General features: G+C 40.6%; 34 protein-coding genes and 1 rRNA gene. 3 read left to right on the top strand and 32 right to left on the bottom strand.

What is annotated here, in order from left to right; all coding sequences use genetic code 11:
- The 26 genes from BLS24_RS14395 to BLS24_RS14270 all read right to left on the bottom strand — a co-directional run.
- Positions 1–173: ribosomal RNA gene (locus tag BLS24_RS14395) — 16S ribosomal RNA — on the bottom strand; the annotation flags it as partial.
- Positions 174–512: 339 nt separating this feature from the next.
- Positions 513–1,394, bottom strand: a complete 882-nt coding sequence (locus BLS24_RS14390; RefSeq protein WP_091760724.1) for a hypothetical protein — start codon at positions 1,392–1,394, stop codon at positions 513–515.
- An 11-nt stretch (positions 1,395–1,405) separates the two neighbouring features.
- Positions 1,406–2,932 carry a sensor histidine kinase gene (locus tag BLS24_RS14385; RefSeq protein ID WP_330388286.1) on the bottom strand — a complete coding sequence of 509 codons (1,527 nt, stop codon included), beginning with the start codon at positions 2,930–2,932 and terminating at the stop codon, positions 1,406–1,408.
- Positions 2,919–3,596 carry a response regulator transcription factor gene (locus BLS24_RS14380; RefSeq protein WP_072701955.1) on the bottom strand — a complete coding sequence of 226 codons (678 nt, stop codon included), beginning with the start codon at positions 3,594–3,596 and terminating at the stop codon, positions 2,919–2,921. The genes BLS24_RS14385 and BLS24_RS14380 overlap by 14 nt, the downstream gene beginning before the upstream one ends.
- A gap of 17 nt (positions 3,597–3,613) precedes the next feature.
- Complete coding sequence (locus BLS24_RS14375) at positions 3,614–4,219, bottom strand: hypothetical protein (protein WP_091760722.1); 606 nt, start codon at positions 4,217–4,219, stop codon at positions 3,614–3,616.
- Positions 4,206–6,350, bottom strand: a complete 2,145-nt coding sequence (gene glgX / locus BLS24_RS14370; RefSeq protein WP_442857229.1) for a glycogen debranching protein GlgX — start codon at positions 6,348–6,350, stop codon at positions 4,206–4,208. Before glgX ends, BLS24_RS14375 begins: the two co-directional genes overlap by 14 nt.
- A 163-nt stretch (positions 6,351–6,513) precedes the next feature.
- Positions 6,514–7,926, bottom strand: a complete 1,413-nt coding sequence (locus tag BLS24_RS14365) for an oxaloacetate decarboxylase subunit alpha (RefSeq protein ID WP_091760716.1) — start codon at positions 7,924–7,926, stop codon at positions 6,514–6,516.
- Positions 7,927–7,953: 27 nt separating this feature from the next.
- Positions 7,954–9,096, bottom strand: coding sequence for a sodium ion-translocating decarboxylase subunit beta (locus BLS24_RS14360; RefSeq protein WP_071175897.1), 1,143 nt, complete (start codon positions 9,094–9,096; stop codon positions 7,954–7,956).
- Positions 9,097–9,146: 50 nt separating this feature from the next.
- Complete coding sequence (locus BLS24_RS14355; RefSeq protein ID WP_071175896.1) at positions 9,147–9,506, bottom strand: biotin/lipoyl-containing protein; 360 nt, start codon at positions 9,504–9,506, stop codon at positions 9,147–9,149.
- 13 nt (positions 9,507–9,519) lie between these two features.
- Positions 9,520–10,386 carry an OadG family transporter subunit gene (locus BLS24_RS14350; RefSeq protein WP_091760713.1) on the bottom strand — a complete coding sequence of 289 codons (867 nt, stop codon included), beginning with the start codon at positions 10,384–10,386 and terminating at the stop codon, positions 9,520–9,522.
- 17 nt (positions 10,387–10,403) lie between these two features.
- Positions 10,404–11,834 (bottom strand): acyl-CoA carboxylase subunit beta, encoded by a 1,431-nt coding sequence (locus BLS24_RS14345; protein WP_091760710.1) that lies wholly within the window; start codon positions 11,832–11,834, stop codon positions 10,404–10,406.
- A gap of 143 nt (positions 11,835–11,977) precedes the next feature.
- Positions 11,978–12,547 (bottom strand): SMC-Scp complex subunit ScpB, encoded by a 570-nt coding sequence (gene scpB / locus BLS24_RS14340; RefSeq protein WP_091760707.1) that lies wholly within the window; start codon positions 12,545–12,547, stop codon positions 11,978–11,980.
- A 3-nt stretch (positions 12,548–12,550) separates the two neighbouring features.
- Entirely contained in the window at positions 12,551–13,300 is a 750-nt protein-coding gene (locus BLS24_RS14335) for a segregation and condensation protein A (protein ID WP_091760704.1), read from the bottom strand.
- Between the two features lies 1 nt (position 13,301).
- Positions 13,302–14,162 (bottom strand): metallophosphoesterase, encoded by an 861-nt coding sequence (locus tag BLS24_RS14330; RefSeq protein WP_091760701.1) that lies wholly within the window; start codon positions 14,160–14,162, stop codon positions 13,302–13,304.
- A gap of 81 nt (positions 14,163–14,243) precedes the next feature.
- Positions 14,244–15,776 carry a Na+/H+ antiporter NhaC family protein gene (locus tag BLS24_RS14325; protein WP_091760698.1) on the bottom strand — a complete coding sequence of 511 codons (1,533 nt, stop codon included), beginning with the start codon at positions 15,774–15,776 and terminating at the stop codon, positions 14,244–14,246.
- 141 nt (positions 15,777–15,917) lie between these two features.
- Positions 15,918–16,094: a 30S ribosomal protein S21 gene (gene rpsU, locus BLS24_RS14320; RefSeq protein WP_013280615.1), complete on the bottom strand. Its 177-nt coding sequence runs from the start codon at positions 16,092–16,094 to the stop codon at positions 15,918–15,920.
- Positions 16,095–16,218: 124 nt separating this feature from the next.
- The gene (alaS, locus tag BLS24_RS14315) at positions 16,219–18,873 is read right to left on the bottom strand and encodes an alanine--tRNA ligase (RefSeq protein ID WP_091760696.1); all 2,655 of its coding nucleotides are present in this window, start codon (positions 18,871–18,873) and stop codon (positions 16,219–16,221) included.
- Between the two features lie 28 nt (positions 18,874–18,901).
- Positions 18,902–20,311 carry a glycine--tRNA ligase gene (locus BLS24_RS14310; RefSeq protein WP_091760693.1) on the bottom strand — a complete coding sequence of 470 codons (1,410 nt, stop codon included), beginning with the start codon at positions 20,309–20,311 and terminating at the stop codon, positions 18,902–18,904.
- A 51-nt stretch (positions 20,312–20,362) separates the two neighbouring features.
- Positions 20,363–20,968 (bottom strand): hypothetical protein, encoded by a 606-nt coding sequence (locus BLS24_RS14305; RefSeq protein ID WP_143015192.1) that lies wholly within the window; start codon positions 20,966–20,968, stop codon positions 20,363–20,365.
- 62 nt (positions 20,969–21,030) lie between these two features.
- On the bottom strand, positions 21,031–21,678 hold the full coding sequence (gene recO, locus BLS24_RS14300; protein WP_091760687.1) for a DNA repair protein RecO: 648 nt from the start codon (positions 21,676–21,678) through the stop codon (positions 21,031–21,033).
- A gap of 9 nt (positions 21,679–21,687) precedes the next feature.
- Positions 21,688–22,644: a GTPase Era gene (era, locus tag BLS24_RS14295; protein ID WP_091760685.1), complete on the bottom strand. Its 957-nt coding sequence runs from the start codon at positions 22,642–22,644 to the stop codon at positions 21,688–21,690.
- Between the two features lie 16 nt (positions 22,645–22,660).
- Positions 22,661–25,591 (bottom strand): insulinase family protein, encoded by a 2,931-nt coding sequence (locus BLS24_RS14290; RefSeq protein WP_091760682.1) that lies wholly within the window; start codon positions 25,589–25,591, stop codon positions 22,661–22,663.
- Between the two features lie 23 nt (positions 25,592–25,614).
- Complete coding sequence (locus BLS24_RS14285) at positions 25,615–27,273, bottom strand: hypothetical protein (protein ID WP_091760679.1); 1,659 nt, start codon at positions 27,271–27,273, stop codon at positions 25,615–25,617.
- A 38-nt stretch (positions 27,274–27,311) separates the two neighbouring features.
- Complete coding sequence (locus BLS24_RS14280) at positions 27,312–28,052, bottom strand: YebC/PmpR family DNA-binding transcriptional regulator (protein WP_072701921.1); 741 nt, start codon at positions 28,050–28,052, stop codon at positions 27,312–27,314.
- Between the two features lie 28 nt (positions 28,053–28,080).
- Positions 28,081–29,175 (bottom strand): hemolysin family protein, encoded by a 1,095-nt coding sequence (locus tag BLS24_RS14275; RefSeq protein ID WP_091760676.1) that lies wholly within the window; start codon positions 29,173–29,175, stop codon positions 28,081–28,083.
- A 65-nt stretch (positions 29,176–29,240) separates the two neighbouring features.
- Positions 29,241–30,686, bottom strand: a complete 1,446-nt coding sequence (locus tag BLS24_RS14270; RefSeq protein WP_091760674.1) for a RyR domain-containing protein — start codon at positions 30,684–30,686, stop codon at positions 29,241–29,243.
- 196 nt (positions 30,687–30,882) lie between these two features.
- Here BLS24_RS14270 and BLS24_RS14265 point away from each other — a divergent pair, with 196 nt between their 5' ends.
- Positions 30,883–31,989, top strand: a complete 1,107-nt coding sequence (locus tag BLS24_RS14265) for a hypothetical protein (RefSeq protein WP_091760671.1) — start codon at positions 30,883–30,885, stop codon at positions 31,987–31,989.
- Positions 31,990–32,015: 26 nt separating this feature from the next.
- On the opposite strand, the gene alr is transcribed toward BLS24_RS14265, so the two are convergent.
- From alr to BLS24_RS14235, 6 genes are all read right to left on the bottom strand, one after another.
- Positions 32,016–33,170 carry an alanine racemase gene (alr, locus tag BLS24_RS14260; RefSeq protein ID WP_091760668.1) on the bottom strand — a complete coding sequence of 385 codons (1,155 nt, stop codon included), beginning with the start codon at positions 33,168–33,170 and terminating at the stop codon, positions 32,016–32,018.
- Between the two features lie 3 nt (positions 33,171–33,173).
- Positions 33,174–34,730 (bottom strand): NAD(P)H-hydrate dehydratase, encoded by a 1,557-nt coding sequence (locus tag BLS24_RS14255; protein ID WP_091760665.1) that lies wholly within the window; start codon positions 34,728–34,730, stop codon positions 33,174–33,176.
- Between the two features lie 57 nt (positions 34,731–34,787).
- Positions 34,788–35,450 carry a hypothetical protein gene (locus BLS24_RS14250; RefSeq protein ID WP_091760662.1) on the bottom strand — a complete coding sequence of 221 codons (663 nt, stop codon included), beginning with the start codon at positions 35,448–35,450 and terminating at the stop codon, positions 34,788–34,790.
- A 16-nt stretch (positions 35,451–35,466) separates the two neighbouring features.
- The gene (locus BLS24_RS14245) at positions 35,467–36,105 is read right to left on the bottom strand and encodes a redox-sensing transcriptional repressor Rex (protein WP_091760659.1); all 639 of its coding nucleotides are present in this window, start codon (positions 36,103–36,105) and stop codon (positions 35,467–35,469) included.
- A gap of 107 nt (positions 36,106–36,212) precedes the next feature.
- Positions 36,213–38,951: a glycoside hydrolase family 2 TIM barrel-domain containing protein gene (locus tag BLS24_RS14240; protein ID WP_091760657.1), complete on the bottom strand. Its 2,739-nt coding sequence runs from the start codon at positions 38,949–38,951 to the stop codon at positions 36,213–36,215.
- Positions 38,952–39,085: 134 nt separating this feature from the next.
- Positions 39,086–40,807: a methyl-accepting chemotaxis protein gene (locus tag BLS24_RS14235; RefSeq protein WP_091760653.1), complete on the bottom strand. Its 1,722-nt coding sequence runs from the start codon at positions 40,805–40,807 to the stop codon at positions 39,086–39,088.
- 185 nt (positions 40,808–40,992) lie between these two features.
- Between BLS24_RS14235 and hslO the strand changes: the two genes are divergently transcribed.
- Positions 40,993–41,880 (top strand): Hsp33 family molecular chaperone HslO, encoded by an 888-nt coding sequence (hslO, locus tag BLS24_RS14230; RefSeq protein WP_091760650.1) that lies wholly within the window; start codon positions 40,993–40,995, stop codon positions 41,878–41,880.
- A gap of 94 nt (positions 41,881–41,974) precedes the next feature.
- Positions 41,975–42,258 (top strand): transposase (locus tag BLS24_RS14225; protein WP_143015186.1); only part of this gene is annotated, 284 nt, incomplete at its 3' end.

Below are 42,258 nucleotides of genomic sequence, written 5' to 3'. Positions count from 1 at the left end.
CCAGCTGTTATCCCCCAGTATGAGGCAGGTTGCCCACGCGTTACTCACCCGTCCGCCACTAAGATTTAACAAGAATCCGCCGAAGCCTCATCAGCGTTAAATCTCCGTTCGACTTGCATGTGTTAGGCACGCCGCCAGCGTTCATCCTGAGCCAGGATCGAACTCTCACGTTTAAAAGTTTGATCTGACAAAGAACTAAAGCTTGGCTTTTGTTCTGTCCGTTATTTACTAAATCTTTGTTCTGAATAATTCTCTTGGAATTTTTCAGGGTTGCATTACTGTTTATTTGTCAATGTACAATGAGCTTCAAAACCGCTCTGTTACCGCGTTTGCAGTGTATCTTGTCTGCATCAGCAACGAATATAACTATATCACTGCATATATTTAATGTCAACAACATTTTTCAAATTTTTTTGGTAAATTTTTATAACGTACTTTTTTGACTTTTATTATATAAAAAAGCCCGCTATAAAAGCGGGCTCTAAATCCTATGTGGCTCCAGTGTTCATGCGTTATTTGAGGTTGATCTTCTGCTCCTGACCATCCTGTGTAACTATGAGACCTAAATTTTGGATATTTGATGTGTCTTTTTCATTTATCTGTGTCAAAACTACAAGACTTTCATGTGCTTTTGACTCTATGCTACCTATATAAGAAGCTAGGTCATTAGGCAGGAATGTAACTGATGAATAGCCTAGATTCTTGCCATTTAGCTTGATCTGGAACAAGAGCTTTAGATTGATCATATTAACTTCCTTGGTTGAAGATGAAGCATTATAAAGATCAAATCTAAGTACTAAGAGTTTTTTACCATTATCAGCGTTAACAACATAGCTCTTGGAGCTCTCTGGATATGTACTAGAAATAGAATATCCCTGATATGAAAGGAATATGTCTGGCATTATCTCCTGAGAGTCCTCTGAAGATAATGTGATGGCAGATGGATCATAGCCTGCTGATTCTGAGCCAGAACCAGTTGTAGCTGACTCTTCACTGCTTGTTCCAGCTGCCTCATCCTCTGATGAGCCTATAGCCACCATCTCTTCACCATCATCGATATTATCTGTACTATCAAATGTATCTGGTTCTTCTGTATCTGAAGTTACAGGAGGAGTGTAAGTCTGCTGCTGATTCTTTTCTTCTTCAGCCTTCTTCTTTTCTTCTCTTTCCTTTTTCCTAGCGTCTCTGTCTCTCTGGTCCTGCTCTTCCTTGGCATCAACATAGGTGAGCTTTGCCTGTCCATTATTGGAATACTTCATTAACAGACCAACAGCATACTCAACGGTCTGATTATACTGTTCCTCTGTAAGATCAGGAAACTTCTCACCGCATCCAGTGAGAGCTAATACTGTGCTTAATAAAATTATGATTCCAGGTAATCTCTTGCCCCTCATAAATACCCCTTTTACTTTGTCTCTAATTCAAAATAGAACTCTACGCCATTGTCGTAGTTTTTAACGCCGTATGCTTGGTGCATACCTTCCATGATAGCCTTAACAATAGAAAGACCTACACCACTACCACCATATTCTCTGGTTCTAGCTTTATCAACTTTATAAAACTTCTCCCAGATATGATCTAGGCTCTCTTCAGGAATTGGCTTACCTGTATTAAATACAGATACCCGCACATGATTGTCTTCCTGGATGAGCTTGATCTCTATGATCTTGTCACCATCTATATGATTAAGAGCGTTACTATAGAAGTTCTGGAGGACTTCTTCGATCTTGAATTCGTCTCCCCATACAAATATCGGCTCATAATCATCAAATTTAATAGTTACATCCTTTTGTTTTGCCAAAAGTTCCGCTGATTTGATATAGTTGCGGATCATATCCACAATATCAAAGCGGTCCATATTGGCACTATCATTACCAAATTCAAGCTGGTTCAGTGTCAGTAGCTTTTTTACCATGATATTCATCTTGGATGCTTCATCCATGATGACTTCGCAGTAGAAGTTACGGCTCTCTTCGTCATCGCTGATACCTTCCTTGAGGCCTTCTGCATATCCCTGGATCAGAGCTATTGGAGTCTTGAGTTCATGAGAAACGTTTGAAAGGAACTCTTTTCTCATCTCATCAATCTCTTCCTTCTGGGCGATATCATGCTTCAGGGCTATATTAGCTTTTTTGAGCTCCTTAATGGTACTCTCAAGGGTCTCAGAAAGTTCATTCATATTCTGACCAAGTACATCGATCTCGTTAGAATAGCTCTCTAGATTCTCATACTTAGCTTCGAAATTAAGTTTTTTCATCTGATCAGAGATAAGATACAGTCTCTTGATCGGGTCAGTAACCTTTTTGGAAATATACAAGATAAATATAGAACCAACTACAATGGCTATAATACCTACGTAAGCCATGAATGTGTTAGAAATGATAACGTTATCCCTGATACTCTCCATTGTAGATCTTACAAGTACCAGGTTGCCGCTACCTACAACCCCCCACATATCAAGATATTTTCTACCTGTAGCTCTGTCCATATCCATCTGAAGTGTATAGCCATCGCCGTAATCAAGGATCTCTCTGGTCTCGAACTCACCTGTAGTATTAGATGATGAGGTGAGCATATTCTCCCAAAGGAGCTTGGCCAAAAACTCTACATTACTGGTAGATGATTTAACAGTCTTGGAATCTGCGTCCAAAACGATCATCTCAATGTTGTAGCGCTCACAGATATGACCAATTTCCTGATCAAACTCCTCAGATGTAATATCTCCATCAGTTATAGCCTGTGCAATACTCCTATAGGCCTGTATGATAGCTTCTCTCTTGTTCTGCACATAGAACTTCTCCATGAAAAAGAGATTTATCAAAAGGATAAGTCCGAATGTGAGGAACATAATAGAGATAAAAGTAGCACTAATCTCAAATCTTATGGAATGTGTCTTTTTTATATTTGTAGAATTATCATCAAGCTTCTTCAAATTTGTATCCCATGCCCCAGATTGTCTTGATCATGTCGCCTTTTGAGCCAAGCTTACCACGGAGCTTTTTAACGTGAGTATCAATGGTTCTAGCATCACCAAAATAATCATAGTTCCATACGTTATTAAGAATCTTTTCTCTAGAAAGAGCTACGCCCTTATTCTCAAAGAAGAATGAAAGGAGCTCAAACTCTTTGTAACTAAGCTCAATTTCCTTGCCGTCAACCTGTACGCTGTGGGCAACCTTATTTACAACGATTCCGCCTGCTTCCATAACCTGATTGTTTACGTTCTGGTTGGTTCTACGGAGAATTGCTGAAACTCTTGCTGCGAGGATCTTTGGGCTGAAAGGCTTGGAGATATACTCATCTACTCCAAGTTCAAAACCAAGAAGCTCATCTCTCTCCTCGCTCTTGGCTGTAAGCATGATGATCGGTACCTTAGAGTTATCTCTGATCTCCCTGCAAACCTCCCAACCATCTCTCTTTGGCATCATTACATCCAAGATAACAAGTGAGATATCTTTATCATTATAAAATATATCTAGTGCCTGCTGACCGTCTTCAGCCTCAAGTACTATATATCCATCTTTTGTTAAAAAATCTTTGACGAGTTTTCGCATTCTGCTCTCATCATCAACTACTAATATCTTAAGATCTTCCATCTAGTAATTCCTCCTATCTACTCATCGCCAATATCCTCATGATACCCCTCTGAGCTTTCGATTCCAAGTTTTTTTTCTGCTTCTCGAACAGCCTTTTCTCTCTCTTTGAGTTCTTCATCCCAGGCAGAATAACGGTTTGTCACGTTTCGCTTGTAATTAATTATGTTGTCATTCTCACTGGTAGCAGCGATGATAAACATCAGAATTACTAATATTACAAGAACTACATCAAATACGATTGGAAATATCCTTTTAAACTCAAGCTTTTCCTTTTCTTTTTCTGGTTTGATCCTCTGCTTTACTGTCAGATTCTCAAATGCTGAATGTCTGGTAAAAGAGACTTCTACAGGAATAGGGATAAGATCATCTTCTGAAAAGCCGCTATCAAGCAGCCTCTCCCTTAGATCGATGAGATATCTCCATCCTATTGGTGTCTTAAATATCTTATTTTCAATAGCTTTTTGATAAACAGCAAGCATATCCTTGGGGCGGCTTACCTTTACACGTGACTCTAAGAGTTTTATCTTGGAAAGATCCATATTGGCCTTATCTGCATCTGTCTCAGATAAAAACTCATATCCACCCACAATATTGCTTTTTTCATTATTATCAATTGCCGCCATATTCTGCTCCGTAAGATGCTATGAATACACTGACGCTTCTAGCCTTAAGTGTTCTGTTTCTCCAGGTAAGAGGAGTTGGCCTGTTATAAAAATATTTGCCTGACTCATCGCCTGTATCTACGCACAAAGCCCAATACGCATTTTCTGGAGGGTTTGGAAGCATGATCTGAATATCCTCCCAAAATACGTTTATTGCCAGATATACTATATCATCGTGATTCTTTTTCTTGGAAAATCCTGCGTAACGCACGCATATAACTTTGGAATCCTTAGTTATATTACCATTATCAGGGTTCTCTGTGTGAACTGAAATGAAAGGATATCCACACTGGGCAGGCGCAAGGTCTGACCTGATAGCGGGATGCTTTCTTCTAAACTGTATCATGTTTCTATAGAAGTCAAAATAGCCTTTATTCTTGTTTAGAAGGTCCCAGTTCAGCCAGGAAATCTCATTGTCCTGACAATATGCATTATTATTGCCAAACTGTGTGTTGCCAAATTCATCGCCAGCGTAGACCATAGGCGTACCGCGGCTACACATGAGAACAGTTATTGCATTTCTCATCATTCTAAATCTAAGGTCCAGTACTGCCGGATCATCGGTCTCACCTTCACATCCGCAGTTCCAGCTCCTGTTGTCATTGGCACCATCAGTATTGTTCCAGCCATTATCCTCATTATGCTTGCTGTTATAGGCATACATATCATAGAGAGTAAATCCGTCGTGGCAGGTAATAAAGTTAACTGATGACTCATATCCAAGGTAGGATCCGCCATAAAGGTCCATGGATCCAGTTATTCTTTTAACAGCTTCTGGAGCTGCCCATACATCGCCCTTTAAGTAGGATCTGATATCATCTCTGTATTTACCATTCCACTCAGCCCATCTCTTCCAAGCTGGGAAGTTACCAACCTGATACATTCCGCCTGCGTCCCAGGCCTCAGCGATCAGCTTAGTATTTCCAAGGATAGGGTCATAGGCAAGTCTTTGGATGAGAGGAGGTCTTTCCATTGGCGATCCGTCCTGATCTCGTCCCAAGATACTAGCAAGGTCGAATCTAAATCCATCAACCCTATACTCTTCTACCCAATATCTAAGGCACTGTACAATGAGTTCCTGAACCATAGGATGGTTACAGTTCATAGTATTGCCGCAGCCACTAAAATTGTAATACTGGCCATTTGGCGTCAGCAGGTAGTAAATATTATTGTCAAATCCCTTAAATGAGATAAATGGTCCGTTTTCATTGCCCTCAGCTGTGTGATTGAACACAACATCAAGGATAACCTCGATTCCGTTATCCTTAAGAGCCTTTATCATACGCTTTAATTCTACGCCCTCAGTATTATGCTCTTTATGAGAGGCATAGCTTGTATTTGGGGCAAAAAAGCTGATGGTGTTATAGCCCCAGTAATCTAAAAGAGTCCTGCCGTTAACTTCTCTTTTATCTCTTGTTTCATCAAACTCAAAGATAGGCATAAGCTCAACAGCTGTGATACCAAGTCTCTTTAGATAATCAACCTTTTCCATGATCCCATCAAAGGTTCCTCTGAACTTGACGCCTGAAGAAGGATCCATTGTAAAGCCTCTTACATGAAGCTCATAGATTACAAGGTCACTCATAGGAAGCGTAGAGCTTGATGTATCATTCCATTCAAAGTTATCTCTTACAACTCTTGCTCTATAGGTTCCAGCGCCATTTGGACTCTGTCCCCAGATTCTCTGACCAGAAACTGCCTTAGCATATGGATCAAGTAGCTCATGCTTTTTATCAAACAAAAGACCTTTTTCAGGATCCCATGGACCATCAACCCTGTAGCAATACTCAAGATTTTCAATATCAAGCCCAAATACGATCATAGAATAGACATTACCTATCCTATAGCTCTCTGGAAATGGAATCTCAGCAAAAGGCTGACTTTCGCCCCTATTATATAAGATCAAAGTAATAGATGTAGCGCCGTTAGAATAAGCCGTAAAATTGACACCGTCAGTGAGCATAGTTGCTCCATTCATGTTATAAAGGCCTGGTCTTATCCTAAAACCATTGCACTCGTCTAAGGCCAGCATCTGTCTGCCTAGATCTTGTTTTCTAAGCTCCTTGACCTGACGCTCGCCTATCTCTACCATCTTTTTATTTGATCTGTGTCTTCTAAACTCATTCATAGATTAATTTTATCACATAATTGATTAATTTTCTGTGAAAAAGCAGGCTGTAACCTGTAATAATCCTTAAAAATAAAGAAACGTCCTTGCCTAAAAGACAAGAACGTTTCCGTAATTCGTTCAAATATTAAACAGGATAAGCTCCATTCTTGGTATCTGCTGCAGCAACATCAACTTTCTCCTGCTGTGCAAGACGATACTTGAAGAAGTCTGTAGCAACCTGTGGGAACAATGCATAAGAAAGAGTATCCTCATCCTGCTGCTTCCACTGTGAAACTTCCTTCTCGAACTTATCAAGACCTGGCTGTAACTTGTCAGCTGGTCTGCATGTGATAACTTCTCTATCACCAATGATCTTCTTCTGAACTTCTGGGTTGAAAGGCTTGATTGTCTTACCATACTCACCAGCAAGGAGGTCCTTAGTCTGGTCAGTAGCAACCTTGTATCTCTCGCCCATAAGAACGTTCATAACGGCCTGAGTACCAACGATCTGTGATGAAGGTGTAACAAGAGGTGGCTCACCGAAGTCCTTACGAACCTGTGGGATTTCCTCAAGAACTGTATCATACTTGTCGCTAGCATTCTGCTCTTTGAGCTGGCTAACCATGTTAGAAAGCATTCCGCCAGGAACCTGATACATAAGAGTCTTGATGTTAACACCAAGAACCTTAGGATCCATAAGTCCGTTAGCAAGGCACTCTTCTCTGTATGGTCTGAAGTGATCTGCGATCTTAGCAAGAAGCTTCTGATCAAGACCAGTCTCGAAAGGCTGTCCCTTGAAGGCTTCTACCATAACCTCAGTTGCAGGCTGTGATGTACCAAGAGCGAATGGAGAAATTGCGCAGTCGATAATATCAACACCAGCCTCAGCTGCCTTCATGTATGTCATGCTGGCAACACCTGAAGTGTAGTGTGTATGAAGATCGATAGGAAGGCTTGTAGCACTCTTAAGAGCCTTAACAAGCTTCTCTGCCTCGTAAGGAAGAAGAAGTCCAGCCATATCCTTGATACAGATTGAATCTGCACCCATTGACTCGATATCTTTAGCGATGTTCATCCAGTACTCTTCTGTATAAGCATCACCAAGTGTGTATGCAAGAGCGATCTGAGCGTGTCCGCCCTCTTTCTTACATGCCTTAACTGAAGCCTCAAGGTTTCTAAGGTCGTTAAGACAGTCAAAAATTCTGATAATATCAATACCATTTGCGATTGACTTCTGAACAAAGTACTCAACTACATCATCTGGATAGTGCTTGTATCCAAGGATGTTCTGTCCACGAAGGAGCATCTGAAGCTTTGTGTTCTTGAAGCCTGCACGGAGCTTACGAAGTCTCTCCCATGGATCCTCTTTAAGGAATCTCATGCAAGCATCAAATGTAGCACCGCCCCAGCACTCTACTGCGTTATATCCAACCTTATCCATTGTATCAATAATAGGCAACATAACCTCAGTAGGCATTCTTGTTGCGATAAGTGACTGATGAGCATCACGCAGAACAGTCTCATTGATACGAACTGGTTTTCTCTCTAATTCTGCCATATCTATTATTATCCTTTCTATTCTTTATTAAACTCCAAATACTGCCATGAAAGTACCAGCAACTACAGCTGTACCAATAACTCCGGCAACGTTAGGTCCCATAGCATGCATCAAAAGGAAGTTTGAAGGATCATACTCTGCACCAACCTTCTGAGATACTCTGGCTGCCATAGGAACGGCTGATACACCAGCTGAACCAATGAGCGGATTGATCTTGCCCTTAGTGATCAAGCAAAGGAGCTTACCAAGAAGACATCCAGCAGCTGTACCAAAAGCGAAAGCAATAAGACCAAGTACAACGATGATAAGAGTTGTCTTGTTGAGGAATGCCTCAGCACTTGTTGTAGCACCAACTGATGTACCAAGAAGGATAACTACGATGTACATAAGTGCGTTAGAAGCTGTTTCCTGAAGCTGTCTAACAACGCCTGACTCTCTAAAGAGGTTACCAAGCATAAGCATACCGATAAGAGGAGCAGTTGTAGGAAGGATCATACTTACTACGATAGTAACGATAACTGGGAAAAGAATCTTCTCAACCTTAGATACTTCTCTAAGCTGCTGCATTCTGATCTTTCTCTCTTTATCAGTTGTAAGAAGCTTCATAATAGGAGGCTGAATCATAGGAACCAGAGCCATGTATGAGTACGCAGCTACTGCGATAGGTCCTAAGATAGAAGTCTGGTGAAGCTTACTAGCAAGGAAAATAGATGTAGGGCCATCTGCACCACCGATGATTGATACTGCTGCAGCCTGCTGATCATTGAAGCCAAAGAAAATGGCCATGAAGTAAGCAGAGAAAATACCGAACTGAGCACCAGCACCCATCAGGAAGCTTATTGGGTTAGCAATAAGTGGTCCAAAGTCTGTCATAGCGCCAACTCCCAAGAAAATAAGTGAAGGGAGGATAGCATATTCATCCAGAATATAGAAATAATGTAAAAGTCCACCTGCTGCTCCATTAACTGGCTCAGCCATGATATCTGGATAGATGTTTACAAGAAGCATACCAAAAGAAATTGGTACCAAAAGCAAAGGCTCAAATCCCTTGGCAATAGCAAGATACAAGAACACCAAAGCTACAACTACCATGATGTAGTTACCAGGTGTCATTGATGTAAATGCTGTTTGATCCCAGAGATTAGATAATGTCTGAATTATGTAATCCATTTTTTATCCTCATTTCTGTTTTTATAAAACAATATTATCTCTGACTACTATCAGTTAAGAGTAGCAAGAACTGTTCCAGCCTCAACTGAATCACCAGCAGCTACATCAACGCTTGCTACTGTTCCGTCAGCAGGAGCAACCATAGGGATTTCCATCTTCATTGACTCGATAGTTACTACTGTGTCGCCCTTCTTAACAGCCTGTCCAACGTTAGCGTTGATCTTAAGTACCTTACCAGCGGCACCAGCCTCAACCTTGATTGAACCTGCACCAGCGCTAGCCTTCTTAACAGGAGCTGCTGGAGCCTTAGCTACAGGTGCTGCAGCTGCTACAGGAGCGCCTGAACCTGCACCTTCTTCTACTGTTACATCATATACGTTTCCATTAACGGTTATTGTATAGTTCTTCATTGTTATACTCCTTTTATCTCTTCCAATTTTTGCTTACTTTTCTAATTGATCTAACCTGGAATCCATCAGTGCTAGCGCTGCCTTCATATGCTGCAATAGCTGCTGCAATAACTGCTACAAGCTCTGCATCACCAGAGAGGCCTTCCTGCTCTGCAATCTGATTGATTGTGTTGTCCATAGCCTTCTTAGTGATCTCTTTATCACTTTCTTTCTTTTTCTTCTTTCCACCAAAGAAGATTGGGAAAAGAGAAATAATAAGAGAAATGATAATAAGGATTGCGAATGCCATACCCATACCAAGAAGAGTATTAAGTCCGGCGTTCTCAAGCCTTTCACCAGTAGTCTTGTTGATTGTAACACCAATATCTGTTGGCTCAAACTCGTTATTCAGATAAATCTTCATGATAGCTGAGTGCTTGGTACCCTGAATGGTAGCATCCACTACAAGCTTTCCATCTTTATCAAATGAATAACTTACATCACTAATGCTTAAGTTATCCGCTAAGCTCTTAGAATCGCCGTAGCCAAGCTCTTTAAGTGCCTTATACCAGCTTGTATATCCGCTCTTGTAAACAAGATATTGAGACTCGTCTACACCTCTAAGATAATATGCCTGCTGAGCTTCATCTTTATCGATGTCCATTGCGAGTGAAACATAAAGCTCATCCTCAAAATTCTCAGGTGTAACGCCATCTAAATACCAATTTTCAAAGTAGTTATCTTCTACTGCATGAGCATAATTTTCAATAGCAGTCTGATTGAAGAATCCTACAGGATATTTGCTGTTACTAGAAGCATCTGACTGTGACTCTGCTCCACAAGCACTAAGACTTAAAAGACAGCTAAGCATTACTCCCAAAACTAAAAATTTACGTTTCATTTTGAGTGCTCCCTTCTTTAAACTGTGCCGTGTTTTTTAGCAGGACGTTCATCCCTCTTTGTAAAAAGCATCTCGAAAGCGCCAATTACATATTTTCTAGTATCTGCTGGTTCGATGATCTCATCAACATATCCTCTAGCTGCAGCACTCTTAACATTGTTCTGAAGCTGAGCATACTCTGCTGCAGTCTTAGAAACTGTCTCTGCATCCTTGCCATCGCAGATGATCTTAGCTGCAAGGTTAGCATCCATTGTACCGATCTGTGCATCTGGCCAGCTGATTGTAACGTCAGCACCGATTGCCTTAGAGTTCATAACAACGTATGCACTACCAAATGCCTTCTCAGTGATAAGGTTAACCTTAGGAACTGTAGCATTTGCAAGAGCAAATACAAGTCTGCCGGCTGCCTTAGCAACATGCTTCTCGTCGCACTTTGATGAACCAAAGCCTGTTGAATTTGTAAGTGTAAGAACTGGAAGATCAAAAGCATCGCAGAAGTTTACGAAATCTGCAGCCTTCTCACATGCGTGAGCTGTAAGTCTGCCATCGAACTTCTCTGCCTCTTTTCCATTCTCATCAAAGATAGCTGTACGGTTTCCAACAAGACCAACAGTTGCGCCGTTGAGTTTGATGAATCCTGTAACCATCTCTTTTGCGTAATCTCTCTTTGTTTCAAAGAAAAGACCATTATCAGAAATCTGAGCTGCAACAAGTGCTGGATCAGCTGCTGCACCGTCAAGATTCTCACATGCTCTGTTAAGATCATCTGAGCATTCCTGATATGAATCTGAATCCTCATTATTAGAAGGAAGTATAGATACAAGTTCTCTGATCTGTGCATAGATTGAAGCCTCATCTGCTACAACGTCTACGCTGCCAGTCTCAGAGCTCTGCCACTTCGCTGCTGAAGTGTCACATTTCTCCTTGTAATTACCCTCAAGAACGTTAGGTGAATTAACAAAAAGCTTAGCCTTCTGCTCTTCCATGAAAGTGAAGTCTGTGATTGAAGGAATAAGTGCAAGTCCACCACCACATGTACCAAAAATAGCTGTGATCTGTGGAACTACTCCAGAAGCCTCCACCTGCTTAAGATAAATCTCGCCAAATGCATTAAGTGCATCTGTAGCCTCCTGAAGACGAAGTCCAGCTGAATCGATAAGACCGATTACAGGTGAGCCAGTCTTGATTGCCAGTTCATACAGGCGGACAATCTTCTTTGCATGCATCTCGCCAATTGATCCGCCAAGTACAGACGCATCCTGACTATAAACATATACAAGATTGCCATTGATAACACCATATCCAGTAACAACGCCGTCTGATGGTGTTTCTTCCTGTTTCAGATTGAAATCTGTGCTTCTGGCTGTCACAAGGCCGCCGATTTCAACGAAACTGTTTTCGTCGAGCAAAGCATTAATTCTTTGACTCGCTTGTGAAGAACTACTCATTTCTTTACCTCCGATATATATAGTGTAAGTTTTGATGATACTACATAAAACCGCAACTTAAGTCAGATTATAGTATAGCATAAAAGAAGCCAAAAAAAAGGAAAAATACATAAAAAATATAGTATTTTCCCTAAATTTTAAGATTATATATCAAGTTTTACATTTATTTCCTGCTCTGCCTGAGCTTTAAACTCTTCAACCTGCACAGTTCCTATAGCTGGAAGGTCCTCAAGAGATCTAACTCCAAAGCTTCTAAGGAACTCTTCTGTGGTTCCAAATAAAAGAGGTCTTCCTGGAGCATCAAGTCTTCCAAGTTCCTGGACCAACCCGAATTCTACAAGTCTGTTAACAGCGTGATCACTGTTTACTCCGCGGATCTTTTCAACTTCAAGTCTTGTAATAGGCTGTTTGTAAGCAATAATAGAAAGAGTTTCCATAAGTGAATCAGTAAGCACTGCCTTTTTAGGAGCCTTGGCTATCTTCACAAGATACTCATACATTTCCTTTTTGGTACAGAGCTGAACTGCACTTTCAAGCTCTATAAGTCCGATACCGCTATCTTCTTTTGAATACTTCTCTTTGAGGTATTCTATATACTTCTTAACTTCTTTGGACTCTGTCTCCATAGCCTTTGCAAGGGCACTTATCTCAACAGAATCTCCCATAGTAAAAAGAATTGCTTCTACTATGCTTGCACCTTCTTCTCTTGTCATTATTTAACTTGCCTTTCTGGACGTAATGATAATGTCACCAAATGTAGTTTCCTGTTCGATCTCAATGTCGCCGAGCTTCATCTCTTCAAGGATAACCAAAAAGGTAACTATAATTTCAGTCTTACTGTGCTGCTTTTCAAGTAGCTGTCTGAAGCTGAATTTGGAATGCTCGCGAATGTAAGCCTTGATATACAAGGTCTTGGCATCCATATCGATCTCTTCCTTCTCGATATTACCGAATTTACTTCGGATAGGGTCAACCTTATCTTCCTGTCTCTTTAGAAGTTCCTGGAATATCTCGTTGAGCTTGGTAAGAGTTGCATCCCCAAGCATTTCAGAAAAGTCTATTGGCACTTCGTAGTCCTTAACTTCCTTAGGGATATTCTTTTCCCTGAACCACTGCATATCCGCATCCATCTGCCTATCCTTAAGTTCGTAGGCCATGTACTTGTACATCTTGTATTCAAGGAGCTTCTCAACAAGTTCTGCTCTAGGATCCTCTTCCTCGCCGTCCTCGTTGACTTCCTTAGGAAGGAGCATCTTGCATTTAATATCAATAAGTGTCGCTGCCATTACTAGGAATTCACTGGTTACTTCCATGTCTTCCTTTTGCATGGCATTAATATATTCCATGTACTGCTCTGTGATGGTAACAATAGGAATATCATAAATATCTATCTGGTTTTTATCAATCAGGTGCATCAAAAGGTCAAGCGGTCCCTCAAACACCTGAAGTTTAATCTCTAATGACATATCATGCCTTTCTGATCCTGATAACGCAGACTTCACCCGGATTATAGAATCTCACGTGAATAGTGTGAGTTCCAAGGCCTCTGCTGAGGATCATAGTATTACCTTCTTTTTCAAACTTTCCACCATCAAACCTTGGGAAAAGAGCTATGGCAGGCGAAATAACACCACCTATTAAAGGAAGTCTCACAATACCGCCATGAACGTGGCCAGCCACAGTAAGGTTAGCGCCCCATTCCGTATATTCGTTAAAATACTGAGGGTTATGAGCTATCAAAACATTAAATTTATCTCTATTACTATCACCAACAAGTCTATTAATGTAGCCCTTATCCATGGACTTTTTAGTGATCTTTTTAAAGTACTCAAGTCCAAGGTCAAGACCCGTGATCCTGATGTTGTTTTCTATCACCACAGAGTCATTTTCAAGGAAAACAATTCCTTTTTGAGACAGCTTATTCCGATATCTATCATAGAAATTGCCATACTCCTTGGTGAAAGCTTTCATCTTGTGCTCATGATTACCATTACCATAGTAGATCTTGTACTTGGAGGAAAGAGCGGATAACAGCTCAAAACCAGGCTTATACTGAATCTCTCCTTTTATCTTAGTTGCAGTAAACATATCTCCTGCCACAAGGATCGCATCAGGTGATATCTCATCAACAGCCTCATAGAGCTTCACATTATCCTTACCAAATTCATATCCATGAAGATCTGATAAAAGGACAAAGGTATAGTCCCTGTCTACTCTATCAGATGATACCTCATAATTTCTAACAACAAAGGTATGGGTGTCGTGATAGATCACAGCGACTACAAAAGCCAATATTAAGATCAGAATAATACAAATATATATCCACATAATCTCAACTCATTTTTGACGTAACAAATCTAATTTTAACATATACCCTTGTCAAAATGAACTTCACTTTTCTAAAGCTTTTTAGGCGCTCTTTTTCTGGGAAAAGAGCTTGATTCCATAAATAGTAACAACTGTCAAAACTATGCCAATTGGAAGGCAGATGAGCCAGTTTCTTACAAAACCAGTAATGATATAAACAACAAGTGATAAAGCAGCTGCAGTCATAGCATATGGAAGCTGTGTTGATACATGGTCAATATGCTCGCACTGTGCTCCTGCACTAGCCATGATTGTTGTATCTGAAATTGGTGAGCAATGATCACCGCAAACAGCACCAGCCATACATGCAGAGATTGAAATGATCATAAGTTCATTATCAATGTTGCCACCAAATACGTTTACTACGATAGGAATAAGGATACCAAAGGTTCCCCATGAGGTTCCTGTTGCAAAAGCAAGGAAGGTTCCAACAACAAATACAAGTGCTGGCAAGAAGCTCATAAGTCCGTCATGATGAGCGATGTTATCAACAATACCAGCTACGTAGGATGCAGCGCCAAGTGAATCTGTCATAGACTTAAGTGTCCAAGCAAATGTAAGAACAAGTACTGCAGGAACCATGCTCTTAAAGCCTTCTGGTATTGCGTTCATGCAATCGCTAAAGCTAAGGACTCTTGTCAAAAGGAAAAATACAATAGTAATGATAAGTGCTACTACAGAGCCATAAGCAAGTCCTACAGAAGCATCTGAGTTAGAGAATGCATCAACAAAGCTCTCTCCCTCAAAGAATCCGCCCGTGTAGATCATGCCGATAACGCAGCAGATAATAAGGCATACGATTGGAAGAACAAGATGAATAACTCTACCTCTAAGAGATGTTGGAGGAGTTGGCTGATCTTCAGCACCAGTGATACTTGGATGAAGCTCATGCTTTGCCTTTTTAGAGTTAGACTTGATGCTCTGCTCAGCATTTTTCATTGGTCCGAAGTCATAATTTGTCAGTGTAAGTGTGATCATCATTGCAAAAGTTAAGAACGCATAGAAGTTATAAGGAATAGCTTTTACAAAAAGGGAAAGTCCATTGGCACCATCAACGAAGCCTGTTACTGCAGCTGCCCAAGAAGAAATAGGAGCAATAATGCAGACAGGAGCTGCTGTTGCATCAATAAGATAAGCAAGCTTTTCTCTTGAGATCTTGTGTTTGTCTGTAACAGGTCTCATAACTGAGCCAACTGTAAGACAGTTAAAATAGTCATCTATAAAAATTAGGACACCTAAAAGGATTGTGGCAAACTGTGCACCAGTCTTGGTCTTAACATGATCAACCGCCCATCTACCAAAAGCAGCAGATCCGCCAGCACGATTCATAAGCATTACCATACTTCCCAAAACTACAAGGAAGATAAGTATTCCCACATTCCATGAGTCTGAAAGCTGAGCGATCATACCATCAACAAATACGTGCTCCATAGTTCCAGAAAAGCTAAATCCACTATATAGAAGTCCACCAACAACAATACCTATAAATAATGAAGAATAAACTTCCTTAGTAATAAGCGCCAATGCAATAGCTATAATTGGCGGCAATAATGACCAAATAGTTCCCACAAACATTCCTTTTTTCCTCCTGAAAAATTTATCTAATTAACATTTTAAAACGTTGCACTGTTATATTATCAATCGAAAATGCATAAGTCTAGACTTGAGCAGAAAAAAAGTTCTTGGATAACTCCAAGAACTTTTTAAAAAATTGATTTAGTTATATTTGCGCTTTCTTGCTGCTTCAGACTTCTTCTTGCGTCTTACGCTAGGCTTCTCGTAGTGCTCTCTCTTACGGATTTCCTGCTGGATACCAGCCTTTGCGCAACTTCTCTTAAAACGACGCAGTGCGCTATCCAAAGTCTCGTTTTCTTTTACTACTACTGTTGACATCTCTACTCTTACCCTCCCTTCAGTCCCTTCAAGTACATGACTGATTGGGTTATTTATTATGTTTTGAGCCTATATGCTCACATAACATTTACAATTGTAACATAAAATTTTAGTGTGTCAAGCATTATTTTATCTGATCTGCAAGAACTTTTGTGGCCTCTGCTAATGCATCCTGAATACAAGCTGGGTTCTTACCGCCTGCCTGAGCCATGTTAGGACGACCACCGCCGCCTCCACCTACCTTAGGTGCGATTGCTTTGACAAGGTTACCAGCGTGGGCACCCTTTGCAAGTGCTCCATCTGTTGCCATTACGATAAGATTAACCTTACCATCAGCTTCAGAAATGAGAACTACAACACCCTCACCGATCTTAGCTTTCATCTGATCACCAAGATCACGAAGACCATTCATATCTACACCCTTAACAGATGTAGCAAGTACTTTAACACCGTTAACTTCCTGAATCTTATCCATTACATCCCCAAGAGCTGCCTGAGCCTCTTTGCTCTTAAGAGATTCGTTTTCGCTCTTAAGTGCCTTGAGCTCATCCTGGAGCTTCTTGATGTGATCAGCTATATCTGCTGGAGTTGTCTTAAGTGCCTTAGCAGCATCGTTAAGCTTTCCTTCAACGTTCTTGAAGTACTCTCTTGCATTGCTGCCTGTAAGAGCTTCGATACGACGAACACCTGCAGCTACACCACTCTCAGATACGATCTTGAAGAGTCCGATGTGGCTTGTATTTGCAACATGAGTACCACCGCAAAGCTCGATTGAGTAGTCACCCATATTTACAACTCTAACAGTATCGCCATACTTCTCTCCAAAGAGAGCCATAGCACCTGTCTTCTTAGCTTCTTCGATAGACATTTCCTTTGTAACAACAGGAAGTGCCTCTAAGATCTTGGCATTAACAATATCTTCAACCTTCTGAAGTTCCTCAGCTGTCATAGCCTGATGATGTGAGAAGTCAAATCTTGTCTTGTCAGGATCCTGGTATGAACCAGCCTGCTCAACGTGATCTCCAAGGACTTCCTGAAGTGCCTTCTGAAGAAGGTGAGTTGCTGAGTGGTTACGACAAGTCTTGGCTCTGTTCTCAGCATTAACCTTAAGTGACACTGCATCAGAAACCTTGAAGCTTCCCTTTACAACCTTACCAACATGAGCTGTTCTACCACCTGCTACATGAATAGTCTCAAGAACTTCAAACTCAGATCCGTTCTGTCCAAGAATCTTACCAATATCTCCAACCTGGCCACCCATTGTGCCATAGAAAGTTGTCTTATCTGTAATGATAGTACCCTGCTGACCTTCTGTAAGCTCATCTGTAAGAGCCTCTGCACCAGCCATAGCAACTACTTTGCCATCACATTCAATTGCTTCGTAGCCAAGAAACTCAGACTGAACTGACTCATCAAGACCATCAAATACACCAGCACCAGTTGTAAGATTTGCAGAGAAGTTCTGATTGTCTCTAGCTTTCTGCTTCTGCTCTTCCATAGCTGCCTTGAAGCCTTCCTCATCAACAGTAAGTCCTTCCTCTTCTGCAAGCTCTACAGTAAGCTCAACTGGGAATCCATATGTATCATAAAGGAAGAATGCATCCTTACCTTCGATCACTTTCTTGCCAGCTGCTGAAGTCTTATCAAGGATCTTCTTGAACTCCTTCATACCATTCTCAAGAGTAGACTCGAAACGGTTGATCTCTCTTTCAAGCTCTGTAAGAACGAATTTCTGGTTCTTATTAAGGTGCTCATAGCTATCTTTGTACTCATCAATATAAATCTTAGCCACACCAAGGATCTGCTCCTTGTTAAGTCCAAGAGTTCTGGCATGTCTAACAGCACGACGGATAAGTCTTCTAAGAATATAGCCTGCTCCTGTGTTAGAAGGAAGAAGCTTGGCCTCATCACCGATAAGCATAACTGATGTACGTGTGTGGTCAGCAAGAATTCTCATTGATCTTGTAGTCTTCTCATCTGAGTCATACTTGATGCCGCTTTCTTTCTCAATGTACGCGATAACAGGTGCATGAAGATCGATCTTGTAAACATCATCTACACCGTTAAGGAATGCAAGGATACGCTCAAGTCCCCAACCTGTATCTACGTTCTTCTGAGAAAGTGGTGTAAGAGAACCATCGTGATGCTTCTCATACTGCATGAATACGTCGTTACCGATCTCAGTGTACTTACCACAGTGACATCCAGGTCCGCAGTTTGGTCCGCAATCTGGAATATCTTTTACATAGAACATCTCACTATCAGGACCACATGGACCATATTCAAGTCCCCACCAGTTATCCTCTGCTGGAAGGTAGAAGATATTCTCTGGCTTGAAGCCTGACTCGATACGATATTTAGCACCCTCTTCATCTCTTGGTGCATTCTCATCACCAGCAAATACAGTTGCTGCAAGGTGATCTGCATCAAATCCAAAAAGCTGTGTAAGAAGTTCGAAACTCCACTGGCAACGCTCTTTTTTGAAGTAATCGCCAAGTGACCAGCTTCCCATCATCTCAAAGAATGTTCCGTGGCTCTTATCACCTACAGAATCAATATCATTTGTACGAACGCATCCCTGAACGTTGCAAAGACGTGTTCCCTTTGGATGCTTCTTACCAAGAAGGTAAGGCATAAGTGGCTGCATACCAGCAACGTTGAACATAACACCTGTTGATCCGTCAGATACAAGTGAAACAGCACCGCAGTCAACGTGTCCGCGATCTATATAGAACTGCTTCCAAGCCTTACGCAGCTCGCTAGCTGTAAATTGTTTCATAATAAATCCTCCAAATAATCTATATCACTTAGAAAGTGAACTTGTCAGCAAAGTAAGCATCGAGTTCATCGATAGCGATTCTCTCCTGCTCCATGCTGTCTCTAAATCTAACTGTTACCTTGCCGTCTGTCTCTGAATCAAAGTCATATGTGATGCAGAAAGGAGTTCCAATCTCATCCTGACGACGATATCTCTTACCAATGTTTCCACGATCATCAAATTCACAGTTGTACTTCTTGGAAAGCTGTGCGTAGATCTTCTCAGCACCTTCATTGAGCTTCTTGGAAAGTGGAAGGATACCAATCTTAACAGGCGCAAGTGCTGGATGGAAATGAAGTACTGTACGCATATCAGGATTTTCTTCTGTTCCAAGGTTTTCCTCGTCATAAGCCTCGCAAAGGAATGCAAGAGTTACACGGTCAGCACCAAGTGATGGCTCAACAACGTAAGGAATGTATTTCTCCTTAGTCTCATCATCAAAGTAATCCATAGACTGTCCAGATGTCTCCTGGTGTCTTGTAAGATCGTAATCTGTTCTTGAAGCAATGCCCCAAAGCTCTCCCCAATCTGTGAATGGGAATGCATATTCAATATCTGTTGTATGATCACTGTAGAATGAAAGCTCTTCTGGATCGTGGTCACGAAGTCTTAAGTTTTCTTTCTTGATACCAAGTGAAAGAAGCCACTCATAGCATGTCTTTCTCCAGTACTCAAACCACTCTGTCTGTGTTCCTGGCTTGCAGAAGAACTCAAGCTCCATCTGCTCAAACTCTCTTGTACGGAATGTGAAGTTACCAGGTGTGATCTCGTTACGGAAGCTCTTACCGATCTGGCAGATACCAAATGGAACCTTCTTACGAGATGTACGCTGAACGTTCTTGAAGTTTACGAAGATACCCTGAGCTGTCTCTGGACGAAGATAAACTGTATCCTTAGCATCCTCTGTTACGCCCTGGAATGTCTTGAACATCAGGTTGAACTCTCTGATGCTTGTGAAATCGTGCTTACCGCATGATGGGCATGGAACGTTATGCTCTTTGATGAAGTTCTCCATCTCCTCGTGAGACCATCCATCAACTGATGTCTCAAGAGTGATTCCGTTCTCAGCTGCAAAATCTTCGATGATCTTGTCAGCTCTGAATCTCTCATGGCACTCTTTACAATCCATAAGAGGATCTGAGAAGCCTCCTAAATGTCCTGACGCGATCCATGTCTGAGGGTTCATAAGAATAGCACAGTCAACACCAACGTTATATGGGTTCTCCTGTACAAACTTCTGCCACCAAGCTTTCTTTACATTGTTCTTGAATTCAACACCCAAATTACCGTAGTCCCAAGTATTGGCAAGTCCACCATAGATTTCTGAACCAGGATATACAAATCCTCTCGCCTTAGCCAGAGCTACAATTTTTTCCATAGATTTTGCGTTCGCTTCCATAATCCTCCGTCCCACCTGCTGTCTAACCACAGATGAATTTCAAATAATTTTTTATTTTGAAAGAAGCAGCTGAATCACTTCAGAAGTAGCATCTGATGTGATCGCTTCCTTTTTTCCATTGAGTCTGACACCATTTGAATAATAATCGATCTTGAATGGTGTGATAAATACTGATCTATCCTCAGTGATAATGATAGATCTTGAGAGATAATCAGAAAGTCCCTCTGATGATAAAACCTGTCCCTCAGAGTTCACAAGCTCTGTAGAGATCTCATATCCTCTATCTATAGCATCCTGAACAGTTCCAAAATAAAGAGCTGTATCATTAAAGCTTGCATAGTCATTGGCACTGCTGAATTTAAGTACCATCTTTACAGTCTTTTCATCTTTTAACATTTCTACTGATTCTACAGCGATCTTCTCACTAAGACATTCAGAATTGTATGCTGAAACCTCAGATGAAGCCATCTTTGATAGCTCATCGAGATCATAAAGACTCTGATCAAACTCTTCTATAATAGTGTTAGTAACAGCGCCATTTTTGTCTAGTTCAACTGATGTGACCATTGACTCTTCCTTGCCACAACCAAAAGTCAAGAAAGCTAAAACAATCACAGCACCTAAAAAATAATACTTCTTTAAATAAATACTTTGCATAACATCCACCCTTTAAACAAACAAAGTAATTATATCCAAATCGTTTTTCTTTTTCAATACTATTAAAAAGCCTCAAGCATTTCGAGACTCTTTAATGGTCTATCGATAAATCTGTTCCTATAAATGTCAGCTACTTTGCATAGCTGACCAAGTACCTCTCCTGTAACATTGAAGGAATAGAGCTTTTCAAGGGGTGTCCTTACGATAAAATCAAGGGCGTACCTGGTTGAATCCATAAGCTCCATATTCTTAGGAGCCCCAGGGTATTCACCTTCTATCTGAAGAGCTTTGATCTCATAGATACACTTAACAAGCTTATTTGGTATATTCTCATTCAAAAGAGCTTTAAGTGAAATATACAAAAGATTAAGCAGTTCCTTATCTTCTACATTTTCTCTTGTATAATATGAAGCAAGCTCAAGGAAAAAGGTGCCATAGCAGGCACCTTCCAGATCTTGTCTAAATCCTTCAAAATAATTTTCTATGTCTGCTTCTACTATAGTATATGAGTTCTTGCCGGCAAACAGCTTGAAAGTTCCAAAGCAAAAAGGTTCTACTGAGCCAGAAAGCTTGGCTGCAGGTTTCCTAGCCCCCCTTGCAAATGCTGTGATCTTACCTCTGTCTGCTGTGAATATAGTAGCCACCCAGTCATAGTCCCCTGTACAGGAATGCTTGATAACCATGCCTCGAACAGTAACAAAATCTTCCATAAATGACCCTTATTTCTTAAAACTGTTTACATCATATCCAAAGCTCTTAAGCTGAGTCTTGTCATCTCTCCAGTCTTTTCTGACCTTAACCCACAGCTGAAGGTTGACCTGACATCCAAGAAGCTCCTCTATATCAGTTCTTGCAGTAGAACCGATCTTTTTGAGCATTGAACCACCCTTTCCGATAACAATGCCCTTATGGGAATCCTTCTCGCAGATAATAGTTGCGTTGATGTCCATGATGCCCTCTGGATCATAGGAGCCATCCTTTGGTGGATGATAGTGGCGCTTTTTCTTTTCACGCATTCTCATGGTCTCGATAGTAACAGCGATTCCGTGAGGCACCTCATCCTGAAGGAGTCTAAGAGCCTTCTCTCTAATGATCTCAGCTGTGATCTGCCTTTCTGGCTGATCAGTAATTGTATCTTCATCATAGAATGGAGGTCCAAAAGGAAGGAATTCCTTAATGGCATCCATGACACTTTCAATGTTTTTGCCCTTAAGGGCTGCCACATGAACGATCTTGTCAAAATCCATTTCCTTTTTGTAGGCATCTTCAAACTTTGAAAGATCATCCTCTGACACTGTATCGATCTTGTTGATAACAAGAATCACCGGCTTCTTGCACTTTTTTAAGTCTTCTATTATAGACTTTTCGATCTCGCCAATGTAAGTACTAGGTTCTACTAGCAAAAGAACTACATCCACCTCATCAATGGTGCTCTTTGCCGCCTTGCTCATGTAATCTCCAAGCTTGTTCTTGGTATCGTTGATACCAGGAGTATCAAGGAAGATCATCTGGCACTCATCATCAGTATAAACAGTCATGATCCTGTTTCTAGTGGTCTGAGGCTTGTTAGAAGTAATAGCTATCTTCTGACCTATCAGATGATTCATAAGTGTAGACTTACCTACATTTGGGCGACCTATAAAAGTTACAAAACCAGTTTTAAAATTATTTTCCATTCTTACCTTTTCTCTTTTAGCTTTGAACCAACTGCTCAACGGTTCCAAATAGCTCTTTACTCTCTTCGATCTTGTCTGCTGTTCCGATGACGCAAACGCAGCTGTCTGCCATAAATGCATCTACATAATCAGCAAGACTTCTGATAGTCTCCTTGGTTGTTCCAAGAAGCTGATCTCTATTCTTTTGGATGTTCTCCATCTTGGCCTTGCAAAGATATGCTGTAAGGCCGTAAGAGCCCTTTCCAGAAGGAGTCTTAGGTGTATCAAGATCTGAAATAGCACCGATTATATACTGAAGGATAACTCTGTCATCTGCATCAAAGTTCTTGAGATAATCTGATGCCTTCTCAAATACATCAATACTGTTCTTAAGATTAGGATCTCTGTATGTAACAAAGGCTGCATCACCGTTCTTAGCGTAGCTACTCATACATCCATAGGCGCCTCCAAGAACTCTTATATTCCTCCAGAGGTAGTCATAGCCCATCATTACCTTTAATACTCTGAGTGCTCCAGTATACTTAAGCCCCTTATTTGCGTAGTTACCAGCCCTGCAGACGTACTGAACCTGTCCGGCAGTTACAAAGGCCTCATTTTTCTTGACAGGAGTCATCTTGAACTGACTCTTTTCATAACTGTCTGTGAAAAGAACTTTCGCAAAAAGCTCACTTTCCTTAGGAACTCCCTGATACTCTTTTTCTGTACCAGTGATATCTACAAGGAGATTCTCTGGTCTAAAGATCATCTTGCAAAGTCTCTTTAAGTTATCAACGATAGTTGCGGCGCCCTCATCAGTTCCGATGATGCTGATCATGTGCTCAAGCTGTCTAAAGTATCCAATTCCGCTTACACTGTCTGAAACAGAAGCTGCTGGTGACACATAAGACATTGCACGTAGGGCTGCTGTCTGATGTCCTGCTGAGGCAAGGTCTGACTGAAGCCTTGCGTACTGCTCATCAAAAATCTCTTTTATTCTCTTAACATCATCAAAGTTACTTGATGTTATGATCTCTTTTACCAGTCTGAAAGCATCGCTTAAGTTCTCATGGAGAACCTTGACGCTGATCTCAAAGGTAGTCTCAAACTTGGTCACATCTGCAGAATCTGTGTAGGTGCTGATTGAACCGCTGATGCCACCTGTCTTGATGTTGATCTCATTATAGAGATCTCTGTAGGAATAATGCTCTGTATCCAGCATTCCAAGGAGCTTTTTGAGAGTTGCCATATATGGAAGCTCAGAAGCATCGATGTTCTTGATATCAAACACAAAAGTAAGATAAGCAATTCCATTAGTAAAGATATCGTGGAAAAGAATCTTTACTCCATTTTCGTTTCTCTCTTCGTAAATGAACTTCTCAGATTCCTTCTTGAGGTCCTCAAGTTTAAGAAGTGGAATCTTTTTAAGGTCTTCTGGATCATCCGGTGTCTCCTGATATTCCTTAAGTTCCTTTGTCTCTTTTACGATTTTTTGGATCTCCTCTTTTGAAAGAGAATCTCTGTAAGCCTTTAATTTGTTTCTAAGCTCTTCGTCCTTTTTCTCAGTAAGACCCTGCTCAGGCTCCAGCAAAAGAACTGTTCTATGAGTGTTATCAAGAAGATACTCGGTAATGATGTTCTCGAAATATCCGGTATCAACTTCCTTTTTAAGCTCAGCAAAAGTATCATTGGCTTCGATATGGATCCAAGGAAGCATATCGTCATAGAGCCAGCTGTCAAATACCTGAAGGCCGTATAATAATCCCTTAGGGAATCTTCCAAAGTCAGCCTCTCTGTACTTGAACTCGTCATAGCTAAGTCCTGCTAAAAGAGACTTTCTATCGATTCCGTTCTTGACCTGATCCTCTAATACTTCTCTGATAGTCTTAACAAATTCATCCTTCTGAGAAGCATCTGCGTTCTTGGCAACAATAGAAAAGATAGGCTGCTTGATGCCGTTGTCGTACTCACTATATACGTCCTGTCCGATTCCCTTGTCGATAAGAGCCTTCTTGATAGGTGCTCCAGGAGCAGAACAAAGGGCATAGTTAAGTGTGCCAAGGGCGATATATATCTTCTTTTCAAGAGTTGAACCTACGCTGCAGTTATATGAAAGATAGGTGTTCTTCTCAAGGCTGTCTGTAGGAAGTACAGGATATGCCTTATGAATCTCCTTTGGCTCAGAGAACTTCTCCTGGCTCTTGATCTCAGAGTCAACTTCAAGGTGATCAAACTTGGAAAGATACTCTCTGTCCATGTAATCAAGCTTCTCAGCCATATCCATATCACCGTAGAGGTAAATATAGCTGTTTGAAGGATGATAATACTTTCTGTGGAAATCAAGGTAATCCTCGTAGGTAAGCTCAGGGATAACGTCAGGATCTCCGCCAGACTCTATTCCGTAAGTAATATCAGGATAAAGAGAATTCTGGATCTCTCTTGATAAAACGTCATCTGCTGTAGAGAATGCACCCTTCATCTCGTTGTAAACAACGCCGTTGATGGTAAGGTCTGAAGCCTCATCCTCCATCTCGTAGTGCCAGCCTTCCTGCTTGAAGATCTTGTCAGTCTTGTAGATATTTGGATAAAAGACTGCGTCAAGATAGACGTGCATCAGATTCTGGAAATCTGTATCATTGCAGCTTGCAATAGGATAAACTGTTTTGTCTGGGTAAGTCATTGCATTTAAAAAGGTGTTAAGACTTCCCTTAACAAGCTCTACAAATGGGTCCTTAATAGGGAAATCCTTGGAACCACAAAGAACAGTGTGCTCAATGATATGAGCTACACCAGTTGAATCCTTAGGTGGTGTTCTAAATCCAATATAGAATACTTTGTTGTCATCATCATTTGATAAAAGAGCTATTCTTGCTCCGGTTTTCTTGTGTCTTACTATATAGCTGTCTGAATTAAGATCTTCGATCCTTCTTTTCTCCAAAATCTCGTATGCGGACAAATCCTCTAATCTCATTTAAAAGTTTACCTTTCAATTTTTTATATATCAAAATCGTCACCTGGCTCAAATGGAACATCAAAGTCATCCTTAGGTGCGACTTTCTTTTCAATTTCTTTGCGCTTGTCTTTTCTATCAAGAGAGATAGTGCCTTCAAACTTAGGCATTCTAGCAGTCATAGCGCCATCTCTTGGTACCATATCCACAAGTGTATCCTGTGGAACTACCATTCCTTCAGGTACATATCTAGGTTCTTCTGGAACTGCCACTTCAGGCACAGTTTCAGGTTCTTTTTCTTCTTTCATAACTGGTTTACGTACTTCTTCTATTTCTTTTTCTAACTTAGCACATTCATCTACTTCTTCTGAATCCTGTACTTCTTCTGTATCTTCAGATTCTTCTGATTCCTCGAATTCTTCCTCTACGTCCTCTTGTGCAAGTTTGCCCTCATATACTCCGTCGTCCTCAGAATGAGTTGTAATAAGAGAAGCAAGGCATGAAAGCATGAATCCAAAGTAGATAGTAACTACTATCTGAGAATTCATTCTAGTGGCACCCATAAATGGAATTGTCACATAGATAAGGAGCATTGATAAAAGCCATGGAGATACGGCGTCTATCTTTTTGCTCTTTAAAAATCCTATGCCGATTCCGGACATAGCTATTACTGTAACAAGATAAATGATCTTGTAGTTGGTATAGATAAGGAAAAAGCTAAAGGTATTAAGGTTATGGAAATAATAGGTTGCCCACTTAACTAAAGTTGCATAGGCATTCATCACTCCAGCTTCCTGAACTATCATTCCGCCAAAGGTAAGAACGGCGCCAAGTATCAGCACCAAAAACTTAACAAGATCTCTTGCAAATTCTCTTCCGGCAAGGAAAAGGATTGCAAAAAGAAATGGCATAACTGCAATAAGTGTTCCTGCATCCACATAGCACATATAACCCACAAGGGCACCCACCAAAACAAAGCTGATAGTTCCAAAGCCAGAATCAAGCTTACCCTTATAGGTTCCTCTAAGGACCAGTGAAACTATGAAAAGTTCAAAGCCAAACATAGCAAGGAAAAGGTTAACCGTGCTAAGTTCAGGAACATATACCTGGTCAAGGAAAATAGGCATAAAACCAGCAAAGAGCTCAAATACGATGGATGCTGCAAAGCCAAGGAATTTGTAGACAGCAAGGCCTGCAAAGATCATGAATAGAGCAAAGAGCACTGCATCAAATACAAGAGCTACAAATACATCATTTCCTGTAAATAGTAATATGCACTTAAGTACTGCTGAATAAACTATAGATAAAAGATCAAACTCTGGTGTGATGTTCTCTGAACCAATTGCTGCATTCTCGTACAAAGACATCTTGCCCCCGACTTCAAAGACGCCGGTCCTAAGCACATAAACTCTGTAAGCAAAAGCAGCTATAACAGTCAAAGAACCAGAAATTCCATAGATAACTCTGGCAGTTTTGGTCCTCGCCATAGCATCAGTTCCTACTACGTCACATATCTTCCATAATAAGAAGGTTATGATGCTCATGACAGCAATCCCAAGAACTGTCAAAAGAACTGTATATAAAAGCTTGTCCTTAGACGGAAAAAGCCCTAAAAAGAAGCTAGAACTTGCTACCATTACTACATCAAAAATAATAAATAATACCCAGATGCAATACGCTGGCCATTTTCGTTTTAGTTTCATTTTCAGGACTCCCCTCGTCTCTTATTATTATGTTTAGATTAGTTCTCGTCTGGCTCTTCCCAGTTGTGATATACAGCCTGTACGTCATCATCCTCATCAAGAAGATCAAGAATTCTCTGGATGTACTTAACTGTATCTGGATCTGTTACAGAAACATAATTCTGAGGGATCATTGTAACCTCAGCAGAAACTGTCTCTACATTCTCCTTTGTAAGAGCCTCAACTACAGGCTGGAAATTCTCTGGAGCTGTTAAGATCTCATAGCTGTCATCCTCTTCGTTGAAGTCATCAGCACCTGCATCAAGAACGAGCATCATAAGGTCATCAGATGAAACCTTGCACTCTTCCTTGTCGATGATGATCTGACCCTTCTTGTCGAACATATATGATACGCATCCAGGAGTGCCAACGTTACCATTTCCCTTTGTGAACGCGCTCTTAACGTTTGAAGCTGTTCTATTCTGATTATCTGTAAGTGCCTCTACGATGATAGCTGTTCCACCAGGACCATATCCTTCGTATGTGATGTTCTTGTAGTCTACAGCGCCATCAGCACCTGAAGCCTTCTTGATACCACGCTCGATAGTATCGTTTGGCATGTTATTTGCCTTAGCCTTAGCGATTACCTGTGCAAGCTTGAAGTTGTTTGCTGGGTCTGGACCACCTTCCTTAACTGCAACGGCGATTTCTCTACCGATAATTGTAAAAATCTTGCCCTTTGCTGCATCATTTTTTTCTTTCTTGTGTTTGATGTTTGCAAACTTTGAATGTCCTGACATAAAAACTTCCTTTCACTTTACTTTAAATCTATTTTGCTATTTCTAATTCTTTTTCCTCTGGAGCCGCAGTATCCTCAGGGAGTTTTGATACCAAAACGCTCTGTATCATATGATTCTGCACAGAAAGAATTTTGAAGCTATAGCCATGTTCATCTACGGCGAAATCTTCGTCGTCATCTGGTATCCTATCAAGCTTGGAGATAAGATATCCATTAAGTGTCTCAAACTCTGAATCATCAAAAGAAATATCGAATTTCTTTTCAAGTACCTCTAAAGGTGTCATTCCTGATGCAGTGTACTCATCCTGATTCCTTGTAGGTTTGATGTAATCTTCATCCTCATCATATTCATCAAGAATGCTACCTACGATCTCCTCAAGGATGTCTTCCATAGAAACAAGTCCTGCAGTCTGGCCATACTCATCAATGATGATGACCATCTGAGTCTTGGTAAGTTGCATGCTATGGAACAAAGAATCGATCTTTCTGGTCTCTGGAACAAACTTAGGCTGACGAAGTAATCCCTTTATCTTACGAATAGGGAGATTCTCATCAGTCTCTTCAGATAACTTTTTCATTGCGTCTCTGATATGCATGATTCCAATAATGTGATCAATGTCATCCAGATAAACAGGGAAACGGCTGTTGTTGGTTTCCATCATGAAATTAACAGCTTCTTTTAGAGTCATGTTGGCATCAATAGCCACCATAGTATTTCTGTTAGTCATGATATCTTGAGCTTCCTTGTCAGAAAACTCGAAGATATTTGTGATCATGTCAGCTTCAGATTCCTGAATAACGCCATGCTCCTGCCCTTCTGTAACGGCCTTCTTGATCTCCTCTTCTGTTACATCAGAAAAAGAATCCTTATCTCTTACACCAGAAATGTAAAGAAACAGCTTAGCCAGGCCATTGATAAGAACTGCCTCAATACTGCTGAACTTACCATTTAAAAGCTTGATGGTCTTTTGAGCCTGAGCCTTATTTTCATCAGAATCTTTTTTGTCCTGATCTATTTCCTTTTTGTAATTGATAGCCTTGCAAAGCGCATGAACAATAATATCGATCAATAGAATCGCAAGTACAATGATCAAAATAATGACAGAAGGCAAGCCTTCGTCCATAGTCGTTCCTCCTATTGAAACACAAAATGTACCCAAAATATCAAATTAAACTATACCACATTTTATTAGACTCCGACAAGAGCGTCTATTTCAGCCTTTACCTTGCTGTCATAAATTCCATCCTTGGCCTTTTCTGAATCTGACAGCTTCTCATATGGTACCAGCATGTTGTGCTTTCTAAGGGCATTATCTCTCTTTTCAGCATATGTCCAATGGTTGATGTAGTGGAATCTGCTCCATCTGATGTGCTCGATCCTAAGTGCATCCTCATCATCTTCATCCATTATGCCGTCTTCTTTGAGTCTTTTCTCGATCCAGTAGTGATCAGCTCTTGCGATGCTAGAGCTCTTTTTAAAGCCATCAAGCTTCTTCCACTCTGCCTCAACTTCTGCATTGTAATCATCAGGAGCTTCTCTTTCTGAATATCTAAGGCTGTAATCGTAGTTAAAGAGCTTACCAAGTCTATACAGTCTCTCACTCTTAACATTGTCCTCAGTAAGGATATCCTTCATATCGCCAAAGATAAGGATCTTATTGGAATCATAGATGTCTTCATAGCTGATCTCATCTGTTGAATAGCAGTGGATCTCAGCCCCCGGATTAACATAGAGAACCTTCTGAATAAGTTCTATCTGTTTGTCTGTCTCTGTGTAGATGACTCTGTTCATCTTGGCAAGTACATCCATGTCTTTATCCCAATATTCGTCATGGATGACAATGCGGTCGCCATTCTCTGTAGGAAGGTTCTTAAGAAAATTAGCCTTAGAGCCTTCACAGCCCCAGATATGATACTCGAAGTTCTGCTCTGTGCTGTAAATGTTGTTTAGATAACCATATTTAAAAATAGCCTCTCCAACATCACCATAGCCAACAATTGCTATGAAATAAGTATCCTTACCATGGTCGTAGAGATTGTTCTTTTTCCAGTAATCTCTAGCCATCATGTCATTTACGTTAAAGAAATGAAGGTCAGCCTCTGAAGTATCAGCAGCCTTTAAAAGTGTAGAATCAAGTCCATTCATCATCATATAAACGTACTGATCCTTGAGTCTTGACTCATTTCTACTATAAAAGCTGATGCTCTCTGCATCATCAGATAACATAACAATGTGATTCTTGACCTTCTGTGGTCTGTCAGTATCTCTCACAACATAGCCATGCCTCAAAGTCTTGGCAAGATTCTCTCCAAGCTCATTGTCAGAGTAGACTACTGTCGCATCTTTAGCAAATCTTGTAAAAAAATACTCCATCTTGACGAAAGCATATCTGATAACACTAAGGATAATACCTGCAGTGACAATAACCGATGTGATCTCACCAAAAAGAATATATGGATTAACTATATCGGAAACCGGGTTTACAAAGTATATAGCAACAGCAGCATAAATTACTTCCCAAAAAGTAAACTCTCCTGTTATTGCATAACCATAACAAGCAACTGCATAAGGTATAAGCGCTACCACATACGTAAGCCATGGACATTTTTCCAATATCTTTTTTATCATCTTCATATTTTTTCCCCTTTATAAAAGCCTACATATCAGATTATCACAAAAAACCACTTGTCTTCAAGGTATCTCCTCAACGTTCTACTACCATTCACAGTTTTAGAGCAGCCGCAAACTGTGAATGATAACCAATGTTCTCGACACTTTGGATTTTTTCATATAAAATTTGTTTATTGAGTTTTGTTTGGGAGAGAGTTGTATGATTTCGTTAATATCACTGGCTGTAAATGCAATTGCCAATCTTATCATAACTATAGCAAAAGCAGTCTTTTCAATGCTTACTTGGTTTTTTAAAGCATTTTTTCATGTATTCAAGCTGTTTTTTTGCTTTCTCCCACTAACAAGTGTTACTTTCGCACTACTTTTGTGTGTAAATGTCTACATTCTTTTTTCTGCAAATGGAGGGCTCCTTGCTCTTGGCACAGGGGATATGACCATTCCAACTACAAGTGAGCATACTCTTGATATCCCTGTAGATGGCATAGTTCATGAGACAAATGAAGCAATGTCCAAAAGTAACTATGTGATAATAAACATGTCTAGAGACTTGCAGAAATGGTGGATGAATTCTGTCTATTCATATAAAGGCTCTTTGATTTTTATCTTTCTTGTGATACTGACGATTCTCATGTTTGTTCCTGTGGTTACTGTTTTTCTTGCAATTGCAGTCTTTGCTTCATTTAATAAGATCCTTTTCTTTGCTGTTGTGGCAGATGCTGTTATCTACGTACTTAGAGCTCTCCTTGGCACAGGTTTTGTGACCCAGGGGCTAGGCAGATACTACCGTCTCTTTCCAGAAGCTGGTAAAAGACATTACGAAAAGAGCTATACCAAGCTCTTAAAACAGCAAAGCGACGAACTTAGAGAAGAGCTTCGCTCAAAGAAAAGCAAAAAAGATGACTTCTACGGCGACGAAGAATTCGAAGATGAATATGATGAAGACCTCGATGATGAGTATGATGAGGATTACGACGAGGAATACGACGACTATGATGAAGACTGCGACGATGATCCTGATGAGTACTACGAAGATGAAGGCTACGACGATGACTACGATGACGAATATGACGACGAAGATGATGATGAATACTATGAGGAAGATTATGAAGACGACAAGGAACCTTCTCATAACGCAAGGTCATCATCCTTTGATTTCTTTGCTGGTTGTAACTCAAGAGAAAGCGTAGACAAAAAATATAAGACCTTAGTTAAGCTCTATCATCCAGATAACATGGACGGTGATACCGCTGCTCTTTCAGAAATAAATATTCAATATGCAAATGCAAAAAAGCGTTTCCCACTTTAAGGAAACGCTTTTACTATGTCCAAATATCAAAATATTCTAGGTACTCTCTTACTGATATCGCAGGTAAGCTCGTAGTTAAATCTTCCGCTCATATCTCCAAGGAGTTCTGCGCTTATCTCTTCTCCTGAAGTCTTATCTTTACCCATGAGAACAACTTCGTCTCCCTCAGAAACTCTAGGGATATCAGTTACATCAACCATGAACTGATCCATGCAAACTCTTCCAAGGATATTAGCTCTTTTGCCATCAATAAGGACATATCCCTTATTAGAAAGGCTTCTAGGATAGCCATCACCGTAGCCCACAGGAATAGTTGCGATCTTGGTAGGCTTATCTGTTACAAAGGTTCCGCCATAGCTTACTGGAGTTCCTGCTGGAACCTCCTTGATCATGACGATATGGCTTATAAGCTCCATTGTAGGCTTAAGGCCAACGATATCCTTTGGAACATCCTCAGATGGCCACATGCCATACATTGTAACGCCTGCTCTTACCATATCCATTGAAGATTCTGGAACTGCAATAATGCTGGCGCTATTAGCACAGTGCTTGAATGGGATCTTGATATTGTTTTCACTTTCAAGCCTGTCTACAAACTTACTAAATAAAGCTTCCTTTTCTTTTACATTAGAAAGATCTTTTTCATCAGCTCTTGCAAAGTGTGTAAATACGCCCTCGATCTGAAGATTATCATACTTAAGAGCATCTCTTACAAACTCAGCACCTGCGTCATCAGGTGTAATGCCTATTCTGGACATTCCAGTATCCACAGCAATATGAATAGGTGCCTTAGATCTAAGTTCGCCTCTAGCAATAAGCTTACCAGCGCACTCATTTAGTTCCTCAAGCATATCTTTTCTAAATACTGTTGGTCTAACGCCCTCTATGAGCATCCTTTCATAGGCATATGGGAATGTGTAGCCAAGAATAAGTATTGGCTTTTTAACTGCGTTATCTCTAAGTTCAAAGGCCTCTTCTGCAGTAGCTACAGCATAGCCCCAGATATAATCCACTTCTTCAAGTTCCTGCGCAATCCTGACTGCTCCATGACCGTAAGCATCTGTCTTGACTACAGCCATGATCTTGGTGTGATCAGGAATGTTCTTTTTCATAGACATGAGATTGAATTTGATAGCCTCTATGTCTACCTTTGCATAAACTCTTGAATACTCTTCTAACATCATTTACCTCAAAATATCTTCAAGCTCAGTTGCTATATCAGAAGCAACCATAGCGTATTTGCCATGTTTCCTGGCAGCACTATCACCAGAAAGTCCATGAATATATGCACCTATACAGGCTGTTTCAAAGCCTGTATCCATGATGCAGCACACAGCTCCAAGAAGGCCTGCCAGAACATCACCAGAACCAGCTGTTGCCATTCCATCGTTACCGCTCACATTAATATATATCTTTTTCTCATTGCTGTCACTTACAACGCTTCTTGCATCTTTGCAGATAACAGTACAGTGAAGCTCATCTGCAAGGATCTTTGGAAATTCTAATACGGCATCCTTGCACTCTTTTGTTGTCTTTTTGAAAAGACGTGCAAACTCCGCAAGATGAGGTGTCAAAATAAGCTTTCTGCCTGATACCGCATAGTTTGAAACCTTGGATCTAAGGTCATCTCTCTCTGCAATGAGATTAAGAGCATCTGCATCTAGGACCAGATGCTTGTCACAGGCATCTAAAGTGATATTTACAAGCTCAAGTGCCACATCATCAGTACCAATGCCAGGTCCCAGAACCACAGCGTCAGCCCACTTAAAATCTGCCATGAGCTTATCCTTGATCTCAGAAAGCTCATCATAGGCGTCGATCAAAGCTTCTGGGATAGTGGTCTTTAGGATATTGGCGTTGCTACTCCTAGTAAATACCTTGACCATTCCGGCTCCAGCCTTGAGGCACCCTAAAGTTGCAAGGCTACATGCTCCGCTTATAACATCAGAGCCAGCAATTATAAGGACTTTGCCATTTGTTCCCTTATTGGAATCTTTTCTCCTTGCTGGAAGGAGCATTTCTGGAGATTCATCGTAGAAAAATGCTCTTGGGGTTCTTCCGCAAAAGCTCTCCTCTGTAATACCAGCGTCCTCTACTACAAGCTCGCCAACATACTCACAGCCTGGGTATAGGATCTGACCAAGCTTGATCTGATTAAAGGTAACTGTCACATCAGCTCTGACAGCAGTGCCCAGCATTTCTCCATTATCAGCATTTATTCCTGAAGGCATGTCTACAGATACAACAAGAAGATCGTCTTTCTTTTCTTCCTTGCATCTTGAGATGTAACCTATCGCATCTCCAAAGCTTCCAGTTACAATGCGGGATAAACCAATACCGAATAATGCATCTACTATGATATCCCATTCAAAGATGCTTTTGTTGTCTCTTATATTGGAAAAAGTGGCAGTCTCTATGCCATATTTTTCGCAGATCTTGAGTTGAGAAAGCAAAAGGTCACTACACTTTGTAAGATCGCCAACAACGCAAAGGCTCACAAGATAGCCTCTTTGTTTAAGTAATCTGGCTATAGTTGCTCCATCGCCGCCGTTATTGCCAACACCAGCCATTACTAGAGCTCTGTACTTTCTCTTACAGCCCTTAGACTTGATGCGCTCATCAATTACGTCAGTTACCTTTAATGAAGCCCTTTCCATAAGGACCTGACTTGGAATACCAAAAATATCAGAAGTATTCCTGTCATAGATCTTCATCTCTCTGCTACTTACTGCATATTTCATACTGTCCCCCTTACCTATCAAAGTTCCTATGAAAAAAGAGTTGCTAAGCAACTCTTTTTATTCCACATAATCTGATTCGTTTCCTGCAAGAGGTCTACGAATAGGGTGTCTCCTATCAGGATCATACTTCATATCAAAGATCTCGATAACTTCAGGTCCAAAGATCTGATGCATGTAGGAATAGAGATTATAATTCTCCATCTCGGCTTCCTGAAGTTTGATAACGTTCTTTTTTAGCTCGACTCTGACCTCAGAGATCCACTCATCCAAAGTTTTGATGTAATCAGTGTTATCATGTAGTGTCTCATAGCAAACCTTCATGGTCTCCACCATAAGCTGATAATCTAGATCATATATCTCTTTTGAAAGATCTAAAAGCTCATCCTCATGGGATGCAAGCTTATCATTGCACTCATTAATGAGCCTTGTTCTATCCTGAATTTCCTTCTCAATAGAAGCAGAGCCGCCAGATTTGTTGGCCTGATCCCTAAGAGGCATTATCTCACCAAGAAGCTTCTTTTTGATCTTTTTGATGTTCTTGGTCTCCGTCCTGATCTTGCCATCGCGTTCAACAAGTGCATTAAGCTCATCAGCTAGCTGCTCAATCTCTGGTGTCATCTCAGTCTGAGTAAAAAGCTGATGCCACTTATTGTCCAATGTCAATATAGGAATGCTCTTACCTTCCAGGGCTCTGGAGTAGACTTCATCATTCTTTGCCATTATTATCTCTCACCGTTTAATCGTTATTTTCGTATCTGTTTATATTATACGATAGTTTCATCAAACTGTCAGATAAATGTACATTTTCTACCTGAATATTGTTTGGAACATCCAGATCTACATGAGCAAAATTCCATATTGCCTTGATGCCGCATTCTACAAGCTTGTGCGCCATAGGAACTGCCTGTTCCTTAGGAATAGTAAGAACTGCGATCTCGATCTTGTTCTTTTTAACAAAATCTTCCATTTCCTCAATAGGACGAACCTCTACGTCTCTGATCATTGTGCCGTAGAGCTCTGGATTGCAGTCGAATGCGCCCTTAAATACAAATCCTCTTCTGGTAAAATTGGTATAACCAGCAATAGCCTTACCAAGATGACCAGTACCAATAATAACAAGACTGTGCTGCTTGTCGATGCCAAGGATCTTGCTGATCTCATCATACAAATAGGTAACATTGTAGCCATAACCCTGCTGACCAAAGCCGCCAAAGTTATTAAAGTCCTGTCTTATCTGAGAAGCAGTTACCTTCATGATGTCGCTAAGTTCCTGAGAAGAGATCCTTTCAACTCCTTTTTCCTTGAGATCTCCCAAGTATCTAAAATATCTAGGAAGTCTGCCAATGACTGCCTGAGAAATTTCTTTATCTGCCATACCCCGCTCCTTGAAAATTTATATATAAAAAATGTTTGTTAATTATTCAACAATACAATTATAATCACAGGTACAGGGCATGTCAATTGAAGCCACGCTTGATTTTATCAATTTTTAAGCATTATTTTCTGGATGAAAGAAATGTCTATTTCTTGCTCTGGCTCAAATTCATCTGATGAAAGATATCTATATATATTTAAAAGCAATGCTCTTGCCTCAGGATGAGCTAGTAAATTATGTAGTCCCATTGAGGATGCAAGCACCTTTCCCTTTAAGCATTTCGCTTCAAACAGCATGCTCATAGGTCTTAGATACATATAAGAATCCATCTCAGTTATGATGGAAGTGATGTACTGCGGCATAATAAAAGCTCTTTGGCTTGCCATTGGCCACCACTGCCACTGACTATAGCTATCTGTTGGAAAGTCCTTAAATACAGGATGCTTCTTGTCTATAAGCTGTCCCATACTTCCTTCCTGCTCTTTAAACATATCAGCACACCAAAAGTCAGGTGAAAACTGACACTTAATGGATGAAGGAATTGCATCTACGGTGGAATCTGGTGAAAGGTAAACTATTCCGCCATTTTTAAGGACTTCTATTGCCTTCTCGTCAAAGGTTCTAGTCTCGTACACACTATCAGGAACCTGAACATCTCGCAGGAACTCCTTTTGATAAACCCAGATAGGATAAGTGTTTTCGATATCTGTGTTTTCAAAACTTACAATAATCTCAAGTTTAACAGCCTTTTTGCCACCAATGGCTTCAGCTAATGAGATATCAATTGTTCCAATCTCTGTAAGCTCTCCTACCTTGCAGTTTGAGTCTTCGCATATCGTATCTTCTAGAATTACTTTCTGATCAGCAGTATCCACAAGTTTTACCTTGAATGTTCCTGCAAGGGGCACCTTTCCATAGTTAGCGATCTTTACAGCTGCTTCCACTCTTTCATCATCTGTGTAGGTGTACTTTGGTAAAAGAACTAACGGCAGAGTCTCTCTAAAGAAAGCCCTGAACTTTTCAGCCTTGGCAAAGTCATATTTCTTTGGCTCTAAATGAGAATTCATCATGCCTACAAGAGCTGTGCCCTGACCTGGAAAGTCCTGAATTCCAAGAAGCGAAAGTCCTGACATAGCTGGAGTTCTAAGGACAGACTCAACTTCCTCTCTATAGCATAGCCTTGAAAGCTCGCCTGTTGCCTCGACATATTTGTCCCAATCATCTAAAATTCCGACTTTTTCAGCATGTTCTTTTACAAGCTTTAGATTTACAGGATCTGTTACACCCTTAAAATCCGCAAGTTCATGGAAATCTGGAAGAACCTCGTACTGACCAACCTCAAAACCAAAGATTGGCTTGTTATAATCTTTTCTGATGTCAGCTGTAACCTTACTAAAATCATGATCTGCTGATGGATACTCGTTATTTAAAAAGCCTATCATTCCAGGAGATGTGGCTCTTAGCATATCCTTGTAGAAGCCCATGGATGTATAGAAATCGCTGTCTTTATTAAAGCCCTTTTCTCCATAAAAGACATTTGATCCCCAGGCAAAAAGTCTGGTATCATCCAAGTCCTTAGCCATTTTTACAAGCTCAATCATAGCTCTAGTGCCAGCAATATCAGATCCAAGCTCATTTCCAAGGGTGAGCATCACAAAGGATGGGTGGTTAGCATACTCTTTGATGATCTCCCTTAGCTCTTTTTCATAGTAGTCTCTACTGTGCTCCTCTATAAAGGCATCATTGGGGTTCCAATGAGAAAGCTCAGGCTGAACCATGATTCCCAGCTTGTCCGCCGCAACAAATGCTGCTTCCACAGGACAATGGGAGTGGAATCTTACGCAGTTAATGCCATAGGATTTATACTTTTCCATAACTTTAAGCCAGCTATCTACGTCCATAGGCGCATGACCTGCCTCTGGGAATTCCGCGCAGTTTGCCTCTCCTCTTAAAAAGAACCTTCTTCCATTTATAGTAAGGCGTCCTTCGTCGTCGTATCCAAAATCACGAACTCCGAAGGTCTCTGTACCTTCGTCAAACTCTGCTCCTTTGCTATCAAGTAGGCTCCATTTGCAGCTATAGAGATTTCCTTCGTATTCATCCCATCTTCTAACATCTTCTTTAAACGCTACCGTAGTCTTGACTGTAAAAGCTCCAGCCCCTTCAAGATCAAGTTCCATGTGAGCCTTACCTGCAAAAGCCTCAGAATTTAGAACAAAGCTTCCCTTAAAGGCTTTATCAGTATTAACAACTACCTCTATTTCAGCAGTATTCCCCTTGGGATAGATATTAAGCTTTTGGGCATAGGCACTTTCCTTTGAAAAAAGGCTCATTTCTCCCAAAAGACCATTCCAGTTAGTCTGAGTTTCATCAGTAGCCGTAGATGAGTAGATTATTCCTGCTCTTGGCATGTTCTCATAGTCATTATCACAGATAAACTCTATAGTAGAGTCTTTTTTCAAAAGACCTGTGACTTCAAATAGATAAGGCGTAGAAAGACTTCCTCTAAGGGCCTTAACTTCCCTGTCATCAACCTTTAGGAAAAGACTTCTTGAGCGCTCAACCTTGATAAACAAACGCTTATTAAGCTCATCCTCAAAGCCAGATAAAGCCTCACTTAGATCACGCTTATAATAAGCCTTTCCGTAATATGAAAATTTCCTTGTAAGCCTTGTGGCTATAGGCCCCTTAGCCTTCTTTTGACCTTTACCCTGATCAGTTATCAGAATATCATCAACTAATCCAATCTTATTTTCATCAAGAGATCCTGGAAGCTGTGCCACAAGCTCTTTTCCACATTCTCCATCCAAACAGACCTTGTATTCCCCTGAAATATCAACCTTCATATATTTACCCCTTAATAGTTATGCAATAAAAATAAGTCTGGACAGTACAAACCATCCAGACTTAATTATACGATATTACGGGCAATCAGGAATATCTCTAATTTTGCCCAAAACTATTACTATCTTGCCTTTTATCAGATCTTGAAATAGCTGATAACGTCTGTAAGCTCACCTGCAAGGTCCTGAAGCTTAGAAGCAGACTCAGTAATAAGTGAGAATGTAGCATTAAGCTCCTGCATAGAAGCGTTTGTTTCCTCAGTTGAAGCTGCGTTCTCCTCTGAGATAGCTGAAAGGTCAGCGATGATCTCAACAAGCTCATCCTTGGCAGTATTGAGCATTTCAACATGCTCTGAGATACTGTCTGTGCTATTTGTAACGTTATCAACGTTGGAAGCCATACTCTGCATGTTAGATCTTGTATCATCAAGGTGTTCAGACTGCTGCTCGAAGCTTGTGTTAAGTCTTTGAAGAACTTCTACAGATGCCTCAGAATCAGCAACAAGCTGTTCTACGATCTTCTTGATCTCTTCTGCGCTGTTACTACTCTGTACAGCAAGCTTACCGATCTCAGATGCAACTACTGCAAAACCTTTTCCTGCTTCACCAGCTCTTGCAGCCTCAATAGAAGCATTAAGTGAAAGAAGGTTTGTCTGAGAAGCAATTTCTGTAATAGCTTCTGAAAATTCTGAAATCTGTCTAGCAGATTCATTAGTTGACTGGATAGTATTGCCGATATCACTAACTGACTCTCTTACGTCATTGCTCTGATCTACAAGCTTATTGAGTGCTCCCATTGCTGCTTCACAGGTTACTCTCATTTCGCCAGCATATTCATTGAGCTGCTGAACATTATGAGCCACTTCATCAATGTCTTTTCCAATTGTTTGAGTGTTGCCTGCAGCTGTCTCAATGCTCTCTGCCTGAGTTACAGCTCCCTTAGCAATATCATCTACAGCCTGACTCACCTGAGTTGAAGCGTTTGAAGCCTGATTAGCTGATGTTGAAAGCTCTGAACCTGAAGTCTTGAGCTCATTTGACATTTCTGTTGTCTGTCTGATGACATCGCCAAGCTTCTGACTAAGAGTCTTTGCTCCATCTGCAAGAAGTCCGATCTCATCATTTCTCTTAAGAAAAGTCTCATCAATATTAAGAGCAAGTTCACCCTTTGAAAGATTTCCAAGCTCATTAGCGATCTCTTTCATCTTGACAGAAACCTTGTTAGTGCAAAGGATACCTACAAGTGAAAGAAGAATTGCAAGAACGATTGAAATAATGGACATCTGTGCAATGATATCATTAATAGATGAATCAACGCTCCTACTCTCTCTTGCCGCAAATACCATACCGATCACTGTTCCGTCATCATTCTTAAGTGGTGCATAGTAGCAATAATAGCTTGTTGAAGCGCCTGCTGGAACAGCTTTTAAATAATAATCCTGTTTATTCTTTACAACAGTGTCATATACCTTATCAGAAAGGCTCACTCCTGTTGCCTTACTTCCAGAAGAAGTTTTAAGAGTTGTGATAACTCTCTCTTTTCCATAAATAACAGAATACTCAACGCCAGTCTTGTTCTTCATGTCATCCATGATAGTCTCATAATCTGAAGTTACGTCCTGTTCCCCCTTGTAGACAACTCCGTCTACATAGTTCCAATCGCCGTCCCATATCTGGTTCATCTCGCTTTCGAGCTGCTTGACCGCAACCTTAAGTTCTTCCTGAAGCATGTCATTGTAAACATCCTTGGTCCTGATACCACTTATCACAGTCAGCACGATCGAGATGCCTATTACAGCTGCAACTGCCGCAATGACCAGCTTGACAACGACTTTCCCATTCCTTACTTTTTCATCCATGATAAAAATCCCGCCTCCTCATAGCGTAAAATTTATAAATTAATTCTTATTTTTATATCGGATAAATAAAATAATAAATTATAGTTATTTCCAAAATATTTTTTCTCTGCACAGGTTTACACTAAAATAAAAATCATTTATCATAACTAGGTTCAATGATTCATGAATAGAAAAGAGGTTACGATATGTCTTATAAAGATTATATGGTCCGCGCAACTGCTGGTAACGCTCAGATAAGAGCCTTTGCAGCAACAACTAGAGACCTTTCAGAATATGCTAGAAAAGCCCATAACTTATCTCCTATTGCTGCAGCTGCACTTGGAAGACTCATGACAGGTACAGTTATGATGGGAACAATGATGGACAATGATGATGACCTTATCACAGTCAAGATGGACGGTGATGGTCCTTTAAAGGGAGTTCTTGCAACAGCAGACAGACACGGCAATGTTAAGGGATATGCTGTTAATCCTTACGTCATCATGGAGCCTAATGCTCAGGGTCACCTTAATGTTGGCGGTGGTATCGGCGAAGGCACTCTTACAGTAATCCGTGATATGGGTATGAAAGAGCCCTATGTTGGCCAGGTTCCTTTATACTCAGGCGAAGTTGCCGAGGATCTTACCTATTACTTCACCAAGTCTGAGCAGACTCCTTCATCAGTAGGTCTTGGCGTTTTAGTTGAAAGAGATAGTCTCTCAGTAATTGCTGCCGGCGGATTTATCATTCAGCTTCTTCCTTTTGCTGATGAACAGACTATCACTCACCTTGAGTTTAATCTTCAGAAGTTCTCTTCTGTAACAGATATCTTAAAGGCTGGCAAGACTCCAGAAGAACTTTTGAGCATCGTTTTAGACGGCTTTGATATTGAGTTTACTGAAAAGACCGACCTTAACTTCTACTGTAACTGTGACAAGGACCGTGTAGAAAGAGCTCTTATGCTGATCGGCAAAAAAGACATTCAGGAAATGATAGATGATGGAAAAGAGATCGAAGTTTGCTGTCATTTCTGTAACAAAGCCTACAAGTTCTCTGTAGATGAGCTTAAGGCTCTAAAAGAAAGAGCTAAATAATTTTTCAGGCATCAGAAAAGCGTTTTGTAGAGTGATATGATTCCCCTAAAGTAGACAATGGAAATAACCAAAGTCTCCTTTAGGGGGATTTTTTATGGCTAAAAGGAAACATTCCGTAGAATGGATGATTGATAGAGTAAATGAATACCTTAGCGGAATGGGCTCATATGATTCAATTGCCCATGCTAACGATATAGCTCAAGCCACACTTATAAGATGGGTGGCTGCTTACCGTAATTATGGAGCAGACGCATTTACTAAAGGGGCTGGAAACAAGCGGTATAGCAAAGATTTTAAAACATCTTGTGTAGATACAGTTATAAAAGGTGAGTTAAGTGTAAATGGATGTGTTGCAAAGTTTGGGATATCTAGTGATAG

The sequence above is a fragment of the Butyrivibrio sp. INlla18 genome (assembly GCF_900103635.1).
Taxonomy (GTDB): domain Bacteria; phylum Bacillota; class Clostridia; order Lachnospirales; family Lachnospiraceae; genus Butyrivibrio.
Note: the sequence above shows the minus strand (reverse complement) of the source record. Positions and strands in the feature narration are given on the sequence as shown.

Bases quoted from the DNA above. Each gene is read 5' to 3' on its own strand.
- BLS24_RS14365 (WP_091760716.1), bottom strand. From the start codon at position 7,926: ATGGCAGAATTAGAGAGAAAACCAGTTCGTATCAATGAGACTGTTCTG.
- BLS24_RS14310 (WP_091760693.1), bottom strand. From the start codon at position 20,311: ATGGAAGCGAACGCAAAATCTATGGAAAAAATTGTAGCTCTGGCTAAG.
- BLS24_RS14275 (WP_091760676.1), bottom strand. From the start codon at position 29,175: ATGGACGAAGGCTTGCCTTCTGTCATTATTTTGATCATTGTACTTGCG.
- BLS24_RS14390 (WP_091760724.1), bottom strand. From the start codon at position 1,394: ATGAGGGGCAAGAGATTACCTGGAATCATAATTTTATTAAGCACAGTA.
- BLS24_RS14330 (WP_091760701.1), bottom strand. From the start codon at position 14,162: ATGTGGATATATATTTGTATTATTCTGATCTTAATATTGGCTTTTGTA.
- era (WP_091760685.1), bottom strand. From the start codon at position 22,644: ATGGAAAATAATTTTAAAACTGGTTTTGTAACTTTTATAGGTCGCCCA.
- recO (WP_091760687.1), bottom strand. From the start codon at position 21,678: ATGGAAGATTTTGTTACTGTTCGAGGCATGGTTATCAAGCATTCCTGT.
- hslO (WP_091760650.1), top strand. From the start codon at position 40,993: ATGTCTTATAAAGATTATATGGTCCGCGCAACTGCTGGTAACGCTCAG.
- scpB (WP_091760707.1), bottom strand. From the start codon at position 12,547: ATGACAAGAGAAGAAGGTGCAAGCATAGTAGAAGCAATTCTTTTTACT.
- BLS24_RS14360 (WP_071175897.1), bottom strand. From the start codon at position 9,096: ATGGATTACATAATTCAGACATTATCTAATCTCTGGGATCAAACAGCA.
- BLS24_RS14380 (WP_072701955.1), bottom strand. From the start codon at position 3,596: ATGGAAGATCTTAAGATATTAGTAGTTGATGATGAGAGCAGAATGCGA.
- BLS24_RS14305 (WP_143015192.1), bottom strand. From the start codon at position 20,968: ATGCAAAGTATTTATTTAAAGAAGTATTATTTTTTAGGTGCTGTGATT.
- BLS24_RS14350 (WP_091760713.1), bottom strand. From the start codon at position 10,386: ATGAAACGTAAATTTTTAGTTTTGGGAGTAATGCTTAGCTGTCTTTTA.
- BLS24_RS14290 (WP_091760682.1), bottom strand. From the start codon at position 25,591: ATGAGATTAGAGGATTTGTCCGCATACGAGATTTTGGAGAAAAGAAGG.
- BLS24_RS14240 (WP_091760657.1), bottom strand. From the start codon at position 38,951: ATGAAGGTTGATATTTCAGGGGAATACAAGGTCTGTTTGGATGGAGAA.
- BLS24_RS14285 (WP_091760679.1), bottom strand. From the start codon at position 27,273: ATGAAACTAAAACGAAAATGGCCAGCGTATTGCATCTGGGTATTATTT.
- BLS24_RS14255 (WP_091760665.1), bottom strand. From the start codon at position 34,730: ATGAAATATGCAGTAAGTAGCAGAGAGATGAAGATCTATGACAGGAAT.
- BLS24_RS14335 (WP_091760704.1), bottom strand. From the start codon at position 13,300: ATGTCATTAGAGATTAAACTTCAGGTGTTTGAGGGACCGCTTGACCTT.
- BLS24_RS14345 (WP_091760710.1), bottom strand. From the start codon at position 11,834: ATGAGTAGTTCTTCACAAGCGAGTCAAAGAATTAATGCTTTGCTCGAC.
- BLS24_RS14270 (WP_091760674.1), bottom strand. From the start codon at position 30,686: ATGAAGATGATAAAAAAGATATTGGAAAAATGTCCATGGCTTACGTAT.
- BLS24_RS14235 (WP_091760653.1), bottom strand. From the start codon at position 40,807: ATGGATGAAAAAGTAAGGAATGGGAAAGTCGTTGTCAAGCTGGTCATT.
- BLS24_RS14245 (WP_091760659.1), bottom strand. From the start codon at position 36,105: ATGGCAGATAAAGAAATTTCTCAGGCAGTCATTGGCAGACTTCCTAGA.
- BLS24_RS14375 (WP_091760722.1), bottom strand. From the start codon at position 4,219: ATGGCGGCAATTGATAATAATGAAAAAAGCAATATTGTGGGTGGATAT.
- BLS24_RS14265 (WP_091760671.1), top strand. From the start codon at position 30,883: ATGATTTCGTTAATATCACTGGCTGTAAATGCAATTGCCAATCTTATC.
- BLS24_RS14250 (WP_091760662.1), bottom strand. From the start codon at position 35,450: ATGGCAAAGAATGATGAAGTCTACTCCAGAGCCCTGGAAGGTAAGAGC.
- BLS24_RS14355 (WP_071175896.1), bottom strand. From the start codon at position 9,506: ATGAAGAACTATACAATAACCGTTAATGGAAACGTATATGATGTAACA.
- BLS24_RS14280 (WP_072701921.1), bottom strand. From the start codon at position 28,052: ATGTCAGGACATTCAAAGTTTGCAAACATCAAACACAAGAAAGAAAAA.
- glgX (WP_442857229.1), bottom strand. From the start codon at position 6,350: ATGGTAGAGATAGGCGAGCGTCAGGTCAAGGAGCTTAGAAAACAAGAT.
- rpsU (WP_013280615.1), bottom strand. From the start codon at position 16,094: ATGTCAACAGTAGTAGTAAAAGAAAACGAGACTTTGGATAGCGCACTG.
- alr (WP_091760668.1), bottom strand. From the start codon at position 33,170: ATGTTAGAAGAGTATTCAAGAGTTTATGCAAAGGTAGACATAGAGGCT.
- alaS (WP_091760696.1), bottom strand. From the start codon at position 18,873: ATGAAACAATTTACAGCTAGCGAGCTGCGTAAGGCTTGGAAGCAGTTC.
- BLS24_RS14325 (WP_091760698.1), bottom strand. From the start codon at position 15,776: ATGTTTGTGGGAACTATTTGGTCATTATTGCCGCCAATTATAGCTATT.